The sequence below is a fragment of the Streptomyces aureus genome (assembly GCF_001418135.1).
In the GTDB taxonomy this organism is placed as follows: domain Bacteria; phylum Actinomycetota; class Actinomycetes; order Streptomycetales; family Streptomycetaceae; genus Streptomyces; species Streptomyces aureus_A.
The window spans coordinates 1-43,772 of record NZ_LIPQ01000165.1 but is presented as its reverse complement, the minus strand read 5'-3'; the positions used below and the strand labels follow the sequence as shown (position 1 = coordinate 43,772).

General features: G+C 72.0%; 41 protein-coding genes, 2 tRNA genes and 1 riboswitch. Of the genes, 23 read left to right on the top strand and 20 right to left on the bottom strand.

What is annotated here, in order from left to right; genetic code table 11:
- The first annotated feature begins 26 nt into the window (after window positions 1-26).
- From AOK00_RS15740 to AOK00_RS15680, 13 genes are all read left to right on the top strand, one after another.
- Complete coding sequence (locus tag AOK00_RS15740) at window positions 27-1,457, top strand: aspartate aminotransferase family protein (RefSeq protein ID WP_063886608.1); 1,431 nt, start codon at window positions 27-29, stop codon at window positions 1,455-1,457.
- The gene (locus AOK00_RS15735) at window positions 1,451-2,518 is read left to right on the top strand and encodes an NAD-dependent epimerase/dehydratase family protein (protein WP_079042025.1); all 1,068 of its coding nucleotides are present in this window, start codon (window positions 1,451-1,453) and stop codon (window positions 2,516-2,518) included. Before AOK00_RS15740 ends, AOK00_RS15735 begins: the two co-directional genes overlap by 7 nt.
- Window positions 2,519-2,530: 12 nt before the next feature.
- Window positions 2,531-3,586, top strand: a complete 1,056-nt coding sequence (locus AOK00_RS15730) for a glycosyltransferase family 2 protein (protein ID WP_055600933.1) — start codon at window positions 2,531-2,533, stop codon at window positions 3,584-3,586.
- The gene (locus tag AOK00_RS15725) at window positions 3,579-4,715 is read left to right on the top strand and encodes an endonuclease/exonuclease/phosphatase family protein (RefSeq protein ID WP_055600932.1); all 1,137 of its coding nucleotides are present in this window, start codon (window positions 3,579-3,581) and stop codon (window positions 4,713-4,715) included. The genes AOK00_RS15730 and AOK00_RS15725 overlap by 8 nt, the downstream gene beginning before the upstream one ends.
- Complete coding sequence (locus AOK00_RS15720) at window positions 4,712-5,692, top strand: endonuclease/exonuclease/phosphatase family protein (protein WP_055600931.1); 981 nt, start codon at window positions 4,712-4,714, stop codon at window positions 5,690-5,692. The genes AOK00_RS15725 and AOK00_RS15720 overlap by 4 nt, the downstream gene beginning before the upstream one ends.
- Window positions 5,693-5,709: 17 nt before the next feature.
- On the top strand, window positions 5,710-6,675 hold the full coding sequence (locus tag AOK00_RS15715) for an aldo/keto reductase (protein WP_055600930.1): 966 nt from the start codon (window positions 5,710-5,712) through the stop codon (window positions 6,673-6,675).
- Window positions 6,665-8,686, top strand: coding sequence for an MMPL family transporter (locus tag AOK00_RS15710; RefSeq protein WP_055600929.1), 2,022 nt, complete (start codon window positions 6,665-6,667; stop codon window positions 8,684-8,686). Before AOK00_RS15715 ends, AOK00_RS15710 begins: the two co-directional genes overlap by 11 nt.
- Before the next feature lie 100 nt (window positions 8,687-8,786).
- Window positions 8,787-9,770: a LuxR C-terminal-related transcriptional regulator gene (locus tag AOK00_RS15705; RefSeq protein WP_055600928.1), complete on the top strand. Its 984-nt coding sequence runs from the start codon at window positions 8,787-8,789 to the stop codon at window positions 9,768-9,770.
- A 139-nt stretch (window positions 9,771-9,909) separates the two neighbouring features.
- Complete coding sequence (locus AOK00_RS15700; RefSeq protein WP_055600936.1) at window positions 9,910-10,164, top strand: DUF3311 domain-containing protein; 255 nt, start codon at window positions 9,910-9,912, stop codon at window positions 10,162-10,164.
- Window positions 10,161-11,786: a monocarboxylate uptake permease MctP gene (mctP, locus tag AOK00_RS15695; protein WP_055600927.1), complete on the top strand. Its 1,626-nt coding sequence runs from the start codon at window positions 10,161-10,163 to the stop codon at window positions 11,784-11,786. Before AOK00_RS15700 ends, mctP begins: the two co-directional genes overlap by 4 nt.
- 126 nt (window positions 11,787-11,912) lie before the next feature.
- Window positions 11,913-12,413, top strand: coding sequence for a GNAT family N-acetyltransferase (locus AOK00_RS15690; RefSeq protein WP_055600926.1), 501 nt, complete (start codon window positions 11,913-11,915; stop codon window positions 12,411-12,413).
- Between the two features lie 54 nt (window positions 12,414-12,467).
- Window positions 12,468-12,599, top strand: a riboswitch (cobalamin riboswitch).
- A gap of 134 nt (window positions 12,600-12,733) precedes the next feature.
- On the top strand, window positions 12,734-15,112 hold the full coding sequence (locus tag AOK00_RS15685; RefSeq protein WP_055600925.1) for a ribonucleoside-diphosphate reductase subunit alpha: 2,379 nt from the start codon (window positions 12,734-12,736) through the stop codon (window positions 15,110-15,112).
- Window positions 15,112-16,128 (top strand): ribonucleotide-diphosphate reductase subunit beta, encoded by a 1,017-nt coding sequence (locus tag AOK00_RS15680; protein WP_055600924.1) that lies wholly within the window; start codon window positions 15,112-15,114, stop codon window positions 16,126-16,128. The genes AOK00_RS15685 and AOK00_RS15680 overlap by 1 nt, the downstream gene beginning before the upstream one ends.
- A gap of 296 nt (window positions 16,129-16,424) precedes the next feature.
- Here AOK00_RS15680 and def read toward each other — a convergent pair whose 3' ends face one another.
- From def to AOK00_RS15640, 8 genes are all read right to left on the bottom strand, one after another.
- Window positions 16,425-17,060: a peptide deformylase gene (gene def / locus AOK00_RS15675; RefSeq protein WP_055600923.1), complete on the bottom strand. Its 636-nt coding sequence runs from the start codon at window positions 17,058-17,060 to the stop codon at window positions 16,425-16,427.
- Window positions 17,061-17,141: 81 nt separating this feature from the next.
- Window positions 17,142-18,122: a tetratricopeptide repeat protein gene (locus AOK00_RS15670; protein WP_055600922.1), complete on the bottom strand. Its 981-nt coding sequence runs from the start codon at window positions 18,120-18,122 to the stop codon at window positions 17,142-17,144.
- 79 nt (window positions 18,123-18,201) lie between these two features.
- Window positions 18,202-19,494 (bottom strand): HD-GYP domain-containing protein, encoded by a 1,293-nt coding sequence (locus AOK00_RS15665; protein WP_055600921.1) that lies wholly within the window; start codon window positions 19,492-19,494, stop codon window positions 18,202-18,204.
- A complete protein-coding gene (locus AOK00_RS15660; protein ID WP_254047378.1) occupies window positions 19,491-20,897 on the bottom strand; it encodes an HD-GYP domain-containing protein in 1,407 nt (468 codons plus the stop codon). The genes AOK00_RS15665 and AOK00_RS15660 overlap by 4 nt, the downstream gene beginning before the upstream one ends.
- 150 nt (window positions 20,898-21,047) lie before the next feature.
- Window positions 21,048-21,365 (bottom strand): mycothiol system anti-sigma-R factor, encoded by a 318-nt coding sequence (rsrA, locus tag AOK00_RS15655; RefSeq protein WP_030320825.1) that lies wholly within the window; start codon window positions 21,363-21,365, stop codon window positions 21,048-21,050.
- A complete protein-coding gene (locus AOK00_RS15650) occupies window positions 21,362-22,018 on the bottom strand; it encodes a sigma-70 family RNA polymerase sigma factor (RefSeq protein ID WP_030207302.1) in 657 nt (218 codons plus the stop codon). The genes rsrA and AOK00_RS15650 overlap by 4 nt, the downstream gene beginning before the upstream one ends.
- A 240-nt stretch (window positions 22,019-22,258) precedes the next feature.
- Entirely contained in the window at window positions 22,259-22,900 is a 642-nt protein-coding gene (locus AOK00_RS15645; RefSeq protein WP_437441415.1) for an alpha/beta hydrolase family protein, read from the bottom strand.
- Window positions 22,901-22,946: 46 nt separating this feature from the next.
- Window positions 22,947-23,762, bottom strand: coding sequence for an SOS response-associated peptidase (locus AOK00_RS15640; RefSeq protein WP_055600919.1), 816 nt, complete (start codon window positions 23,760-23,762; stop codon window positions 22,947-22,949).
- Between the two features lie 50 nt (window positions 23,763-23,812).
- Between AOK00_RS15640 and AOK00_RS15635 the strand changes: the two genes are divergently transcribed.
- The 4 genes from AOK00_RS15635 to AOK00_RS37195 all read left to right on the top strand — a co-directional run bounded on the left by AOK00_RS15635 (window position 23,813) and on the right by AOK00_RS37195 (window position 27,344).
- The gene (locus AOK00_RS15635; protein ID WP_055600918.1) at window positions 23,813-24,499 is read left to right on the top strand and encodes a M50 family metallopeptidase; all 687 of its coding nucleotides are present in this window, start codon (window positions 23,813-23,815) and stop codon (window positions 24,497-24,499) included.
- Window positions 24,500-24,519: 20 nt separating this feature from the next.
- The gene (gene aroA / locus AOK00_RS15630) at window positions 24,520-25,851 is read left to right on the top strand and encodes a 3-phosphoshikimate 1-carboxyvinyltransferase (RefSeq protein WP_055600917.1); all 1,332 of its coding nucleotides are present in this window, start codon (window positions 24,520-24,522) and stop codon (window positions 25,849-25,851) included.
- Window positions 25,852-25,854: 3 nt separating this feature from the next.
- Complete coding sequence (rsgA, locus tag AOK00_RS15625) at window positions 25,855-26,868, top strand: ribosome small subunit-dependent GTPase A (protein ID WP_055600916.1); 1,014 nt, start codon at window positions 25,855-25,857, stop codon at window positions 26,866-26,868.
- Window positions 26,869-27,020: 152 nt separating this feature from the next.
- Complete coding sequence (locus tag AOK00_RS37195; RefSeq protein ID WP_079042023.1) at window positions 27,021-27,344, top strand: DMT family transporter; 324 nt, start codon at window positions 27,021-27,023, stop codon at window positions 27,342-27,344.
- Here AOK00_RS37195 and AOK00_RS15620 read toward each other — a convergent pair.
- Entirely contained in the window at window positions 27,236-27,889 is a 654-nt protein-coding gene (locus tag AOK00_RS15620; protein WP_055600915.1) for a TetR/AcrR family transcriptional regulator, read from the bottom strand. The genes AOK00_RS37195 and AOK00_RS15620 overlap by 109 nt on opposite strands.
- Window positions 27,890-28,010: 121 nt before the next feature.
- Between AOK00_RS15620 and hisN the strand changes: the two genes are divergently transcribed.
- From hisN to AOK00_RS15605, 3 genes are all read left to right on the top strand, one after another.
- Entirely contained in the window at window positions 28,011-28,820 is an 810-nt protein-coding gene (gene hisN / locus AOK00_RS15615; RefSeq protein ID WP_030320808.1) for a histidinol-phosphatase, read from the top strand.
- Window positions 28,821-29,002: 182 nt separating this feature from the next.
- On the top strand, window positions 29,003-29,389 hold the full coding sequence (locus AOK00_RS15610; RefSeq protein ID WP_055600914.1) for a CBS domain-containing protein: 387 nt from the start codon (window positions 29,003-29,005) through the stop codon (window positions 29,387-29,389).
- A gap of 232 nt (window positions 29,390-29,621) precedes the next feature.
- Window positions 29,622-30,041, top strand: a complete 420-nt coding sequence (locus AOK00_RS15605; protein ID WP_055600913.1) for a Fur family transcriptional regulator — start codon at window positions 29,622-29,624, stop codon at window positions 30,039-30,041.
- Window positions 30,042-30,177: 136 nt separating this feature from the next.
- Here AOK00_RS15605 and AOK00_RS15600 read toward each other — a convergent pair.
- The 4 genes from AOK00_RS15600 to AOK00_RS15585 all read right to left on the bottom strand — a co-directional run bounded on the left by AOK00_RS15600 (window position 30,178) and on the right by AOK00_RS15585 (window position 35,536).
- Window positions 30,178-30,251, bottom strand: a tRNA-Met gene (locus tag AOK00_RS15600).
- Window positions 30,252-30,323: 72 nt separating this feature from the next.
- The gene (locus AOK00_RS15595; RefSeq protein ID WP_055600912.1) at window positions 30,324-32,309 is read right to left on the bottom strand and encodes a tetratricopeptide repeat protein; all 1,986 of its coding nucleotides are present in this window, start codon (window positions 32,307-32,309) and stop codon (window positions 30,324-30,326) included.
- A 204-nt stretch (window positions 32,310-32,513) separates the two neighbouring features.
- Window positions 32,514-32,587: transfer RNA gene (locus AOK00_RS15590), tRNA-Met, on the bottom strand.
- A 45-nt stretch (window positions 32,588-32,632) separates the two neighbouring features.
- Window positions 32,633-35,536, bottom strand: a complete 2,904-nt coding sequence (locus AOK00_RS15585) for a UPF0182 family membrane protein (RefSeq protein ID WP_079042022.1) — start codon at window positions 35,534-35,536, stop codon at window positions 32,633-32,635.
- A gap of 135 nt (window positions 35,537-35,671) precedes the next feature.
- Here AOK00_RS15585 and AOK00_RS15580 point away from each other — a divergent pair, with 135 nt between their 5' ends.
- Window positions 35,672-36,223 carry a PPA1309 family protein gene (locus AOK00_RS15580; protein ID WP_030320796.1) on the top strand — a complete coding sequence of 184 codons (552 nt, stop codon included), beginning with the start codon at window positions 35,672-35,674 and terminating at the stop codon, window positions 36,221-36,223.
- 69 nt (window positions 36,224-36,292) lie between these two features.
- Here AOK00_RS15580 and AOK00_RS15575 read toward each other — a convergent pair whose 3' ends face one another.
- From AOK00_RS15575 to AOK00_RS15565, 4 genes are all read right to left on the bottom strand, one after another.
- Window positions 36,293-37,381 carry a YlbL family protein gene (locus tag AOK00_RS15575; RefSeq protein WP_055600910.1) on the bottom strand — a complete coding sequence of 363 codons (1,089 nt, stop codon included), beginning with the start codon at window positions 37,379-37,381 and terminating at the stop codon, window positions 36,293-36,295.
- A 66-nt stretch (window positions 37,382-37,447) separates the two neighbouring features.
- On the bottom strand, window positions 37,448-37,579 hold the full coding sequence (locus tag AOK00_RS41165) for a hypothetical protein (RefSeq protein ID WP_301554210.1): 132 nt from the start codon (window positions 37,577-37,579) through the stop codon (window positions 37,448-37,450).
- 312 nt (window positions 37,580-37,891) lie between these two features.
- Complete coding sequence (locus tag AOK00_RS15570; protein ID WP_055600909.1) at window positions 37,892-38,356, bottom strand: molybdenum cofactor biosynthesis protein MoaE; 465 nt, start codon at window positions 38,354-38,356, stop codon at window positions 37,892-37,894.
- Window positions 38,357-38,464: 108 nt separating this feature from the next.
- Window positions 38,465-39,574, bottom strand: coding sequence for an SDR family oxidoreductase (locus tag AOK00_RS15565; RefSeq protein ID WP_055600934.1), 1,110 nt, complete (start codon window positions 39,572-39,574; stop codon window positions 38,465-38,467).
- Between the two features lie 214 nt (window positions 39,575-39,788).
- On the opposite strand from AOK00_RS15565, the gene AOK00_RS15560 reads away from it, so the two are divergent.
- Together AOK00_RS15560 and AOK00_RS15555 are read left to right on the top strand one after the other, a co-directional pair.
- A complete protein-coding gene (locus tag AOK00_RS15560) occupies window positions 39,789-41,234 on the top strand; it encodes a zinc-dependent metalloprotease (RefSeq protein ID WP_055600908.1) in 1,446 nt (481 codons plus the stop codon).
- Window positions 41,231-41,755 (top strand): NUDIX hydrolase, encoded by a 525-nt coding sequence (locus AOK00_RS15555; protein ID WP_055600907.1) that lies wholly within the window; start codon window positions 41,231-41,233, stop codon window positions 41,753-41,755. Before AOK00_RS15560 ends, AOK00_RS15555 begins: the two co-directional genes overlap by 4 nt.
- 58 nt (window positions 41,756-41,813) lie before the next feature.
- On the opposite strand, the gene AOK00_RS15550 is transcribed toward AOK00_RS15555, so the two are convergent.
- The 3 genes from AOK00_RS15550 to AOK00_RS15540 form a co-directional block, all read right to left on the bottom strand.
- Window positions 41,814-42,569 (bottom strand): AIM24 family protein, encoded by a 756-nt coding sequence (locus tag AOK00_RS15550; RefSeq protein WP_055600906.1) that lies wholly within the window; start codon window positions 42,567-42,569, stop codon window positions 41,814-41,816.
- A gap of 19 nt (window positions 42,570-42,588) precedes the next feature.
- Window positions 42,589-43,269, bottom strand: coding sequence for an AIM24 family protein (locus AOK00_RS15545; RefSeq protein WP_030320784.1), 681 nt, complete (start codon window positions 43,267-43,269; stop codon window positions 42,589-42,591).
- Window positions 43,270-43,283: 14 nt separating this feature from the next.
- Window positions 43,284-43,772 (bottom strand): AIM24 family protein (locus AOK00_RS15540; protein WP_173861573.1); only part of this gene is annotated, 489 nt, incomplete at its 5' end.

The window sequence follows — 43,772 nt, the reverse complement described above, 5'->3', positions numbered from 1 at the left end:
CACCCGATCCCCGTGAAGGACTGACCATGCCCCCGCTGTACTCCGTCGACGACTGCGAGTCGCTGACGACGAAGCAGGTCCACGGCCTGTACAAGGACCACGTCAACAAGAGCCAGGTCTCGCTGATGACCTCCTTCGGCTTCGGCCAGGAGCTCGTCGAGAGCGCCGAGGGCGTCTGGATCACCCAGCGCGACGGCCGCCGCGTGCTCGACTTCACCGGTGGCGTCGGCGTCCTCAACCACGGCCACAACCACCCCCGGATCCTCGCCGCCCGGCAGCGCTTCCAGGAGCGGAAGAGCATGGAGGTCCACAAGACCTACTTCTCGCCGTACATCGCGGCCCTCGGCCACAACCTCGCGGAGCTGCTGCCCGGCGACCTGAACATGTCGTTCTTCCCCAACTCCGGTGCGGAGGCGGTCGAGGGCGCGGTCAAGCTGGCGTACAAGTACCACGGCGGCCGGCGCTCCCGGGTGCTGCGGGCCGACATCTCCTTCCACGGCAAGCTGCTCGGCTCGGGCAGCCTGACCGGCCAGAACCAGTCCACCTTCCAGTTCCCCGGCATCCCCGGCGTGGAGATCTTCCGGTACGGCGACCTGGCATCGGTCCAGCGGCTCGTGGCCGGACTCCGCACCGACAAGGGCGAGTCGGACGTGTACGCGATCCTCATCGAGCCGCTGTCGGCGTCGACGATGAACGAGTGCTCGGAGGAGTTCCTGCGCGGGCTGCGGGAGTTGTGCACGGCGGAGAACATCGTGCTGCTCTTCGACGAGATCTACACCGGCTGGGGCAAGACGGGCACCCTCTTCCACTTCATGCGGTACGAGGGTCTGGTCCCCGACATCCTCACCACCTCCAAGTCCTTCGGCGGCGGCAAGTCCTCCATCTCCGCCTTCGTGGCCCGCGAGCCGGTCTTCCGCAAGGCCTACGACAACCTCACGGACGCCCTCCTCCAGTCGACGTCCACCACCTACTACGGCTTCGGCGAGGAGGCGGTCACCGCCATCGAGGCCGTCAACGTGGCCGTCGAGGACGACTATCCGGCCCGCGCCCGGGACATCGAGCGGATCCTCGCCCCCGGTCTTGAGCGGATCGCCAAGGAGTACCCGGACGTGGTGGCCGAGGTCCGCGGCCACGGCGCGCTCCACGGGGTCTTCCTGCACAAGGGCCCGAAGATCCTGGAGCTGGTGACCAAGCTGGTGCCGGGCGCGATGACGAAGGACCCGCGCTTCCGCACCAAGCTCATCACCTCGTCGGTGGTCAACGCCCTCTACCGGGACCACGGCATCTACACGTACTACACGCTCAACGGCGAGAACCCGCTGATGGTCGCCCCCTCGCTGGTCGCCGAGCCGCACGAGGTCGAGTTCTTCCTGGACTGCCTCGACAAGACCCTCGCCCAGGGTCTGCCCCGTCTGCTCACCCGTTTCGTCAAGGAGAAGGTGTCGTCGCTGTGGTAGAGCGCATTGTGGTGACCGGCGGTGCCGGCATGCTCGGTTCGACCCTGATCGACCGGCTGCTCGGCGACGGCCGCCAGGTGCACTGCGTGGACCTGCGGGCCCCGCGCACGGAGCACCAGAACCTGACGCACACCGTCTCGGACGTCCGGGACGCGGTGACGATGAAGCGGGTCACGTCGGACGCGGACGTGGTGGTGCACTGCGCCGCCGCCCTGCCCAGTTACCCGGCCGACGTGATCCGCTCGGTGATCGTCGGCGGGACCGAGGCGGTCCTGACGGCCGCCGAGGCGAACGCCGTGCCCCGGGTCGTGCACATCTCCTCGACCGCCGTGTACGGACTGCCGAAGGTGGTGCCCACGCCGGAGGAGTACCCGCGCGAGCCCGTCGACACGTACAGCGCCGCCAAGGCGGAGGCCGAGGAGGTCGCCGAGCGGTTCCGCGGCCGGGAGATGTGCGTACCGATCCTGCGGCCGAAGACCTTCCTCGGGCCGGGCCGGATGGGGCTGTTCGCGATGCTCTTCGAGTGGGCCGAGGAGGGCCGGAACTTCCCGGTCCTGGGCCGGGGCGACGTCCGCATCCAGATGTTCGACGTGAACGACCTGGTCGACGCGGTCGTGACGGCGATGGACGCGCCGGCCGGGACGGCCGACGACACCTTCAACCTGGGGGCCACCTCGTTCGGCACGATACGCGAGGACTTCCAGGCCGTCCTGGACGCCGCCGGGCACGGCAAGCGGGTCCGGTCGATGCCCGCGAGGCCGGCGCTCGCCGCGCTCAGCCTGCTCCAGCGCTCCGGGCTCTCCCCGGTCTACGGACGCCTCCTGCACAAGCTCCTCGACGACAGCTTCGTCTCCACCGACAAGGCCCGTGACGTCCTCGGCTTCCGGCCGAAGCACTCCAACCAGGACGCGATCCTGCGCACCTTCGCCTGGTGGCGCGAGCAGCGGCGGACCACCGCCGCGCTCCCCGCCGGCGAACGCCCCGCGAAGAAGGGCGAGGGCGTCACCAGTGTCGAACCGTGGCGGCAGGGGGCCCTCTCCCTGGCCAAGGTCCTTTTCTAGGAGAACCCGATCATGTCCGTTCCGCTGGTCTCCGTCATCGTCCCCAACTACAACTACGGCCGCTCGATCGGCCTGTGCGTCGAGGCCGCCCTCGCCCAGACGTATCCGAACATCGAGGTCCTCGTCGTCGACGACTGCTCCACCGACGACTCCACCGCGATCGCCGCCGCGGCCGGCGCCCGGGTGGTCTCCACCGGCGTCAACAGCGGGGTCGCGGTCGCCCGCAACCTCGGCGCCGAACTCTCCTCGGGCGAGATCCTGGTCTTCCTCGACTCCGACGTCGCCATGCACCCCGACGCCGTCGCCAAGTCCGTCGAGCTGCTCGGCTCCGGACAGGGATACGGGGCGATCTGCGGCACCTACGAGCCGGAGCCGCTCATCCGCGACAGCCTGATCGAGGAGTACCGCTCGCTCCAGCAGTACTACCTGCTGCTGAAGTCCGAGGGGGTCATCGACACCGTCCACACCGCGATCCTGGCGCTCCCCCGGCGGGTCTTCGACGAGGTGGGGCCGTTCAACCCGATCCTTCGGCACACCGAGGACCAGGACTACGGGCGCCGCATCTCGGAGCGGTACACGGTGTTCAGCTCCCTGGAGGTGCGTGGCCGGCACGACCACGACGACACCGTGCGGATCGTCCTCGACAAGGTCTTCGCGCGCGCCCGGCTCGCCGTCCCGCTCATCCTGGGCAGGCGGCACCTCCAGGGCGGCTTCGTCACCGGCCCGCGCGCCGGGGCCAGCCTCGCCGCACCCCTGACGGTGGCCGCGCTCGCCGCGCCGCCGCTGTGGGGAGCGGTGTGGGCGCTGCTGCCGCTCGCCCTGTTCGTCCTCGGCGTGTGGGGCGATCTGGACATGTACCGGGAGGTGCGGCGGCACCGGGGGCGGCTGTTCCTCGGGTACTTCGTGGCCGTCAACTTCCTGGTGAACCTGACGGTGTTCGCGGCGATCGGGGTCGCGGGCGTGCAGTGGCTGTGCTCGAAGCGGTTCCGGCACCTGTACGACCCGCAGCCCCGGCCGGACCTTCCGGCGGAGACGGCCGGGGTGGCCGCGGGGGCTTCCCGTGGCTGACACGCTCGCCCCGACGCAGGCCCCGGCGGGGGCCCCGGCCGCGGTCGTACGGGTCGCCCCGGCCCGGCGGCGCCTGAACCGCCTCGTCCTCGGCGCGGCCCTCGCGTGGCTCGTCCTCCTCCTCGTCGAACGGGCCGCGGACGGCCGGATCTGGCTCGGGCATCTGGTGGGCATCGTCCCGCCGGCCGCCTTCGCCCTGGTCCCGCTGCTGCTCGCCGCGCTCGCGCCGCTCGCCCGGGGCGCCGCCCGGTGGCGGAGCCTCGCGGCCGCCGCGCTGGCCCTGATCGTGGGCTTCGGACAGTCGGGCTTCGACCCGGCGGCGCTGTGGCGGCCGGAGCCGGGGACCGGGCCGGACTCCGTGCGGGTCTTCGCCTGGAACACCAACTCGTGGAACCAGCTCCTCGGCACCCAGGACCACTTCTACGCCTTCCTGAAGGGGAAGGACGCGGACGTCTATCTGCTGCACGAGTACCAGCACGTGACCGCCGACCGGAAGGGCAGGCTGCCCATCGACGACCTGGCACGGCTGCGCCGGGAGTTCCCCGGATACGAGGTCGCCGTCCGGGGCGAGCTGGTGACGCTCTCCCGCTTCCCGATCCTGCGGCAGCCGGCCGTGGGCCCGGCCGGCGGCCTGCCGACGGGCGCGGACTGGCAGGCGGAGTACCGGGAGAACAAGGTATTGCGGACGGATGTGCGGGTCAGGGGCCGGACGGTGTCGTTCTACAACGTGCACATGCCGGTGTGGAACAGCATGCCGGACGGGCTGCTCTCCGCCGCCTTCTACCGCCACATGCGGGGACGGTTCGCCCCGCGCCGGGCGCAGTACGCCGGTCTGGAGGCCGACCTCGCGGCCAACCGCAACCCGGTCGTGGTGGCGGGTGACTTCAACGCGACTGCGGCGATGTCCGACCTCGACCCACTGCGGGAGCGCCTCGACGACGCGGCGGACGTGAGCACCGACCCGTACCCCACGAGCTGGGAGGAGGGCGGCTGGAAGCCCTTCTGGCGGACCGATTGGGCGTTCACGGGCAACGGGGCGAAGGCCGAGCGCTACGAGTTCAACGAGCCGGAGAAGCTCTCCGACCACGCGGTGCAGGACCTGTGGGTGTCCCTGCCGGGGAACGGGTGACCGACGTGCTGCTGTCCTGCGCCCTGGTCTGGGCGGTGTTCCTCGCCCTGCACCTCGCGCTGAACGGGCGCTGGTGGCCCTGGCTCGCGGTCTCCCTGCTGCCGCCGCTCGCCCTCGCCGCCGTCCCGCTCGGCGTGCTCGTGGCCGCGGCGGTCACCGGCGGGTGGGCTGCGGGGGCGCTCGCCGCGGGCTGTCTGCTCGCGGGCTGGCCGCAGAACGGGGTCAACCTGCGTGCGCTCGGCCGCCGTCCGGAGGCCGTGGAGGGGCTGCGACTCGTCTCCTGGAACACTCAGCACTGGAACCAGGGCGGCGACCCCGGCCGTTTCTACGCCTTCCTGCGCGCCCTCAGGGCGGACGTCTACGTCCTCCAGGAGTACCTGAACGGCTTCGAGGGCGGCGAGGTCTGGGACATCGACGACGAGGAGCGGATCCGGGCCGCGTTCCCCGAACACCACCTGGCCGTCGACAACAACTCCGTGACGCTGTCCCGGTTCCCGCCCGCCGGTCCGCCCGTGCCGGTCGGCGCCTGCTCGCTCCGGGTGGACCTGCGGGTCGGCGACGGCGTCCTGTCCACGTACAACGTGCACATCCCCGTGCAGCTGACCGTGATGAACCCGCTGCGCCCGGCCTTTCTCCGGGACATGCGCCGCCGGGCCGCCGCCCGCGACCGGGAGTACGCGGCGCTTGTCGACGATCTGCGCGGCAACCCGCACCCGGTCCTGGTGACCGGCGACTTCAACACGAGCGCGGCCATCGGGGACATCCGCCGGATGCCGCGTTCGCTGCGCGACGCGATCGGCGCCTGCCGTTCGGTCCTCCCGGCCAGCTGGAACGCCCGTGCGCGACTGCGGCTCTGGCGGATCGACTGGGCGTTCACCGGCGGCGGCGCCCGGGTGGGCTCGTACCGCTTCCGCGACGCCGAGGGCCTGTCGGACCACCTGGTCCAGGAGCTGACCGTCACCACCCCCCACGTATGAGAGAGAGGGAAGAACCGATGGAGTACACCCGTCTCGGCGGCCCCGAGGGCCCCCGTGTCAGCACCCTGTGCCTGGGCACCCTGCCGTTCGGCACCCGGATCGACGAGGCCGCCGCCTTCGCCGTCCTCGACCGTTTCCACGAGGCCGGCGGCACGTTCATCGACACCGCCAACACCTACGCCTTCTGGGAGCCGGGCGCGACCGGCGCCGAGAGCGAGCTGCTGATCGGCCGCTGGCTGCGCAGCCGGGGCGTCCGGGACGAGATGGTGCTGGCCACCAAGGTCGGCGCGCTGCCCGACCCGCCCGGTTCGGCCTGGCCGGAGTGCGCGGAGGGGCTCTCGGCCCCGGTGCTGCGCCGACAGGTGGAGGAGAGTCTGCGGAACCTGGGCACGGACCGGATCGATCTCTACTACGCGCACATCGACGACCGGCGGACGCCGGTCGCGGAGACCATGGGCGCGTTCGGCGAGCTGGAGGACACGGGGAAGATCGGCCGGGCCGGCTGCTCCAACTTCGCGGCCTGGCGGATCGAGGAGTCGCGGGGCGCGGCGGTCGCCGCCGGGGTGCCGGACTACGCGGCCGTGCAGCAGCGGTACACCTATCTGCGGCCGCGCCCCGGCGCGGAGTTCGGGGTGAACCCGCACGCCTCGGAGGAGCTGCTCGACTATCTGGGGACGCGTCCGGAGCTGACGTTCACGGCGTACACGACCCAGCTGACGGGGGCGTACACCGATGCGGGCAAGGAGGTCCCGGAGCAGTACCGGCACGAGGGTTCGGAGCGGCGTCTCAAGGTGCTCGCGGAGGTCGCGGCGGAGCTGGGCGTGACCGCCAACCAGGTGGTCCTGGCCTGGGCGTTGGGCGGTGAGCTGCCCGTACTGCCGGTGATCGGGGCGAGTTCGACGGCGCAGCTGGACGAGACGCTCGGCGCGGTGGGCCTGCGCCTGGACGACGAGCTGAGGAAGCGGCTCGACGATGTCGACTGAGCAGGCGGTACGGATGAGGGATTTCGCGCTCCGCCACCGGATGGCCGTGGGTGTGGCCTGGCTGCTCGTGCTGGTGCTCGGCGGCGCGGTGGCGGTGCTGGGTCTCGGCCGGCTCGACCAGTCGTTCACCGCCTCCGGCGGGCCGGGACACCGTGCGAACCAGGCGATCCAGGAGCGGTACGGGAACGGGGCCGCCGTCGCCCCGCTGGTCGCGGTCGCGACCTGGCCGGCGGCCACGGACGTACGGTCCCCGGGCGTGGCCGGGTCGTTCGCGGACGCCGTCCGGCGGGCGGCGGGCCCGGGCGCGCGGACGGTCTCGTACGCGGGCACGGGCGACGGGGGGTTCCTCGGCGCGGACGGCCGCACCGTGTACGCGCTGGTCTACCCGGGCGCCGGAAAGCCGGACCTCGCGGGGCTCACGGCCGTCGAGGAGGCCGCGGGCGCCCTGCGCGCGGGTCTGCGCCCGGCGCTGCCGGGGGCCCGGGTCGAGGTGACGGGCGTGCTCCCGCTCCAGCACGACAGCGCGGTGGCGGGGCCGGGCGCGGTGGCCCTCGCGGTGAAGGCGGCCTGCGCGCTCGGGCTGCTCGCGCTGCTGGTCCTGGTGTTCCGCTCGCCGCTCGGCGTCCTGGCGCCGCTGCTGCTGGCCGGGGCGACCTCGGTGGGGGCGCTGGTCCTGGTGGAGGCCGTGGCCGGGTTCACCGAGATCAGCTTCATCGTGGTGTACCTGGTGCCGGTCACGGCCCTGGTGCTCGCGGTGCACCGCTGGGCGCAGCCGCCGGAGACCGCCGCCGGATCCGCGGTGGCGGCCGGCGCGGCGGGGGCGGCGGCCTGCGCGGTCCTGGCGCTCTTCCCGGCGGCGTTCCTGCGCTCGGTCGGGCTCGCGGGGCTCGCGGTGTGGGCGGTGGGCACGGCGGCGACCCTCACCCTGGCACCGGTGCTCCGCTCGGTGACGAGCCGGGCGACGCGGGCGACCCGGACCCCGCGCTCGCCGCGGGCGGCGCGTGAGGCGCGTGAGGCGATGCCGGGACCGGCCGGGCGGACCGCGCGTACGGCGACGCCGGTCCGGGCCGGGCGAACCGCGCCTACGAAGACGCCGGTCCGGGCCGGGCGGCGGCCCCGTCCGCTCCTGGCGTCGGTCGGCCTGGCCCTCCTCGTCCTGCTCGCCGGCGCGGCCACGCAGCTGCGGGTGGGCAACCCGGAGGCGCACGCCCTGGTGGCGAGCGGCCCGGCACGCGACGGCCTCGACCGGCTCACGGCGGCCGGGGTGCCGTCGGGGGTCCTGAACCCGCTGGAGGTCCTGGTCCCCAGGGGCGCGGAAGCGGAGGCCTTGGCAGCACGGGCGGCCCGGGTCCCGGGGGTGCTCCTCGCGGCGGCGCCCGAGGCGGCCGAGTGGCGCCGCGACGGTTCGGCCGTGGTCGTGGTCGTACCGGAGGAGGAGCCGATGACGGCGGCGGGTGCGGCGACGGTGACGGCGCTGCGGTCGGCGCTCTCGGGCGGGACGCGCCCGGCGCTGGTCGGCGGCTCGGGTGTGGTCGACCGTGACCTCGTGGACGGCGTCTACCGGCTCCTCCCCTACGCGGTCCCGGCGGCCGCCCTCGCCGCCTTCCTCGCCCTCGCCGCCCTCACCGCGGCGGGCGCGGCGGCTCGCGCCGTGTGCCGTGCCCTCCTCGCCGCCGTCGCCGCGGCGGGTGCGCTCACCGTCCTGTGGCAGTGGGGCCCGCCCGACACCGGGGCCGTCACCGGCTGGGTCCCTCTCGTCGTCGGGGCCTTCGCCTTCTGCGTGTCGCTCGACCGCTCGGTGGCGTCGACGGCGGGCGGCCCCTGGTGGGCGGGGCCCGTGGCGGCCGGGGCGGGCGCGCTCGCGGTGCTCGCGGCCGGGATCGGTCCGCAGGTCGAACTGGCCCTGCTCGTCTCGGGGTTCGCGATGGCGGCACTGTTCGACGCGTCGGCCGGCCACCTCCTCGCCCCGCCCGGTTCCGCCGCGCGTCCCATACCCCGGACTTCACTCTAATTGGTCTAGACCTAGATGGCCCCTCCCGCTTAGCATCGACGACCGCGATCACGACCGCGGGGCGGTCGGGGCACGGAACGCGACGAGGGGGAGACAGGGGATGCTGGAGGCGCTCGGCATTAAGGAGTCGACGGAGGCCGTCTACCGTTTGCTCCTGGAGCGGCCCGAGTACGACGTGACGGAGATGGCGGCCCATCTGGGCCGCCCCGAGTCCGAGGTCCGCGAGGCGCTCGCCTGCCTCGCGGACCTCAAGCTCGTGCTGATGGACGACTCCTCGGGCGAGGTCGAACCCTTCAACCCGGACGTCGGCTTCTCCTTCCTGCTCTCCCGCGCCGAGGCCGAGCTGAGCAAGCGGAAACGCCAGGTCGAACGGGCGGGACGGGCCGTGGCCGGCATCCTCGCCTCGTACGCGGACCACTCCGAACCGGGCGTCCGGCACGACCTGGTGGACCGCATCACCGGCCTCGACAACGTGCGGGAACGCCTGGAGGACCTGGCCGCGAACGCCCGCACCGAGTGCCTCTCGCTGCTCCCGGGCGGCGCGCAGCTCCCCGACACCATGGACGCCAGCCAGCCGCTCGACCAACTCGCCCTGGAACGCGGCGTGAAGATCCGGTCGATCTACCAGGAGAGCTTCCGCAACGACCCGCCGACCGTCGAATACGTGCGCTGGTACTGCGATCTCGGCGGCGAGGCGCGGACCGTTCCCGTGGTGCCGATGCTCATGGTGATCGTCGACCGCGAGGCCGCGCTCGTCCCCGTCGACCCGGAGGACGGGCGCGCCGGCGCCCTGGAGGTCCGCAGCCCCGGCCTGGTTCACGCGCTCCTGGTGCTCTTCGACCGGCTGTGGGACGCGGGCACACCGTTCGGCGAGAGTCCGCGCCGCGACGAGCACGATCTCTCCCCGCAGGAACGGGAGTTGCTCATGCTGCTCGGCATCGGCTGCACCGACGACATCGCCGCCCGGCGACTCGGGATCTCCCTGCGGACCGTACGCCGGATGAGCTCGGAGCTGATGAACCGGCTCGGCGCGCGCAGCCGGTTCGAGGCGGGCGTGCGGGCCGCCAAGGAGGGCTGGCTCTGAGCACCGCGCCGGGGAACCGCTCCCACGGCGCAGCTGACGTAGTCCCATCCGTTATGCGGACGGGGGTTCCATGGAGCAGAACAGTCCCCTAGATTTCCCCAGCATTACCGAGGTGATCAGTGAGGGGACCGGAATCGCCATGCCAGAAGCGACACAAGGGAAACAACCCACCATCACACCCCTGAGAGTGGTGATCGCGCTCTGTCTGTTCGCGCCGTTCGTCGCGATGCTCTGGGTGAGCTCGTACGCGAAGGCCGAACCGCTCTTCGCGGGCATCCCGTTCTTCTACTGGTACCAGATGCTCTGGGTGCTGGTCTCCACCGCGCTCACCATGGTCGCGTACAAGCTGTGGCAGCTGGACCAGCGCGCCCGCAAGGGGGGTGACGAGCGATGAAGGACGGCGTGAACGGCGTCGCACTCGCCGTCTTCATCTTCTTCTTCCTGGCCGTCACGGTCATGGGCTTCCTCGCCTCGCGCTGGCGCAAGGCCGAGAACGAGAACAGCCTCGACGAATGGGGCCTGGGCGGCCGGTCGTTCGGCACCTGGGTGACCTGGTTCCTGCTCGGCGGCGACCTCTACACCGCGTACACCTTCGTCGCCGTCCCGGCGGCCATCTACGCGGCCGGCGCGGCCGGCTTCTTCGCCGTCCCGTACACGATCCTGGTCTACCCGCTGATCTTCACCTTCCTGCCGCGCCTCTGGTCGGTCTCGCACAAGCACGGATACGTCACCACCTCGGACTTCGTGCGCGGCCGCTGGGACTCCAAGGGCCTCTCCCTCGCGGTGGCGGTCACCGGCATCCTCGCCACCATGCCGTACATCGCGCTCCAGCTCGTCGGCATCCAGGCCGTCCTGGACGTGATGGGCGTCGGCGGCGGCGAGACCACCCACTGGTTCATCAAGGACCTGCCGCTGCTCATCGCCTTCGGTGTCCTCGCGGCGTACACGTACTCCTCGGGCCTGCGCGCCCCCGCGCTCATCGCCTTCGTCAAGGACACCCTGATCTACATCGTCATCGCGGTGGCGATCATCTACATCCCGATCAAGCTGGGCGGCTTCGACGAGATCTTCGCCAAGGCGGGCGAGGCGTACGCGCAGACCAACCCGGCGACCGGAAAGCCGCGCGGCTCGCTCGTCCCCGGCGAGGCCGGCCAGTGGACGTACGCGACGCTGGCGCTCGGCTCGGCGCTCGCGCTCTTCATGTACCCGCACTCCATCACGGCGACGCTGTCGTCCCGGAGCCGTGAGGTCATCCGCCGCAACACCACGATCCTGCCGCTGTACTCGCTGATGCTGGGCCTGCTCGCACTGCTCGGATTCATGGCGATCGCCGCCGGGATCCAGGTGAAGAACGGCCAGCTCGCCATCCCGCAGCTCTTCGAGACGATGTTCCCGGACTGGTTCGCGGGCGTCGCGTTCGCCGCGATCGGCATCGGCGCGCTCGTGCCGGCCGCGATCATGTCGATCGCCGCGGCCAACCTCTTCACCCGCAACATCTACAAGGACTTCATCAAGCCGGACGCCACCCCGGCCCAGGAGACCAAGGTCTCCAAGCTGGTCTCGCTGCTCGTGAAGGTCGGCGCGCTCGCCTTCGTCCTCACCATGGACAAGACGGTCGCGATCAACTTCCAGCTGCTCGGCGGCATCTGGATCCTCCAGACCTTCCCGGCCCTCGTCGGCGGTCTCTTCACCCGCTGGTTCCACCGCTGGGCGCTGCTCGCCGGCTGGGCCGTCGGCATGATCTACGGAACGGTCGCCGCGTACGGGGTCGCGAGCCCGACGCAGAAGCACTTCGGCGGCTCCTCCGCGGAGATCCCGGGCATCGGCGAGATCGGCTACATCGGTCTCACCGCGTTCCTCCTCAACGTCCTCGTCACGGTCGTCCTGACCTTCGTCCTCAAGGCCGTCAAGGCCCCCGAGGGCACCGACCAGACCTCCCCGGAGGACTACACGGCCGACGCCGGCGACGCCGGGGTCAGCACGAAGCTCCCGAAGATCGGCGCCGAGACCCACTGAACCAGCGCCGGACACCGACGAAGGCCGTCCTGCCTCCCCGGAGGCACGGCGGCCTTCGCCGTCCCCGGCTGCGGCACCGAGACGGCCGGCTGGGGACCTCCGCGCGGCCGCAGGCACACTGCCCTCATGGACTTCACGATCAGGGCGGTACGGCCCGAGGACTACGAGGCGCTCGGTGAGCTCACCGCGGGGACCTATCTGAACGACGGGCTGCTGAAGTACGGGGCGGAGGACTCGTATCTGCACGTGCTCCGGGACACGGCCCGGCGGGCGCGCGAGAGCGAGGTGCTCGTCGCCGAGGACGGCGACGGGCGGCTGCTCGGCGGGGTGACCTTCGCCACCGGCGCCACTCCGTGGGCGGACATCGCGATCGAGGGCGAGGCCGAGTTCCGGATGCTCGTGGTCTCCCGGGAGGCCCGCGGCCGGGGCGTCGGAGAGGCCCTCGTACGGGCCTGTATCGAGCGGGCGCGGGCCCTCCCCGGGTGTCGCCGCATCGTGCTGTCCACGGACGTCACGATGGTCTCCGCGCACCGGATCTACGAGCGCCTGGGCTTCGTGCGCACCCCGGACCGGGACTGGGAGCCGATCCCCGACCACCGCCTGCGCACCTACTCCTTGGAGTTCTGAGCCGGGGGGCGACACAACATGTGGGGGGTTCCGCAAGCAGCGCCCCCCACATGTATGCTCATGCTCGCTGTCGACGCAGGGGAATCCGGCGCGAATCCGGAACTGTCCCGCAACGGTGTGCTTCGTACGGATACGACGTATTCGGGCGAGGTGAGTCCGAGGACCTGCCGCCAGCGCATCCGGTCCGTCCGTTCCGGGTGCCAATGACGTCCGGGCCTCGCGGAGTGGGCCGGTGGAAGCGTCGCGTCCGGCGTTACGGATGCCCGCCTGCCCGCCTTCCCCCGCCCGCGGCCCCGAGCCGAGCGAGGGAGAGCCCCCACGTGACCATCGCGCCCGCCGATCCGGCTTCCGCCGAGGCTTCCGCGGTCGAGAGCGACGGCCCCGGGACCGTGCTGCTGCGGACCCTGACCGACCTCACCGCCGATCTCCCCGACACCGACCCCGGCAAGGTCGCCGCCGCCGCGCTCCGCGGCCGCAGCGCCGTGGCGGACGAGGCGGAACTGCGCGAGCTGGCCACCGAGTCGGCCGCCGGTCTGATCGCCGAGGACCCGGCGTACTCCCGGCTCGCCGCCCGGCTCCTGACGATCACGATCGCCGACGAGGCGGCCGGCCAGGGCTCGTTCTCCTTCTCGGCCTCCGTCGCCGTCGGTCACCGCGAGGGCCTGATCGCCGACCGCACCGCCGAGTTCGTGGGGCGCCACGCGGACCGGCTCGACGCGACGATCGACGCGGCCGCCGACGACCGCTTCGGCTACTTCGGCCTGCGCACCCTCTACTCGCGCTACCTGCTGCGCCACCCGATCACCCGCAAGGTGATCGAGACCCCGCAGCACTTCATGCTCCGCGTGGCCTGCGGCCTCGCGGAGGACGACAGCGTGCGCGCGCTCGACGAAGTCACCGCCCTCTACCGCCTGATGAGCCGGCTCGACTACCTGCCCTCCTCCCCCACGCTCTTCAACTCCGGCACCCGCCACCCGCAGATGTCCTCCTGCTACCTCCTGGACTCCCCGCAGGACGAGCTGGACTCCATCTACGACCGCTACCACCAGGTGGCGCGCCTCTCGAAGCACGCGGGCGGCATCGGCCTCTCCTACTCCCGCATCCGCGCCCGCGGTTCGCTGATCCGCGGCACCAACGGGCACTCCAACGGCATCGTGCCGTTCCTGAAGACCCTCGACGCCTCCGTCGCCGCCGTGAACCAGGGCGGCCGCCGCAAGGGCGCCGCCGCCGTCTACCTGGAGACCTGGCACGCGGACATCGAGGAGTTCCTGGAACTCCGCGACAACACGGGCGAGGACCAGCGCCGTACGCACAACCTGAACCTGGCGCACTGGATCCCGGACGAGTTCATGCGCCGGGTCAACGCCGACGCCGACTGGTCGCTGTTCTCCCCGGCGGACGTCCCCGAGCTGGTCGACCTGTGGGGCGAGGAGTTCGACGCCGCCTACCACAAGGCCGAGGCGGCGGGCCTGGCCCGCAAGACGATGCCGGCCCGCGACCTCTACGGCCGGATGATGCGGACCCTGGCCCAGACCGGCAACGGCTGGATGACCTTCAAGGACGCCTCGAACCGGACGGCCAACCAGACCGCCGAGCCCGGCCACACCGTCCACTCCTCCAACCTCTGCACGGAGATCCTGGAGGTCACCGACGACGGCGAGACCGCGGTCTGCAACCTGGGCTCGGTCAACCTCGGCGCCTTCGTCGTCGACGGCGACATCGACTGGGAGCGCCTCGACTCCACCGTCCGTACGGCCGTCACCTTCCTCGACCGGGTCGTCGACATCAACTTCTACCCGACCGAGCAGGCGGGCCGCTCCAACGCCCGCTGGCGGCCGGTCGGCCTGGGCGCGATGGGCCTCCAGGACGTCTTCTTCCAGCTGAAGCTGCCGTTCGACTCCGCCGAGGCCCGCGCGCTGTCCACCCGTATCGCCGAGCGCATCATGCTCGCCGCGTACGAGGCCTCCGCCGACCTCGCCGAGCGCAGCGGCCCGGTCCCCGCCTGGGACAAGACCCGCGCCGCCCGCGGTGTCCTGCACCCCGACCACTACGACGTGGAGCTGAACTGGCCCGAGCGGTGGGCAGCCCTGCGCGAGCGGATCGCCACGGTCGGCATGCGCAACAGCCTCCTCCTCGCCATCGCGCCGACCGCGACGATCGCCTCGATCGCCGGTGTGTACGAGTGCATCGAGCCGCAGGTCTCCAACCTGTTCAAGCGCGAGACGCTCTCGGGCGAGTTCCTCCAGGTCAACTCGTACCTGGTCGACGAGCTGAAGAAGCTCGGCGTGTGGGACGCGCAGACCCGTGAGGCGCTGCGCGACGCCAACGGCTCGGTGGCCGGCTTCACCTGGGTCCCGGCCGAGGTGCGCGAGCTGTACCGCACGGCGTGGGAGATCCCGCAGCGCGGTCTGATCGACATGGCCGCCGCCCGGACGCCGTTCCTGGACCAGTCGCAGTCGCTGAACCTGTTCCTGGAGACGCCGACGATCGGCAAGCTGTCGTCGATGTACGCGTACGCCTGGAAGCAGGGCCTGAAGACGACGTACTACCTGCGCTCCCGTCCGGCGACCCGGATCGCCCGCGCCGCCCAGGCCGCGACGCCCACCGCCGCCACCATCCCCGTCCAGCAGGCGACCCCCGACGCGGACGCCCTCGCCTGCTCCCTGGAAAACCCCGAGTCCTGCGAGGCCTGCCAGTAATGAGCACCAACGAAAAGAAGAACCTCCTCGACCCGGGCTTCGAGCTGACCCTCCGTCCGATGCGCTACCCGGACTTCTACGAGCGCTACCGGGACGCGATCAAGAACACCTGGACCGTGGAGGAGGTCGACCTCCACTCGGACGTCGCCGACCTCGCCAAGCTGACACCGGCCGAGCAGCACATGATCGGCCGTCTGGTCGCGTTCTTCGCGACGGGTGACTCGATCGTCTCGAACAACCTGGTCCTGACGCTCTACAAGCACATCAACTCCCCGGAGGCGCGCCTGTACCTGTCGCGCCAGCTGTTCGAGGAGGCCGTGCACGTCCAGTTCTATCTGACGCTGCTCGACACCTACCTGCCCGACCCGGACGACCGCGCCGCCGCGTTCGACGCGGTCGAGGAGATCCCCTCCATCCGCGAGAAGGCGCAGTTCTGCTTCAAGTGGATGGACTCGGTCGAGAAGATCGAGCGCCTGGAGACGGCCGCCGACCGCCGCCGCTTCCTGCTGAACCTCATCTGCTTCGCCGCGTGCATCGAGGGCCTGTTCTTCTACGGCGCCTTCGCGTACGTGTACTGGTTCCGGTCCCGCGGCCTGCTGCACGGCCTCGCGACCGGCACCAACTGGGTCTTCCGGGACGAGACGATGCACATGAACTTCGCCTTCGAGGTCGTGGACACCGTCCGCAAGGAGGAGCCGGAGCTCTTCGACGACGCCCTCCAGCAGCAGGTCACGGACATGCTGAAGGAGGCCGTCGAGGCGGAGCTGCAGTTCGGCCGCGACCTGTGCGGCGACGGCCTGCCGGGCATGAACACCGAGTCGATGCGCGAGTACCTCCAGTGCGTCGCCGACCAGCGCCTCCAGCGCCTCGGCTTCGCCCCGGTGTACGGCTCCGAGAACCCGTTCTCGTTCATGGAGCTCCAGGGCGTCCAGGAGCTCACGAACTTCTTCGAGCGCCGTCCGTCCGCCTACCAGGTGGCGGTCGAGGGCTCGGTGGACCTGGACGAGGACTTCTGAGCGTCGACGTCCGCGTGCGGGGGCGAGTTCGGCCGGCCGGCCGCTCGGCCTAAAATGATCTTGCCTCATGGGTCCGTCGTACGGCGGCCCCACGGGGCACGTCATGCAGCACGCACCCCTGGGGGAACATCATGATCCGCTTCGCTCGTACGCTCACGACCGCCGCGCTCACCGCTCTGCTGGTCGGCGGCGCGACCGCCGTCGCCGTCGCCGGCGACATGAGCTGGCAGTAGTCGCGCAAAGGCCGGGCCCCGCTCCTTCGCGAAGGAGCGGGGCCCGGCCCATGTCCACGGCGATCAGGCGTTCGGCACCGTCTCGTAGCGCGGGGTGCCCTCTTCCATCTGGCGCAGGGCGTCCTTGCGGTCCCGCTTGGAGAGGCGGTCGATGTACAGGTAGCCGTACAGGTGGTCCGTCTCGTGCTGGAGGCAGCGGGCGAAGTAGCCCGTGCCGCGCACCTTGATCGGGTTGCCCTGGGCGTCCTGGCCGTGGACCTCGGCGTAGTCGGGGCGAGCGAGCTCGGCGTAGGCGGTCGGCACGGAGAGGCAGCCCTCGTTGGACTCGTCGAGGACGCGCTGCTCGGCCGGGAGCTCCTGCAGGACCGGGTTGATCACGACACCGGTGTGCCGGACGCCCTCGTCGTCGGGGCAGTCGTAGACGAAGACCTTGAGGTCCACGCCGATCTGGTTCGCGGCGAGGCCCACGCCCTCGGCGGCCTTCTGGCTCGCGAACATGTCGTCGATGAGCGCCGCGAGCGAGTCGTCGAACTCGGTGACGTCCTTGCACTCCTTGTGGAGCACCGGGTTGCCGACCACCGTGATCGGGCGGGCCGTGCCGCGCTCACGGTGGGCGAGCTCGCGCGCCTCGCAGTCCTCCGTGTCCACGACGAACCCGTCGTTGATCTGCGTCTGCTCGTCCGTCTCCTGCTGCGCCATGTCCGGCCGCGCCTTCCTGAAAACCCGATTCCGTCGAGAGACAGCCTACGGGCCCGGCCTGATCCAGGAGCCACCCCCGGCTCAGCAGACCTCTTCGAGATCGCGCCACTCACGGCTGTCCGGGCTGTCCGCCACCCAGCCGTCGAGGAGCCCGCGCACCAGGCCCGCCGGGGCCGCGATGCCGCACTCCCGCTCCGGTACCCACAGCTCGCCCGGCGAGCGGTGCCCGAGCGGCCCGGGGTGGCCCGGCTCACTGTGGTCGTGCGGGTCGGAGTGCTCGCCCTCGCCCTCGGCGCTCGGCATGGTCGACTCGGAGCAGGCACGGCAGAGCAGCCGCACGGAGGACGACCAGTCCTCCGCGGCGAAACCCGCTTCCGCGGCCAGCTGCTCCAGGGCGTCCCGGTCGGCCTCGGTGGCCGCTTCCAGGAGGACCACCCAGGTGGGAACGGGTGAAGGGGCCCACAGCTCGATCTCGTCGAAGACCGGGTAGGAGGGGCCGGCGGTGGTGGTGCGCTCGCCGTTCGGCACGCCGTCGTGGAGGACGACCTCGCCCCAGCGGCGCCCGGAGGACGGCAGCGGAATGGAGAGGACCTCGATCCGGGCCGGGTCGAGCCGGCGGCCCCACACGACCTCGGCCTCGCCCTCGGGCGACAGCCGGACGGCGGCGCTGCCCAGCTCCATCCCGGCGGGCTCGCCGGTGCCCGCGGCGGCGCCGGGGACCTTCAGTCCGTAGGCCTGCCAGGCACGGCGGGCCAGCGGCCAGTCCTGGAGCGCGGTCGCCGCGATGCCCACGTTCCACCAGTCGGGGGCGCCGCTCTCCTTGTCGAGCAGCGCGACGGCGCGGAGCCCGGCGGCGCGCGCCTGCTCCCAGTCGTGCCGGAACTTGTGCAGCAGCGCCAGGTTGAACCAGGACTCCGAGAGCCAGGGCTCCAGATCCGCCGCGCGCGTCAGAAGTGCGCCCGCGTCCTCGTACCGGCCGTCGCCGATCAGCGTGAACGCGCGGTCGGTGGCCTGCCGCCATGAGGCGGAGGGCCGATGCCGTACCTTCCCGAAGATCTTCACGATTCCCGCCTGCCGGTCGCTTCACCCTCTTGTTCGCATCCAACCATGCCCGGTCGGACGCGCGCTCATTACCCATGGGTTACCCCGTCGCGACGGAGGTCACCCCAGCCGCTCCGCCCCGCGCCAGGACCCTGGCCAGGCATTCGACGACATCCGGGTGGTGATCGCGGGCGGTGCCGAGTCTGAGCCGCTCCAGGGCGTCGAGGGCGGCACCCGCTTTCTCGCCGCCCGCGAGGTCGTCGTAGGCGTTCACGGTCCGGACGATCCGGGCGGGCAGCGGCTGCTCCCGGTACGGGTCGGCCTGGCGCTCCACCACGACGGCGACCGCCTCGGGCACACCGGTTCTACGGACGACCTCGCCGCCGAGGAGGGCGATCCGGCGCTGCTCCTCGGTGGGCAGCAGGGCGGTGGCGCCGCCCGCGACGGGGTCGACGAGGGAGAGCTGGCCGATGTCGTGCATGAGCGCCGCGTGCTCCAGGACGGCCAGTTCGGCGCCGGAGAGGCCCAGTTCCCTTCCGACGGCGGCGCTGAGGGCGGCGACCCGGCGGGCGTGGCCGGGCGGGGTGCAGCCGGCGATCTCGGTGGCGCGGGCGAGGGATGCGATGGTCTGCCGGTTGACCGTGCGCACGGCGGCGTACCGGCGGAACGAGACCTGGGTGAGCAGCAGCGGCACGGCGAGCACGGGCAGTGCCCAGAGTCCGGCGGCGGCCACGCCGAGCGCCATGACGGTGCCGGTGGCGCCGACGGCGGAGCCGATGCCGAGGAGGGCGCTCAGTTCGTCGCGGAGGAGGGGGCCGTACGGGAATCCCGTGCGGGCGCGGAGCACGAGGGCGGCGAGGACCGCGTCGCACAGGGCGGTCAGGGCGAGCAGCAGGACGAGGAAGAGGGCGTACGCGGGGCCCTGGCCGAGGTGCTCGACGACGGCCCCGGAGTTGTAGAGGGGCTGGAAGCAGAGCGCGGCGAAGCCGACGGTGAGGACGCGGCGGGCGAGGTGGTCGGGGCCGGGCCCCCGGCCCCGGGCGATGTGGGGGACGATCCCGGCGAGGCCGGCGGCCACGACGACGGCGACGATCTGGAGGACGCCGTGGGTGGTGGCGGTCCCGGCGCTCGCCCCGAGCAGGGCGTAGGCGAGGGCCCCGGCGGCGGCGAGCGGCGCGGGCTCCCTCCCGCCCGGCGCCTCGCGCACGGGAGGTGCCCCCACGCCGGGTGCGGCGCCCCAGCGGGCGAGCTCGCCGAGGACGATGAGGGTGCCGAAGGCGAGGGCGTTGCCGGGTTCGTCGACGCCGTACCAGAGGGTGGAGGCGAATCCGGTGAGGCTCAGCAGGAGCGCGGCCCCGTGCACGGCGCCGACGGTGACGGAGCCGGGCCTCATGCGCGCTCCCTGGGCCTGGTGCCGGGTGCTTCCGGTCGCCGTGCGGCGTGGGCCCCGCGTGGCGGCGGCACGTTCCCGCCGGTGGGGCCCGCCGGTGTGGTCTCGTCGGCGGTGACGGCGGGCTGCCAGCCGTGCCGGTCCAGGGCGCGGACGAGGGCGGCGACCATCCGGGCGTCGAACTGGCTGCCGGCGCAGCGCTCCAGTTCGGCGACGGCGGTCGGCACCGGGCGGGCCCGGCTGTAGGAGCGGGTGGAGGTCATGGCGTCGAAGGCGTCGGCGACGGCCACCACCCGGGCGAACTCGGGGATCTCGTCGCCGTGCAGCCCGTACGGGTAGCCGCTGCCGTCCATGCGTTCGTGGTGGTGGAGGATCGCGGCCCGCGCCTCGCCCAGGAAGCCGATGCCGCGGACCATCTCGTGTCCGTACTCCGGGTGCAGTTCGATGACCCGGCGCTCCTCGGGGGTGAGGGGGCCGTCCTTGCGGAGGACCCGGGTGGGCACGCCGAGTTTGCCGACGTCGTGGAGGATGCCGGCGAACCGTACGACGTCGAGCCGGTCCTCGGCCATGCCCAGCTCGCGGGCGATCAGGACGGAGGCGTGGCCGACGCGTTCGCTGTGGCCCCGGGTGTAGCGGTCCTTGATGTCGACGGCCTGGACGAGGGCGCGGATGGTGGCCTGGTGGGCGGCGCGTTCGCGGTGGTACTGGGCGAAGACCCAGCAGGAGATGTACATCGGGAGGAGCACGAAGAGGGCCGACACCGGCCCGTACGTGCTGCGCCAGAGGACGGCCATCATCAGTCCGGCTAGCCCGTGCACGGCGTGCGGGGCGAGCGCCCGGCCGAGGAGGCCGCGCCAGGCGGCCCGCGGGGGCAGTCCGCCGGCCGTCGCCCGGATGCCGCCGTCGAGGGCGGTCAGGGCCAGGCAGAAGGTGAGGGCGGCGGCGCCGGCGGGCAGCAGCGCGTAGGGGAAGTCGGGGGCGTCGTGACCGTGGCCGAGGGCACGGGCGCAGTCGAGGGCACCGGCCGCCTGGGCGGCGGCCCAGGTGGCGAGGGCGGTGGCGGCGGCCCGCCAGGCGCGGCGGGGGGCGGCCGGGGGTTCCTCGACGCGGGCGAGGAGGCTGCCGGGCACTGCGGTCAGCGCGGCGGCGGCGGGGGGCAGGAGGAGGGCGGCGGCGAGGAGGACCGGAAAGAAGGAGCCGGTTCCCATGGGGACGGAGCCGCCGAGCGCCCGGCCGAGGAGGCGGCAGCGGGCGGGCAGTTCGCAGAGCGCGTACAGGGCGGTGAGGAGCGCGACCGTGGCCCAGGGGGTGGCCGCGCCGGGGCGCAGGGCGGGCAGGACGGAGGCCCCGGCGCCCAGCAGGGCGCAACCGATGTACACGCGGGCCGCCCGCGGAATGACCTTCACGCCCATCATCCCCGTCACGCTAGCGAGTTGGACGGCCCGTGACGGCATGGTGGAGCGGATTCGCACCATCGGGTGATACAAGCTGATATACGAACGAGGCCGCCACGATCGTGTCGCGACGGCCTCCTTGCTCCCTCTACGGAAGGGGAGTTACTCCTGGGGCGCCGGTGTCGTCGGCACGATCGGCGCGATCTCCTGCTCGGGCACGAGGTGCCCGGAACGGATCAGGTCGATCCGGCCCATGACCTTGGACCGCAGGTCGGTGGGGACGTCGTCGCTGCCGCAGCAGCGCTTGACGAGCTTCTTCACCGCCTGCTCCAGGCCGTACTTCTCCAGGCAGGGGGAGCACTCCTCGAAGTGCACCTCGAACTTGGTGCAGTCACTGTCGGGCATCTCGTTGTCGAGGAACTCGTACAGATGATCCAGGACTTCCGAGCAATCCGTCTCGTGCGGCTCTCCGCAGCTCATGAGCCCGAGCCTTTCAGATCGTTCGACGACTCTCCGGCGCCCGCGGGTACCAGCCCGCGGTCGCGGGCGTAGTCCTCGAGCATGCCGCGCAACTGGCGGCGACCCCGGTGCAGCCGGGACATCACCGTACCGATGGGTGTCCCCATGATGTCCGCGATCTCCTTGTACGCAAAGCCCTCGACATCCGCGAGATAGACGGCGATGCGGAACTCCTCGGGAATCGCCTGGAGGGCTTCCTTCACGTCGGAGTCCGGGAGGTGGTCGAGCGCCTGCGACTCGGCGGAGCGCAGCCCGGTCGACATGTGCGACTCGGCGCGCGCGAGCTGCCAGTCCTCGATCTCCTCGGCGGCGCTGCGCTGGGGCTCGCGCTGCTTCTTGCGGTACGAGTTGATGAAGGTGTTCGTGAGGATGCGGTACAGCCAGGCCTTGAGGTTCGTACCCTCGCGGAACTGGTGGAAGGAGCCGTACGCCTTGGCGTAGGTCTCCTGCACCAGGTCCTCCGCGTCCGCGGGGTTGCGCGTCATGCGCAGCGCGGCGGAGTACATCTGGTCGAGGTAGCCGAGGGCGTCCCGCTCGAAGCGCGCGTTGCGCTCCTCGGTCGTCTCCTCGGGGCCGTCGTCGGTCCCTGTGTCGGTCCCAGTGACCGGACCCACCTCCTCCAGCGCGACGGCGGGTCCGAGGGCGGACCCGCTCGTTTCGGAGGATAGACGAGGAACCGCTCCGCCCGCCGCCCGAATCCGGGCTCCCTTGGGAGCGGGCAGCACTGTCCAGTCGAGGTCAGCGGCCTGCGCGCGCTCGGGGCAGATGGTCGAACCCATGCGACGGACTCCCTCTTCCTTGCTCATACCGACGCACGGAACAACAGTGGTCCCCCACTCGGCATTCCCGGTCCCTCAGCGGAGGGAGAGGATCCAGTCGGCGACCCCGTCCACCAGGAGCGCCATCGCCTCGTCCGGCCCGAGCGGCGCCCGCTTGGGCAGGGCGAAGCCGTGGTCCCCGTCCGGGATCCCGACGAGGCGGTACGGGCCTTCCGGGAACTCCGCGGGCCGTCCGAAGGGGTCGTTGCCGCCCTGGACGACGAGCGTCGGCAGGCCGCTGCCGAGAAGCTCGTCGGCCCGGGACTTCTCCGGCCTGCCCGGCGGGTGCAGGGGGAAGCTCAGCGCGAGGACGGCGAGCGCGCCCAGCTCCCGCCCGGTACGGCAGGCGACCCGGGCGCCGGCGCTGCGGCCGCCCGCGATCACCGGGAGCCCGGGCCGGGCGAGGGCCGGCCAGAGGCCGCGCCAGCCGGTGTCCAGGGTCTTGGGGGCGGGGGCGACCTTCTTGCCCGCCACCCGCCAGGGCTGCTCGACGAGGGCGACGGTCACGCCCCGGGCGGGCAGCGCGGCGGCCAGCGCCTGGAGGTCGCGGGCCTCGATGCCGCCGCCGGCGCCGTGGCCGAGGGCGAGGACGGCCCACGGCCTGGTCCGCCCGGGCCCCTCGTACCAGGCGACGCGGGCATCCCCGGCGTCGGTGGGAACGGTCTCGTACTGTGTCACGTCGGTCACGCTCCCATCCTGCCGTCCGGCGGCGCGCGCGACGGTCTCAGAACAGCGTGCCGACCTCCGGGCCCTCCAGCTCCGTCAGGAGCTCGGGTCCGTTGTTGCGGATGTTGCTGACCGCGGTCGCCACCGGATAGGCCCTCATCAGGCCCTCCGGCGGTGGGGCGAGCAGCCCGCGCAGCTCCTCCGGCCGGGTGGTCGCCGGATCGAGCCAGGCGTCCCAGCGGTCCTCGGTGAGCATCAGCGGCATCCGGGGGTGGATGTCGGCGAGCGAGTGCGGGCCCTCGGCCGGGGCCACGCCCAGCGGCCCGGTCTCCGCCTCGGTGGTGATCACCGAGCAGGTCACCCACCACGCCAGGGGGTCGCCGTCGGGCAGGGTGCGGTCGCGCCAGAACTCGTAGAGCCCCGCCATCGCGAAGACCGAGCCGTCCGCCGGGGTCACGAAGTACGGCTGCTTCCGCGGCCGCTTCCTCTTCCCCTCGACCTCCAGGTCCCGCTCCCCCGCGCCGGTCACCCACTCGTAGTAGCCGTCGGCGGGCAGGATGCACCGGCGGGCCGCGAAGGCCCGCTTGAAGGAGGGCTTCTCGTCCAGGGTCTCCGCACGTGCGTTGATCATCCGGGCGGCGCCCTCCGGAGACTTCGACCAGGACGGCACCAGGCCCCATTTCAGCGCGCGCAGCTGGCGAACCGGACGCGGGGAGTCTGCGTCTTTCAGAGGACGTTCCAGAACGGCCCAGACCTCCTTGGTGGGGGCCACGTTCCAGTCCGGGGCCAGAGTCTCCTCCGGCTCCCACTTCTCCACCCCGAAGAATCCGACGAGGTCCTCGGGCCGCCGGCTCGCTGCATACCTTCCGCACATACGTGCCACACTGCCACGATCCCGAACCCGACCGAGGAGCCGTCCGAGAAATGACAGAGATCCTCGGCACCCAGCCTGCTCCCGACGAGTGGATCGTCTACTTCACCGGCGGGTGCGCGCTGAGCCTGGCCGTCTTCCGCGCCCTCTGGCTGCCGGCCCGCAACGCGATCACCATCGCCCACGAGGGCGGCCACGGACTCGTCGCCCTCGCCACCGGCCGGCGCCTCGAAGCGATCCGGCTGCACTCGGACACCAGCGGACTGACCGTGAGCCGCGGCCGCCCGACCGGCCTCGGCGTGGTCCTCACCCTGGCCGCCGGCTACCCCGCGGCCCCGCTGCTCGGCCTCGGCGGCGCCGCGCTGCTCGGCACCCACCGGGTGACCCTGCTGCTGTGGGTGGCGACGGCCCTGCTGCTCGCGATGCTCGTGATGGTCCGCAACGCGTACGGGATCCTCACCGTCCTGCTCACCGGCGCCGCCTTCCTCCTCGTCTCCTGGCTGACCTCCCCCGACGTCCAGTCGGTCTTCGCGTACGCCGTGGTCTGGTTCCTGCTGATCGGCGGTGTCCGCCCGGCCTTCGAGCTCCAGCTGAAGCGACGCCACGGCGGCGCCCCCGACTCGGACGCGGACCAGCTCTCGCGGCTCACCCATGTGCCCGCCGCCGTGTGGCTGGTCTTCTTCCACGCCGTCGCGATCTCCTCCCTGATCGGCGGCGGGCGCTGGCTCCTGGGCATCTGACTCCCCCGTACAGTGAGTCCATGACCGCAGCCACCTCCGCGCACATCGACCCGCCCACCGACCTCTGGCCCGCCCCGTATGCCCGCGGCGCCGTCGACGCGACCGTCACCGTGCCCGGATCGAAGTCGGTCACCAACCGCGCCCTGGTCCTCGCCGCGCTGGCGTCCGAGCCGGGCTGGCTGCGCCGCCCGCTGCGCTCCCGCGACACCCTCCTGATGGCCGAGGCGCTCCGTACCCTCGGTGTGCGGATCGAGGAGGGCGTGGGCCCCGACGGCTCCGGCGAGGCCTGGCGGATCATCCCCTCCCCGCTGCGCGGCCCCGCGACCGTCGACGTCGGCAACGCCGGCACGGTCATGCGCTTCCTGCCCCCGGTCGCGGCGCTCGCCGACGGCCCGGTGCGCTTCGACGGCGACCCCCGCTCCCACGAGCGCCCGCTGCACGGCGTGATCGACGCGCTGCGCGCGCTCGGCGCCCGCGTCGACGACGAGGGCCGCGGCGCCCTCCCCATGACGGTGCACGGCGCCGGTGGCCTGGACGGCGGCACCGTCGAGATCGACGCCTCCTCGTCCTCCCAGTTCGTGAGCGCCCTGCTGCTGTCCGCGCCCCGCTTCAACCAGGGCGTCGAGGTACGGCACGTGGGGTCGCGGCTGCCCTCGCTGCCGCACATCCGGATGACGGTCGACATGCTGCGCGCGGTCGGCGCCCAGGTCGACGAGCCGGAGCACGGCGGCGCCCCGAACGTGTGGCGGGTGGCGCCCTCCGCGCTGCGCGGCCGGGACCTGGTCGTCGAGCCCGATCTGTCGAACGCGCAGCCGTTCCTGGCCGCGGCCCTGATCACCGGCGGCCGTGTGACGGTCCCGGACTGGCCGGCGCGCACCACCCAGCCCGGTGACGCGCTGCGGGAGATCTTCACCGAGATGGGTGGTTCCTGCGAGCTGACCGAGGCGGGCCTGACCTTCACCGGTACGGGCCGGATCCACGGCATCGACGTCGACCTCGGCGAGGTCGGCGAGCTGACGCCCGGCATCGCGGCGGTCGCGGCGCTCGCGGACTCCCCGTCGACCCTGCGCGGGGTCGCCCACCTCCGGCTGCACGAGACGGACCGGCTGGCGGCGCTCACCAAGGAGATCAACGAGCTGGGCGGCGACGTGACCGAGACCGAGGACGGTCTCCACATCCGCCCGCGCCCGCTGCACGGCGGCGTCTTCCACACGTACCACGACCACCGTATGGCGACGGCGGGCGCGATCATCGGCCTCGCGGTCGAGGGCGTGGAGATCGAGGACGTGGCCACGACGGCGAAGACCTTGCCCGACTTCCCGACGATGTGGACCGAAATGCTCGGGGCCTGAACCATGCGGCGTTACGGCAAGCACACCGACGAGGACGACATCCGCCAGCGGCCCAACCGCAAGGGCACCCGTCCCCGCACCACGATCCGCCCGAAGCACGAGGACGCCGTCGAGGGCATGGTCCTCACCGTCGACCGCGGCCGGCTGACCGTCCTGGTCGACGACCGGGCGGTGACCGCGATGAAGGCGCGCGAGCTGGGCCGCAAGGCCGCCGTGGTCGGCGACCGCGTCTCGCTCGTCGGCGACCTGTCCGGTGAGAAGGACACCCTCGCCCGGATCGTGCGGATCGGTGAGCGCAGCTCGGTGCTGCGCCGCACTGCCGACGACGACGACCCGTACGAGCGGGTGGTCGTCGCCAACGCCGACCAGCTGGCGATCGTCACCGCCCTCGCCGACCCCGAGCCGCGCCCGCGTCTGATCGACCGCTGCCTGGTCGCCGCGTACGACGGCGGCCTCACCCCGCTGCTCATCCTCACCAAGTCGGACCTGGCGCCGCCGGACGACCTCCTCGACATGTACGGCGCGCTCGGTGTGCCGTACGTGGTGACCACGCGCGACGAGTTCGTGGACGGGGTGGCCGCCGAGCGGGTCCACGAGCACCTCAAGGGCCGGACCACCGCGTTCGTCGGGCACTCCGGCGTCGGCAAGACGACCCTGGTCAACGCCCTGGTCCCGCCGGAGCGACGGCGGACCACCGGTCTCGTCAACGCGGTCACGGGCCGCGGCCGGCACACCACCACCTCCGCGCTCGCCCTGCCGCTCAACGACAAGGAGGGCGGCTGGGTCATCGACACCCCGGGCGTCCGCTCCTTCGGCCTGCACCACGTCGACCCGTCCCGGGTCATCCTCGCCTTCCCCGACCTCGTACCGGGTACGGAGAACTGCCCGCGCGCGTGCAGCCACGACGAGCCGGACTGCGCCCTCGACGCGTGGGCGGCGGAGGGGCACGCCGATCCGGCGCGGCTCGTCTCGCTGCGCCGGCTGCTCGCGACCCGGGAGCGGCGCGAGGGCGACTGAGCCCCTGAGCCGGTCTTCCCGGGCCGCCCCGCCGAGCCGCCCTCGTTTGCGGTCGGCCGCGCCGTACACGTTTACGGACGACCGCGACCGGTAAGTGCATAATCGCACCAAGTGCGACGAAGCAGTCACCGACGGCGTGGGAGGCACTGACGATGGCGTGGCTGCTGGTGGTCGTGGCGGGCTTTCTGGAGACGGGGTTCGCGGTCTGCCTGAAGCTCTCGCACGGGTTCACCCGGCTGTGGCCGACGGTCGCGTTCGCGGTCTTCGCCCTGGGCAGCTTCGGTCTCCTCACGCTCGCCCTGCGGAAGCTCGACGTGGGTCCCGCGTACGCGGTGTGGACCGGGATCGGGGCGGCCGGGACGGCGATCTACGGGATGATCTTCCTCGGTGACGTGGTCTCCACACTCAAGATCATCTCGATCAGCCTGGTCATCGTCGGTGTGATCGGGCTCCAGCTGTCCGGCTCGGCGCACTGACCGTCCGCCCGCCACCCCTCCAGGGAGGGGATCGTGGGCGCCACGACATGACTGAGGGCCAGCCGGACCGCGAGTTCGCAGCCCGCCGCCCACCGCTCCCCCGCGCACGCCGCGGTCGCCGCCACCAGCTCGCCGGGCGCGGGCGGCCCTTCGTCGGCGCGGCGCTGCGCGGGGACGGCCGCGGGGCGCGCGCCGGGTCTGGCGGGCCTGGGCGCGGGCAGCCGCTCGTCCCAGGCACCGGTGAGCAGGGCCCGCAGCACGGGCCGGGAGGCGGCCCGGGTGACGATCCATTCGGCGACCGCGACCAGGTTCCGCTCGGGCGCGGCCGGGGCGGCGAGCAGCCGCCGGACGCCCTGGAGATAGGTGTCGGCCTCCCGGCACACCAGGGCGCGGGCGAGGCCCTCCTTGCTGCCGAACTCGTTGTAGAGGGTCTGCCGGGAGACCCGGGCGGCCACGGCGAGGTCGGCCATGCGGACGGCGGACCACGGCCGGTGCGCGAGCGCGGCGAGCGCGGCGTCGAGCAGGGCCTCGCGGGCAGTCGGCATCGGCGCCTCCCGGACCAGGGAATCGTTTCCGTGCTCAGCGTCGGCAGGCGTCCCCGCACTGTCAAGGGGCGCCGGTGGACGGTTCTCCGCGTCGGGATCACACGGAGATAGAGTGCCGACCATGGCCGATTACCACGATGATCTGCGTCTCGCCCACGTCCTCGCGGATGCCGCCGACGCGGCCACCATGGACCGGTTCCAGGCACTCGACCTCAAGGTCGAGACGAAGCCGGACATGACTCCGGTGAGCGAGGCCGACAAGGCCGCCGAGGAACTGATCCGGGGGCAGCTCCAGCGCGCCAGGCCGCGCGACGCGATCCTGGGTGAGGAGTACGGCGTGGAGGGCTCGGGCCCGCGCCGCTGGGTGATCGACCCGATCGACGGTACGAAGAACTATGTGCGCGGGGTACCCGTCTGGGCGACCCTGATCGCGCTGATGGAGGCCGGGGACACCGGATTCCAGCCGGTGGTGGGCGTGGTGTCGGCCCCGGCGCTCGGCCGGCGCTGGTGGGCGGCGAAGGGCCTGGGGGCGTACACCGGGCGCAGTCTCGCCTCGGCGAGCCGGATCGGGGTCTCCAAGGTCGCCTCCCTGGAGGACGCCTCGTTCGCGTACTCCTCGCTGAGCGGCTGGGAGGAGCAGGGCCGCCTCGACGGTTTCCTGGACCTCACGCGCGCGTGCTGGCGGACCCGGGCGTACGGCGACTTCTGGCCGTACATGATGGTCGCCGAGGGCTCGGTGGACATCTGCGCGGAGCCGGAACTGTCCCTGTGGGACATGGCCGCGGTGGCGGTCGTGGTCCAGGAGGCGGGCGGTACGTACACGGGCCTGGACGGCCGGCACGGGCCGCACAGCGGAAACGCGGCGGCGTCGAACGGTCTGCTCCACGGCGAGCTGCTGAGCTACCTCAACCAGGAGAACGCGGAGGGCTGATCGCTCGCCGCACCGGGTCGAACGCCCGCGTTCGAGCGCCCTCGGCACTCCCCGGGGGCGCCTCGCGCGCCCCCTTGTCGGGTCCCTCCCCCGGTGCCACTCTGAGAGTCCCCCCACTTGTGAACTTGTGAATTGGTTCTCGTTGAAAGCGGGAACGTTTCACCAAGGAGGTGGCTCCGCCCATGCTCGTCCGTGACGCCATGAGCACCGTGGTCCTCACCATCGGCCCCGCACACACCCTCCGACAGGCCGCCCGGCTGATGGCGGCGCGCCGCGTCGGCGCGGCCGTCGTCCTGGACGGGGACGCCGGGCTCGGCATCCTCACCGAGCGGGACATCCTCAACTCGCTGGCCCGCGACCAGAACCCCGACATCGAGACCGCCGACGCCCACACCACCCACGACGTCGTCTTCGCCGCACCCACCTGGACGCTGGAGGAGGCGGCCGGCGCCATGACCCACGGCGGATTCCGCCACCTCGTGGTCCTCGACGACCACGGTCCCGTCGGCATCGTCTCGGTCCGGGACATCATCCGCTGCTGGATCCCGCTGCACAGCGTCGCGGGATGACGCGAGAGCGGGCCGGACTCCCTACGGAGATCCGGCCCGCTCCCTCTTTCGGCAGGCGCCCTCGGCCGCGCAGGGCCTGGATCGCGGCCTCCAGCCGCTCGCCGAAGCCTTCGTCCGCCCGGCGGACATTGCCGCCGAACGCGATCCTATAATGGACATTGTCCAAGTCAAGCAGCGATCCAAAGTCACACGTGTTCGGGAAGCCGAAGCCGCGACTGTTACCCTGGCCCCCATGAGCGACCTGTTGGAACGACTGCGCGGACGCGGCTGGCGGATGACCGCGCAGCGACGCGTCGTGGCCGAGGTCCTCGACGGGGATCACGTGCACCTGACCGCCGACGAGGTCCACGCGCGCGCCGTGGCGCGACTTCCCGAGATCTCGCGCGCGACCGTCTACAACACGCTGGGCGAGATGGTCACCCTCGGCGAGGTCCTTGAGGTCGCGACCGACGGACGCGCCAAGCGCTACGACCCCAACGCCCACCGGCCGCACCAGCACCTGGTCTGCGGTCGCTGCGGCGCGATCCGGGACGTCCACCCGGGCGGCGACCCGCTGGCGGACCTGCCGGACGCCGAGCGCTTCGGCTTCACCATCTCGAACGTCGAGGTCACGTACCGCGGCATCTGCCCGAGCTGCGCGACCACCGCCTGACAGCGACAGAAGCCCCCGCTCCGGCGGGGGCTTCCTTCGTGCGTCCCGCACCCGCGTCCCGCACATCGACGCAACGCGCACACGACGAAGGCCCGGATCCGATCGACATCGGATCCGGGCCTTCGTTGCTACTGAGTAGCGGGGACAGGATTTGAACCTGCGACCTCTGGGTTATGAGCCCAGCGAGCTACCGAGCTGCTCCACCCCGCGTCGGTAAACCCGACTCTACGGGACGCCGCTCGACCAGCGCAAATCCATTACCGCGCGGCCATCACGGCGCCGTCACGCGGTCAGCTCCTGATGCAGTGCCTCACTCAGCCGCGCCGCCCGCTCCGCGACCTCCGCGGGCCCCAGCTCCACCGCACGGGCGCACCAGCGGCGCCCCTCGGTCAGCTCCCCGCGGCGCGCCGCCAGCAGCGCGAGCCGGAGCGCGGCGCGCCCGTGGCCGGCCCGGGCGGCCCGGGTCCACCAGAGGGCGGCCTCGCGCTCGCTGCCCTCGCGGGCGAGCAGCAGCCCGAGGTTGAAGGCGCCGTTGCGGCTGCCGGCCTCGGCCGCCTCGCGGTACCAGCGGTCCGCCTCGGCCAGGTCGCCCCGCCCGGCGGCGAGCATGCCGACCCGCACCTGGGCACGCCGGTGGCCCTGCTGGGCCGCCCGCTCGTACCACTCCTCGCACTCGGTCTTCTCCTCCCGGGGCGCGCCGAGGACGGCGGGACCCGGGTCGGGGCGACGCGCGTCGAGCACCGAGGCGAGCCGGAAGGCGGCCTCGGCGCTGCCGCCTCCGGCCGCGCAGCGCAGGTGCCGCTCGGCGGTGCGCTCGTCGCCGTCCCGCAGGGCGGCGATGCCCACCTGGAGGGCGGCCTCGGTGTGCCCGGCGGCCGCGGCCCGCTCGTACCAGACGAGGGCCGTACGGTCGTCGTCGCGGCCCGCGTGGAGGATGCCGAGGTTGAACGCGGCGTCGACGCTGCCGGCCTCGGCGGCCTTGGAGAACCAGGGCTCGGCGCCGTTGGCGTCGCCGGCCTGGAGGAGCAGCACGGCAAGCGCGTTGGCGGCCTCGCGGTGGCCCGCGTAGGCGGCCCGGCGGTACCACTGCTCGGCCTGCGGGATGCGGTCCTGGGCGGCGCAGAGCAGGCCGAGGTTGTAGGCGCCGTTCACGTCGCCCGCGTCCATGGCGGCCCGGTACCAGCGCTCGGCGGTCTGCTGCTCGCCCCTGGCCGCGTGCAGCGCCCCGAGGGCGTTGGCGGCGTTGCCGTCGCCGTCCTGGGCGGCGCGCAGCCACCACACGGCGGCGCTCTCCTCGTCGCCCGCGTCGCGGAGCAGGAAGCCGAGCGCGCAGGCGGCCTTGGCCTCGCCCTCCTTGGCGGAGCTGAGGTACCAGCGGCCGGCCTCCTTGAGCTCGCCGCGGTGCTCCAGGATCGCGCCGAGATGGAGCGCGGCGCGGCGGTGGCCGCGCGCGGCGGCCTGCCGGAACCACTGCTCGGCCTCGGTGGGCTCGCCCCCGGGCTCGCCGACGGCCCGCCCGGCCGCGGCGTCGGTGCCCGCGGCCGCCGGGGCGGTGGCGGGCGCGCCGGTGGGCACGAGGGCGCCGGTGCCGGGCACCCGGAGCCGGGTGCCGGTGTCGTGCGGGCCGCGGGTGGTCTCCGTGGCGCGGCGCTCCAGGGCGAGGGCGAGCCGGTACGCGGCCTCGCGGTGGCCCTGTTCGGCGGCGGCGCGCAGCCAGCGCTCGGCGCCGACGTCGCTGCGGTGCTCCAGGAGGTCGGCGAGGGCGTAGGCGCCGAGGGCGTGGCCCTGCTCGGCGGCCTGGCGCAGCCAGTACTCGGCGGCCGGCTCGTCGCCGCGCTCGCGGTGGTGACGGCCGAGGGCGTGGGCGGCGGGCGCGGATCCGGCGACGGCGGCGACCCGCCACCAGCCGGCGGCCTCTTCGGCGTAGCCGCGCTGGTGCAGCAGGACCCCGAGGTTGTTGGCGGCGGCCCGGTCGCCCTCGGCGGTGGCACCGCGCAGGTAGGGCTCGGCGCCGTCGAGGTCGCCGCGGCGCAGCAGCAGCGCGCCGAGCGCGCTCATCGAGGCGAGGTCGCCGCGCTCGGCGGCACGCCGGTGGCGGGCCTCGGTCTCGGTCTCGTTCTCGGTGTCGGCATCGGTCTCGGCGGTGGTGTCGACGGCCGCATCGACGGCCCCTACTGCCTCGATGATCTCGTCCGCGGCGTTCCTGGCATGCCGCTGCACAAACCGCCCTGTCTCCAACAGAGTTGCCCTGTCCCCCATAAATACCATCGTCGCACCACCCGCAACCCGAGCACACCTGGTATACCGCAGCCAGTGAGGTCACTCAGCGTTTTGTCGACATGCCCACAGAGAGACAAGTCAAACACGACTCACGCCAACTCGCCCCTTCCCTACCGCTCTTCGGGTCCCTCGCGCACGCCGACACACGACGAGGGCCCGGATCCTTATGGATCCGGGCCCTCGTCCTCTGAGTAGCGGGGACAGGATTTGAACCTGCGACCTCTGGGTTATGAGCCCAGCGAGCTACCGAGCTGCTCCACCCCGCGTCGGTAAACCAACCGTATCACGGTCGCGGGGTGGAAAACCTCAGGTCAGCCGCTTGATCCCGGCGTCTTGAGCTTCGCTCCGGCCTCAGCGGCGCGCTGGAGCGCCGCCTGGAGGTCCTCCTGGGCCTTGCCGTACGCCGTCCAGTCGCCCTTCGCCAGAGCCGCCTCGCCCGCGTCGTACGCCTTCTGGGCGTCCGAGATCGCCTGCTTGAGCGCGGCGTCGTTGGACGCCGGCGGTGGGTTGGTGGTGCCCGGCGGGGTCGTCGGCGAGGTGGGCGGCGGCGTGGTCGGCGCCTCCACTCCGAAGACCGCGTTGAGTGCCTTGGTGAGGTTGTCCTCGAACACCGTGGTGTCCTTGGTCGTGTCACCGTTCGGCTGGTCCGCGTCCACGTACGACACCGCGACCTTCTTCAGGAGCGGGTAGAGCGCGTTGCGTCCCTGGGCGTACACCGGCTCCACGTACAGGAACCCGCCGTCGAGCGGGACGGTCAGCAGGTTGCCGTACTGGATGTCGGAGTCGGCGCCCTTCATGTCCCGGACGAAGGTGGCGACGGAGGGCAGACCGTTGAGCTTGCTCTGCACCTGCGCCGGACCAGGCACGTCCTCGGTGACCCGCAGCAGTCTCAGCCGGCCGTACTCCTTGCTGGTGGCGTCGGCGTCGACCGCCATGAAGCCGCCCAGGTTGGGCCGGCCGTTCGGCGTGAACGTCGTCGTCAGCGAGAAGCGCTGCGCCGTGTCCCCGGGCATCTTCATGCTCAGGTAGTACGGCGGGACCGCGTTGCCGTCCTTGTTGGTCGGGTCGTCCGGCACCTGCCAGGCGTCCGAGCCGCTGTAGAACTGCGCGGGGTCGGTGACGTGGTAGCGGGTCAGCAGCTCGCGCTGGACCTTGAACATGTCCTGCGGGTACCGCAGGTGCTGCATCAGGTCGCCGTCGATCTCGGACTTGGCCTTGACCGTGCCCGGGAACGCCTTCATCCAGGTCTTCAGGACCGGGTCCTGGGTGTCCCACTGGTAGAGGTTCACCGTGCCGTCGTAGGCGTCGACGGTGGCCTTCACCGAGTTGCGGATGTAGTTGACCTGGTTCTGCTGGGCGACGACCGCGCGCTGCTGGTTGCCGACGGTCAGCGAGTCGGCCGTGGTGTCGCCGAGAGTGGTGCGCGAGGCGTACGGGTAGCCGTTGGTCGTCGTGTAGGCGTCGATGACCCACTGGATGCGGCCGTCGACGACCACCGGGTAGGCGTCGCCGTCGATGGTCAGCCAGGGCGCGACGGCCTCGACGCGCTCCTTGGGCGTGCGGTTGTAGAGGATCCGCGAGCCCTCGCCGATGGCCCCCGAGTAGAGGATCTGCGGCTCGCTGAACGCGACCGCGTAGGCGGCGCGGTTGAAGGTGCTGGAGAGGTTGACCCCGCTCCTGCCCTCGTAGCTGGTGGTCTTCTCGCCGTTCTCCTCGTAGTCCAGCTCCTTCTGCGGGCCGCCGACGATCGAGTACTGATCGGTCTTCTCGCCGTAGTAGATCCGCTGCTGGTACGTGCCGAGCATCCCCGTGGTCGGCAGTCCGGCCTCGGTGAAGATCGGGGAGCCGTTGGCGTCCGTCTGCGTGCCCGCGGCCATGATCGCGCCGTAGCCGTGGGTGTAGGTGAAGTGGTCGTTGATCCAGTTCCGCTTCGGGATGCCCTTGATGTTGAGCTCACGGAGACCGACGACGGTGTCCTTGCCCGCGTACCGGTCCACGTCCAGGGTGGTCGGGAACTGGTAGTACTTCCGCTTCTGCTCCAGCTGCTGGAACGTGGGCGACACGATGTTCGGGTCGAGGACGCGGTAGCTGGCCGCCGAGTCGGCGTTGCTGCGCAGCTGGTCCTTGGCCTTCACCGTCGACTTGCCCGAGTAGTTCTCGAGCTTCGTCCCGTCGATCGCGTACGCCTTGCGGGTCGCGTCGATGTTCTTCTGGATGTACTGCGCTTCCTTGGCCTGCTCGTTCGGCTGGACCTGGAACTTCTGCACGATGGCCGGGTACAGGCCGCCGATCAGGATCGCGGAGAGCACCATCAGACCGAAGCCGATCACCGGCAGCTGCCAGGTGCGGCGCCAGAGCGTGGCGAAGAACAGCACGGCGCAGATCGCGGCGATGCAGAAGAGGATGGTCTTCGCCGGCAGGTAGGCGTTGGCGTCGACGTACCGCAGGCCCGTCCAGTTGCCGGTGGCCTTGAAGTCGCTGGACTTCACGGCCAGGCCGTACCGGTCGAGCCAGTACGCCACGGCCTTCAGCGCCACGAAGACACCGAGCAGCACCGAGAGGTGGCCGGTGGCCGCGGCGGTGGCGCGCGCACCCGGGCTGGTGATCCGCAGCCCGCCGTACAGGTAGTGCGTGAGCGCGGCGGCGATCAGCGACAGGACGACGGCGGCGAAGCCGAAGGCGAGCAGGAAGCGGTACCAGGGCAGGTCGAACGCGTAGAACGCCACGTCCAGCCCGAACTGCGGGTCCTTCTCGCCGAACTTCACGCCGTTGACCCACATCAGCCAGGTGCGCCACTGGCCGGAGGCGGATGCGCCGGCGATCAGCGCCACCAGGGCGGTGACCGCGAGCAGCACCCACTTCTTGAACGGGGCGAGACCCATCCGGTAGCGGTCGAGGCTCTGCTGCTCCAGCGACATCGCGCTGAGCGGCGGCCGCAGCCGGTACGCCAGCCAGATGTTCAGGCCGACGGCGAGCCCCATCAGCAGACCGAAGACGGCGAAGAGGCCGATCTTGGTCCACAGCGTGGTCGTGAACACGGACGAGTACTTGACCGAGCGGTACCAGAGCCAGTCCGTCCAGAACCCGGCGAACATCACGAACGCCATGGCCAGAACGGCCAGCACCCCGAGTGTCATGAGCAGGGTTCGGGCCCGCCGGGACGGCCGGCCGACTCTCATCCTTGGCCCGGACGGGCTACCGCCGCGGTCCGGCATCTGGAAAGCCAACGTGCGCCCCTCGATGTTGATGCGTCTGAAAGCAGGCCCCGCGATCGTAGAGCCCAATGGTGCAACTTACTGAGGCTTTACCTAGTTCCCGTGTTCAGGGGAAGAGGAGGCAGGATATTGGTCATGTCCAACGTTTCCCCCTCCGGCCCGGCAATGGCCGCGAGCCCCCTCACCCGCGCGGTGCTCGAGATCGACGAGTACGCGGCGGGCCTCGGCTGGGACCAGCCGGCCCGTCTGTTCGCCCTGGTCGACACCGCACGGCTGCGCGCCAAGGAACCCGCGCTCGCCTCCCAGCTGGGCCTGGGTGACGATGCCACCGCCTACACCCCGATCGAGCAGGACAAGCTGCCGCGCGGGAAGCCCCTCGACGAATTCCTCGGCACGATCGCCTGGCCCGCGGGCGTGGCCGGCTGCGCCATGACGGTGGAACGGCTCATGCTGCCCCCGTCTGCGGAGGCCCAGGTCCCGCAGGGTCTGAACGAGAAGCAGCTCGCCAAGTGGGTGGCCGCCCACCCGGACCGCCAGGAGGTACGGATGACCGTGGCCGTGCTGCGCGGCGGTGCCCGCGAGGCGGCGATCCGGCTCCGCGAGAAGGACACCGCGACCGAGGTCCTGACCGGCCCCGACCTGGTGCCGGGCCTCGCCGAGGCGCTGGCGGCGACCTTCGAGAGCTGACCTCCGCACGACAGCGGAAGGGGCGCCCGGTCGGTGACCGGGCGCCCCTTCTCACGTACGGGCGCGGACTCAGCTCTTCGAGCAGGTCGGCAGGGACTTCGTGTCGCCGGCGCGGAGCTTCTCCAGGGACTTCGTGGCGTCGTCGATGGTGTCCACCCTGACGAGGGTGAGCCCGTCGGGTGTGTCCCTCGCGGCGTTCTCACAGTTGTCGGCCGGGGTGAGGAAGTACTGGGCGCCGGCGTTGCGCGCGCCGACCAGCTTCATCTCGATGCCGCCGATCGGGCCGACCTTGCCCTCGTCGTCGATGGTGCCGGTGCCGGCGATGAAGCGGCCGTCGGTGAGGCTCTCGGGGGTGAGCTTGTCGACGATGCCGAGCGCGAACATCAGCCCGGCGCTGGGGCCGCCGACATCGGCCAGATTGATGTCGATCGTGAACGGGAAGACGTGGTCGGTGCCGGCCTGGATGCCGACGACGGCCCGGTCGCCCTCCTCGGACGTGGTGGTCGTGATGACCACCTTCCGGGTGGCCGTGGGCTCCTTGCGGGCCTTCTCGGCGGCGGCCGCCTCCTTGGCCGGGACGATCGTGAACGCGACGTCCTGGCCGGGCTTCCGCTTCACGACCTGCTTGGCGACATCGGCCTGCGCGGTGATCGCGACCCCGTCGACGGCCTTGATCACGTCACCGGCGTGCAGCTTGCCCTCGGCGGGCGAGCCCTTGATCACTGTGCCGACGACGACACGGGAGACGACCGGGATGTTCAGCTCCTTGAGGGCGGCCACCTTGGCGCTCTCCTGGGACTGGCTGAACTCCTCGGCGTTCTCCTGGCTCGACTGCTCCTCGGTCTTGCCGTCCGGGTAGAGCGTGTCGTGCGGCACCACCACGTTGTCGTGGGCCAGCCAGCCGTAGACCGCCTCGACGGCGTTCATCTTGTAGTCCGCGCTCGTGACGCGGACCGTCGTCATGTTGAGGTGCCCGTCGGTCGGGTACGTCTTGCGTCCCTCGATGTGCAGCACGGGCTCTCCCCGGGCCTCGCCGAGGGTGTTGACCGTGGGGCCCGGGCTCATCTCCGCGTACGGCACCGGGATCAGGACGCCCGCGATGAGCAGACAGATCAGGACCAGGGTGGAGGCGAGCATCGTCGCGGTGCGGCGTGGCATGGAACGACAGTACGGGACTCGCCTGTGGGTGCACCCCTGGGGCGGTCCGTACGAGGCGGGCCGGCGTCAGCTCGACGGCGAGGCGGCGGCACCGCCCGCGGCGGCCGGTTCGCGCTCGGCACGAGCGGAATCGGGGATCGTGGTGTGGGCGCGTTCCATCGCGTCCCGGAAGCGGGCGTAGCCGGCGAGTTCGGCCACGTCACCTATCGTCTTGCTCCTCGAAGCCCAGCTTCCCCATATCGCCGCGCCGACGACTGCGAAAAGCGGAATCAGCAACCAGGCCAGCGCTGCCATCCCGACCTCCCATCCCCAGTGAGTTGATCAGCAGACTGTGTCATCTGTGAGACCAACGCTCGCGCCTGGGGGGCGGTTACGCAAATCGGGCGTTCGGCTACGCCCTGTCGGCGCGTCGCCTTGCTGCCGCGACACGCACCGGTGACGCATTTCAGCAGGCCCCGACCCTCCCCCGGCCTTCGGACGGAGGGGCCCCCAGACCAGGGGTGGCGGGCATCAGCAGGCCCCCACCCACTCCTCTGTGCCGTCCGAGAAGGTCTGGTGCTTCCAGATGGGGACCTCGTGCTTGAGGTCGTCGATGAGCTTGCGGGAGGCCTCGAAGGCCTCACCGCGGTGCGGGCAGGAGACGGCCACGATCACCGCGATGTCGCCCACGGCCAGGTCGCCCACGCGGTGCACGGCGGCCAGCGCGCGGACCGGGTGGTTGGCGACGACCTTCTCCGCGACCCGGCGCAGCTCCGCCTCGGCGGTGGGGTGGCAGGAGTAGCCCAGACGGTCGACGTCCGCGCCGCCGTCGTGGTTGCGCACGGTGCCCACGAAGAGCGTCGTGCCGCCGGAGGCGTCGTCCCCGACCGCCCGGAAGACCTCGTCGAGGGAGAGCGGGGTCTCCCGGATCGCGAGGAGCTTGATCGGATCGGCGGCGGCCTGCTCGCCGGGGTGGTCAATCGACGTCGGTGCCATGCGTCCATCGTGCCGTACGCGCGCGGGATCCCGGAATAGCGGTTTCGACCGGTCGTCGGCGGCCTGTGTAGGAGGGTCCTACAGGCCGCCGCACTCCGTCCTCCCCGGTCAGATCCCCCGCCGCTTCCGCATCTGCCGGACGAGCGCCGCCGTACCGAGCAGGGCCACCGTCGCACCGGCCGCGCCCGCCGCCGTGGCGTCCTTGCGGCCCAGCCGGCGGCCGGCGACCGTGTGACGGCCCTCGACCTCCTCCAGGAGCGCGGCGAGGACCTCCTCGTTCGTCCACTTCGGCCGCCAGCCGGCGTCGTGCAGGCGTCCGACACTGACCACCCACGGGTGCATCGTGTACGCGAGGTCGCCCGCCGGGGACGGGGTGAGCCCGATCCGGTGGAGCCGGGCCGCGGTGCCCAGGGCGACGGCGGAGGGCAGCTCCATGCGCCGGATCCCGGAGAGCTCCTCGACCTCCTCCTGCTCCAGCCAGCCCTCGCAGCCGACCGCGAACTCCCCTTCGACCTTCTCCAGGGCCGCGTACTCCAGGGCGCTGACCAGGTCCTCCACGTGGCAGAACTGCCAGGTGGGCCGGGAGCCGGCGACGACGAGCAGCCGGGGCGACTCGAAGTAGCGGGTCAGCGCCGTGTCCGTACCGCCGACGAGGACGGCCGGGCGGACCACGGTGACGTTGAGGCCGGGGTGCGCGCGGGGCGCCCGGCGGCCGAGGCGCTCGATCTCCAGCATGTCGCCCACGCCGGTGGCCTCCGCCGTGGCCCTGAGCTCGGCGTCCTCGGAGAGCGGGATGTCGTTGTCGGCCAGCGCGCCGTAGACCATCGCGGAGGTGCACAGCACCACCCGGTGGACCCCGGCGGCGGCCGCGGCGGTCAGCACGGTCTGCGTACCGCGCACGTTGTAGGCCGTTCGTGCGGCGGGGTCGGTCTCCAGGTCGAGATCGACGGCGAGGTGCACGACGACGTCCGCGCCGCGCAGCTTCTCGGCGATGGCCGGGTCGCGCACGTCGAGGATGTGCCACTGCGCCCCGGCGACCTCGCCCCGGCGCTCGTCGATGGCGACGACCTTCTTGATCTCGTCGGACGCGGCGAGGCGCCTGGTCAGCAGGTCACCGACGCCGGAAGCGGCACCGGTGACCGCGACGACGGGGCCGCGCGCGGCGGACCGGGTTGAGAGGTTTCGCGCTCCGCGAACCTGTGGATCTGGGGAACTCACCGGGCGTCTCCAGCGGTTGTCTTCAGTACGTACACGGATGACGCGTACGGACCAGGTGGCGTCCATCCTGCCGCAGGGCACGGCCCGGCGGAGCACCGAGCCCATTTCCGGCCCGGATGTCTACGCTGGTGGTGTGCGGGGCCTGTCTGGACAGGCCCTGGTCGGGCAGTCGCCGTCGGCAGGAGGCCGGCGGCCCTACGAGCCGAGGAAACCTGTGAGTGACACCCCATTCGGATTCGGCCTTCCGCCGGAGGAGCCGGAGAACGGCGACGAGGGCAAGAAGAAGGACCCCGCCGGAGGTGGCCAGGGGTCCGGCGGCCAGGGCGGCAACCCGTTCGGGGCGAACCCGTTCGGGGCGAACCCGTTCGGCTTCGGCGGGCTGCCCGGCATGGGCGGACCGGGCGGGGCGGACAATCCGTTCGCGGCGATGTTCGGCTCGCTGAACCCCAACGATCTCGGTGCGGCCTTCCAGCAGCTCGGCCAGATGCTGAGCTACGAGGGCGGTCCCGTGAACTGGGACATGGCCAAGCAGATCGCTCGCCAGGTGGTGGCCCAGGGCACCGCCGACGGCACCAAGGACGCCAGCGTGGGTCCGGCGGAGAAGGCCGCGGTCGAGGAGGCCGTGCGCCTCGCCGACCTGTGGCTGGACGGTGTGACCTCGCTGCCCTCGGGCGCGAGCACGGCGGTGGCGTGGAGCCGCGCGGAGTGGGTCGAGGCGACGCTGCCGGCGTGGCAGCAGCTCGTGGACCCGGTCGCCGAGCGGGTCGGCTCGGCGATGGGCGACGTCCTGCCGGAGGAGATGCAGGCCATGGCGGGCCCGCTGATCGGCATGATGCGCTCCATGGGCGGCGCCATGTTCGGCCAGCAGATCGGGCAGGCCGTCGGCGCGCTCGCCGGTGAGGTCGTCGGCTCGACCGATGTCGGCCTGCCGCTCGGGCCCGCGGGCCGGGCCGCGCTGCTGCCGCTGAACGTCGAGGCCTTCGGCAAGGACCTGGGCGTGCCCTCCGACGAGGTGCGGCTCTACCTGGCGCTGCGCGAGGCCGCCCACCAGCGTCTCTTCGCCCACGTGCCGTGGCTGCGGGCGCATCTGTTCGGCGCGGTCGAGGGGTACGCGCGGGGGATCAAGGTCGACACCTCGAAGCTTGAGGAGGCGGTGGGCCAGCTCGACCCGACGCACCCGGAGCAGCTTCAGGAGGCCCTCCAGCAGGGCATGTTCCAGCCGGAGGACACTCCGGAGCAGAAGGCGGCCCTGGCCCGGCTGGAGACGGCGCTGGCCCTGGTCGAGGGCTGGGTGGACGCGGTGGTCCACGAGGCCGCCAAGTCGCGCCTCACGTCGGCGGACGCGCTGCGCGAGACGCTGCGCCGGCGCCGGGCCTCGGGCGGTCCCGCCGAGCAGACCTTCGCCACGCTGATCGGTCTCGAGCTGCGGCCGCGGCGGCTGCGGGACGCGGCGCGCCTGTGGGCGTCGCTGACGGACGCGCGCGGGGTCGACGGCCGTGACGGTCTGTGGGAGCACCCGGACATGCTGCCGACGGCGACCGACCTGGACGACCCGGACGGCTTCGTGCACCGCGAGCACCTCGACTTCTCCGAGATCGACAAGATGCTCGGCGAGGCGGCCAAGGGCGACGCCCCGGAAGACGGGGACGGCAAGGAGTGACTCTGCACGACGACGCGGTCCTCGTCCTCAAGGGGTACGAGGACCAGCCGGAGCTGCGCGACCTGTATCTGGCGCACCTGGACGCGCATCCGGACGGCATGTACAAGCCCTGCGGGGCCGGGCACCTGACCTCCAGTGCGCTGGTGGTCGACCCGGCGCGCGGGCGGGTGCTGCTGACCCTGCACAAGAAGCTGGGCATGTGGCTGCAGATGGGCGGTCACTGCGAGGCGGGTGACGCGACGGTCGAGGCGGCCGCGCTGCGGGAGGCCACCGAGGAGTCCGGGATCACGGGCCTGACCCTGCTGCCGGGCGGCCCGGTGCGGCTGGACCGGCATCCGATTCCGGCGCCGTGCCACTGGCACCTTGACGTGCAGTACGCGGCGCTGGCCCCGGCCGGCGCGGTGGAGCAGATCAGCGAGGAGTCGCTGGACCTGCGCTGGTTCACGTACGAGGAGGTGGCGGGCGTGGCGGACACGTCGGTGGTCCGTCTCCTGGAGAGCACGCTGGCGCGGCTTCCGTAGGGCACGCGCGCGTGAGGGGCGGTCGGCGTGCCGACCGCCCCTCACGTCCGTCCGGTGCCTAGTTCCAGGCGTTGTTCTGGTTCTGGGCGTGGGAACCGTGCTGTCCGGCGCCGAACTGGGCGGCGATGCCCTGGCCGATGGCCGCGTTCTGCGGGGGCATGACCTCGCTGGGCTGGACGAGCGCGAAGCCCTGGCCGAGGAAGCTGAGTTCCCAGCCCTCGCCGGTGTTGCCGCGGCGGGTGCGGACGCTGGAGCTGTGCGTCTGCGCCTGCATCTGGACGCGCAGCCCGGTGGACCAGGCGACGATGGCGTCCGCGTCGACGCTCACGTACTTCTCGGGCGTGACCTGCATCATCAGCGGCTGCCCCGAGGTCATCAGGGCGACCCGGCCGCGGCCGGAGATGTTGAGCTGGTACTTGCCGGTGCCGGAGACGCCGTACTGGCTGTCGACGGCGATGACCTCGGTGTGGAGGGTCGAGTCGAGCGCCAGGACGTAGGCGCTGTCGACGGTCAGGCCCTCCTGCTCTACGTCCACGACGTGGACGTACTGGGCGAGGTTGGCGAAGTAGACCGTGCCCTGGCCGGAGCAGCGCATGAGGTCGAGGCCCTCACCGGTGCGGGCCTGGGCCCGGCGCTGGCTGGGGGTCTTGTACTCGCCGTCGAAGTCGACGAGTCCCTGGTACGCGACCATGGCGCCCTTGCGGGCCAGGATGTCGTCCTGCCCGGTGAGGGTGACCCGCAGGAGCTGCGGGTTCTGGATGACGTACCGCTCCTGGCTCTGCTGTTCGGCGTGGTTGAAAAGCGGGCTCTGCATGGTGTGTTCTCGCTCCCCCTCAGCCCCGGACCCGCAGGCGGTCGGTGCTGTCCTCGCTCGGCTGTACGACGACGATGCCCTGGCCCGAGAAGGCCATCTGGAATGCCTCGCCGCTGCCCCGCCCGATGAGGGAGGACGCCTTGAAGCTGCGCTTGCCCTTGACCTTGAGCGACGGCGACCAGGCGACGAGCGCGTCGGGGTCGACGTACGTCTCGTCGTCGCCGCGGCCGCAGTCGACGACGATCGGGGTGCCGCGCGAGGTCAGGGCGACCCAGCCGGTGCCGGCGATCTCGACGTTGAACAGGCCCTGGCCGGCGAACTTCGCGAGCCCCTTGACCCGCTCGACGCCCCACTGGAGGTGGGCGTCGAAGGCGAGCAGGTTGGTGCCGTTGACCGAGATCGAGTCGTTCTGGAGGTTGATCACGACGACGTCGGCGCCGTAGTCGGCGAGGTAGAGCAGCCCGTCGCCGGAGCACTTCATGATGGGCGCGCCCTCGCCGGTGACCCACTGCTGGGCGACCTGCCGGGCGGCGGGCGGGTTGGGCTCGTAGGTGATGTAGCCCTCGTAGGAGACCATCGAGCCGGTCCGGGCGTAGAGGTCCTGGCCGGAGGCCATGGCCACCTGGAGCATGGCGCGGCCGTGGTTCTCCATCCGGGCCGCGACGGGGGTCGGGGCGTAGCCCGCGAATTGCTGGTTCATGACTTCGGGCTCCCTCAGACCTCGTAGGGCTGGACGACGATGAAGTTGCCGGGGGCTCCCCGGAACTGGAGGTTCACGGTCTCTCCGCTGTGGCCGGGGTAGGCGTTGCGGCGGAGCCGCACCTGGCTGGAGAGGATGACCTGGGACGCGGACGACCACGCCACGACGGCGTTGCAGTCGGCGAAGGTGGTCGGCGTGACGGGAAGCACCACGGGCACGCCGTGGGTCTTCACGACGACGGTGCCGGTGCCCTGGAACTGCATGGTGAACAGGGCGCCGCCGGGGATGCCGTGGCCCTCGATGCGCCGCACCTCGTACTGCAGGGACTCGTCGAACGCGAGGACGTTCTCCGCGGAGACGCAGATGCCGTCGCCCTGGAGCTCGATCGGGTGCAGATGGGCCCCCTCCTCGGCGAGGAAGAGCTGGCCGCGGCCGGTGCAGCGCATCAGCTGCATCTCCTGGCCGGTGGCGTTGCCGACGATCCGGCCGGTGAAGCCGGCGCC

Bases quoted from the DNA above. Each gene is read 5' to 3' on its own strand.
- AOK00_RS15740 (WP_063886608.1), top strand. From the start codon at position 27: ATGCCCCCGCTGTACTCCGTCGACGACTGCGAGTCGCTGACGACGAAG.
- AOK00_RS15730 (WP_055600933.1), top strand. From the start codon at position 2,531: ATGTCCGTTCCGCTGGTCTCCGTCATCGTCCCCAACTACAACTACGGC.
- AOK00_RS15715 (WP_055600930.1), top strand. From the start codon at position 5,710: ATGGAGTACACCCGTCTCGGCGGCCCCGAGGGCCCCCGTGTCAGCACC.
- AOK00_RS15710 (WP_055600929.1), top strand. From the start codon at position 6,665: ATGTCGACTGAGCAGGCGGTACGGATGAGGGATTTCGCGCTCCGCCAC.
- AOK00_RS15705 (WP_055600928.1), top strand. From the start codon at position 8,787: ATGCTGGAGGCGCTCGGCATTAAGGAGTCGACGGAGGCCGTCTACCGT.
- AOK00_RS15700 (WP_055600936.1), top strand. From the start codon at position 9,910: ATGCCAGAAGCGACACAAGGGAAACAACCCACCATCACACCCCTGAGA.
- mctP (WP_055600927.1), top strand. From the start codon at position 10,161: ATGAAGGACGGCGTGAACGGCGTCGCACTCGCCGTCTTCATCTTCTTC.
- AOK00_RS15690 (WP_055600926.1), top strand. From the start codon at position 11,913: ATGGACTTCACGATCAGGGCGGTACGGCCCGAGGACTACGAGGCGCTC.
- AOK00_RS15680 (WP_055600924.1), top strand. From the start codon at position 15,112: ATGAGCACCAACGAAAAGAAGAACCTCCTCGACCCGGGCTTCGAGCTG.
- def (WP_055600923.1), bottom strand. From the start codon at position 17,060: ATGGCGCAGCAGGAGACGGACGAGCAGACGCAGATCAACGACGGGTTC.
- AOK00_RS15665 (WP_055600921.1), bottom strand. From the start codon at position 19,494: ATGAGGCCCGGCTCCGTCACCGTCGGCGCCGTGCACGGGGCCGCGCTC.
- rsrA (WP_030320825.1), bottom strand. From the start codon at position 21,365: ATGAGCTGCGGAGAGCCGCACGAGACGGATTGCTCGGAAGTCCTGGAT.
- AOK00_RS15640 (WP_055600919.1), bottom strand. From the start codon at position 23,762: ATGTGCGGAAGGTATGCAGCGAGCCGGCGGCCCGAGGACCTCGTCGGA.
- AOK00_RS15635 (WP_055600918.1), top strand. From the start codon at position 23,813: ATGACAGAGATCCTCGGCACCCAGCCTGCTCCCGACGAGTGGATCGTC.
- aroA (WP_055600917.1), top strand. From the start codon at position 24,520: ATGACCGCAGCCACCTCCGCGCACATCGACCCGCCCACCGACCTCTGG.
- rsgA (WP_055600916.1), top strand. From the start codon at position 25,855: ATGCGGCGTTACGGCAAGCACACCGACGAGGACGACATCCGCCAGCGG.
- AOK00_RS37195 (WP_079042023.1), top strand. From the start codon at position 27,021: ATGGCGTGGCTGCTGGTGGTCGTGGCGGGCTTTCTGGAGACGGGGTTC.
- AOK00_RS15620 (WP_055600915.1), bottom strand. From the start codon at position 27,889: ATGCCGACTGCCCGCGAGGCCCTGCTCGACGCCGCGCTCGCCGCGCTC.
- hisN (WP_030320808.1), top strand. From the start codon at position 28,011: ATGGCCGATTACCACGATGATCTGCGTCTCGCCCACGTCCTCGCGGAT.
- AOK00_RS15610 (WP_055600914.1), top strand. From the start codon at position 29,003: ATGCTCGTCCGTGACGCCATGAGCACCGTGGTCCTCACCATCGGCCCC.
- AOK00_RS15605 (WP_055600913.1), top strand. From the start codon at position 29,622: ATGAGCGACCTGTTGGAACGACTGCGCGGACGCGGCTGGCGGATGACC.
- AOK00_RS15595 (WP_055600912.1), bottom strand. From the start codon at position 32,309: ATGGTATTTATGGGGGACAGGGCAACTCTGTTGGAGACAGGGCGGTTT.
- AOK00_RS15585 (WP_079042022.1), bottom strand. From the start codon at position 35,536: ATGCCGGACCGCGGCGGTAGCCCGTCCGGGCCAAGGATGAGAGTCGGC.
- AOK00_RS15580 (WP_030320796.1), top strand. From the start codon at position 35,672: ATGTCCAACGTTTCCCCCTCCGGCCCGGCAATGGCCGCGAGCCCCCTC.
- AOK00_RS15575 (WP_055600910.1), bottom strand. From the start codon at position 37,381: ATGCCACGCCGCACCGCGACGATGCTCGCCTCCACCCTGGTCCTGATC.
- AOK00_RS15570 (WP_055600909.1), bottom strand. From the start codon at position 38,356: ATGGCACCGACGTCGATTGACCACCCCGGCGAGCAGGCCGCCGCCGAT.
- AOK00_RS15550 (WP_055600906.1), bottom strand. From the start codon at position 42,569: ATGCAGAGCCCGCTTTTCAACCACGCCGAACAGCAGAGCCAGGAGCGG.
- AOK00_RS15545 (WP_030320784.1), bottom strand. From the start codon at position 43,269: ATGAACCAGCAATTCGCGGGCTACGCCCCGACCCCCGTCGCGGCCCGG.